42 protein-coding genes, 4 pseudogenes and 1 riboswitch are annotated in these 52,504 nt (G+C 58.9%); of the genes and pseudogenes, 19 read left to right on the forward strand and 27 right to left on the reverse strand.

The window, feature by feature from the left end:
* A partial coding sequence (locus NKH70_RS30180; RefSeq protein WP_353026931.1) for a PfkB family carbohydrate kinase occupies positions 1-380 on the forward strand: 380 nt, incomplete at its 5' end.
* A gap of 32 nt (positions 381-412) precedes the next feature.
* On the opposite strand, the gene NKH70_RS30185 is transcribed toward NKH70_RS30180, so the two are convergent.
* On the reverse strand, positions 413-1,090 hold the full coding sequence (locus NKH70_RS30185) for a transposase (protein WP_352458262.1): 678 nt from the start codon (positions 1,088-1,090) through the stop codon (positions 413-415).
* 289 nt (positions 1,091-1,379) lie between these two features.
* Between NKH70_RS30185 and NKH70_RS30190 the strand changes: the two genes are divergently transcribed.
* Both NKH70_RS30190 and NKH70_RS30195 read left to right on the forward strand, forming a co-directional pair.
* A complete protein-coding gene (locus tag NKH70_RS30190) occupies positions 1,380-1,610 on the forward strand; it encodes an MFS transporter (RefSeq protein WP_353026933.1) in 231 nt (76 codons plus the stop codon).
* Between the two features lie 84 nt (positions 1,611-1,694).
* A complete protein-coding gene (locus NKH70_RS30195) occupies positions 1,695-2,528 on the forward strand; it encodes a helix-turn-helix transcriptional regulator (protein WP_352458260.1) in 834 nt (277 codons plus the stop codon).
* 317 nt (positions 2,529-2,845) lie between these two features.
* Here NKH70_RS30195 and NKH70_RS30200 read toward each other — a convergent pair whose 3' ends face one another.
* On the reverse strand, positions 2,846-3,100 hold the full coding sequence (locus tag NKH70_RS30200) for a hypothetical protein (protein ID WP_352577982.1): 255 nt from the start codon (positions 3,098-3,100) through the stop codon (positions 2,846-2,848).
* A gap of 555 nt (positions 3,101-3,655) precedes the next feature.
* Positions 3,656-3,856: riboswitch (cobalamin riboswitch) on the forward strand.
* 95 nt (positions 3,857-3,951) lie between these two features.
* Between NKH70_RS30200 and metE the strand changes: the two genes are divergently transcribed.
* Entirely contained in the window at positions 3,952-6,297 is a 2,346-nt protein-coding gene (gene metE / locus NKH70_RS30205) for a 5-methyltetrahydropteroyltriglutamate--homocysteine S-methyltransferase (RefSeq protein WP_352458258.1), read from the forward strand.
* A gap of 98 nt (positions 6,298-6,395) precedes the next feature.
* Here metE and NKH70_RS30210 read toward each other — a convergent pair whose 3' ends face one another.
* From NKH70_RS30210 to NKH70_RS30220, 3 genes are read right to left on the reverse strand one after another with little or no spacing between them, the layout of a single operon-like run.
* A complete protein-coding gene (locus tag NKH70_RS30210) occupies positions 6,396-6,614 on the reverse strand; it encodes an FMN-binding negative transcriptional regulator (RefSeq protein WP_352452617.1) in 219 nt (72 codons plus the stop codon).
* A gap of 34 nt (positions 6,615-6,648) precedes the next feature.
* A complete protein-coding gene (locus NKH70_RS30215) occupies positions 6,649-7,551 on the reverse strand; it encodes a dihydrodipicolinate synthase family protein (RefSeq protein ID WP_352881940.1) in 903 nt (300 codons plus the stop codon).
* A gap of 52 nt (positions 7,552-7,603) precedes the next feature.
* A complete protein-coding gene (locus NKH70_RS30220) occupies positions 7,604-8,836 on the reverse strand; it encodes a trans-sulfuration enzyme family protein (RefSeq protein ID WP_352458256.1) in 1,233 nt (410 codons plus the stop codon).
* Positions 8,837-8,918: 82 nt separating this feature from the next.
* Between NKH70_RS30220 and pdxR the strand changes: the two genes are divergently transcribed.
* The 4 genes from pdxR (at position 8,919) to NKH70_RS30240 (ending at position 12,350) form a co-directional block, all read left to right on the forward strand.
* Positions 8,919-10,415 (forward strand): MocR-like pyridoxine biosynthesis transcription factor PdxR, encoded by a 1,497-nt coding sequence (gene pdxR / locus NKH70_RS30225; RefSeq protein WP_502908427.1) that lies wholly within the window; start codon positions 8,919-8,921, stop codon positions 10,413-10,415.
* Positions 10,408-10,656, forward strand: coding sequence for a hypothetical protein (locus tag NKH70_RS30230; RefSeq protein ID WP_353026987.1), 249 nt, complete (start codon positions 10,408-10,410; stop codon positions 10,654-10,656). Before pdxR ends, NKH70_RS30230 begins: the two co-directional genes overlap by 8 nt.
* Before the next feature lie 326 nt (positions 10,657-10,982).
* Positions 10,983-11,579, forward strand: a complete 597-nt coding sequence (locus NKH70_RS30235; protein ID WP_353026936.1) for a B3/B4 domain-containing protein — start codon at positions 10,983-10,985, stop codon at positions 11,577-11,579.
* 249 nt (positions 11,580-11,828) lie between these two features.
* A complete protein-coding gene (locus NKH70_RS30240) occupies positions 11,829-12,350 on the forward strand; it encodes a helix-turn-helix domain-containing protein (protein ID WP_353026938.1) in 522 nt (173 codons plus the stop codon).
* Between the two features lie 277 nt (positions 12,351-12,627).
* Here NKH70_RS30240 and NKH70_RS30245 read toward each other — a convergent pair whose 3' ends face one another.
* Both NKH70_RS30245 and NKH70_RS30250 read right to left on the reverse strand, forming a co-directional pair.
* Entirely contained in the window at positions 12,628-13,683 is a 1,056-nt protein-coding gene (locus tag NKH70_RS30245) for a cytochrome-c peroxidase (RefSeq protein WP_353026975.1), read from the reverse strand.
* Between the two features lie 804 nt (positions 13,684-14,487).
* Complete coding sequence (locus tag NKH70_RS30250; RefSeq protein WP_352718178.1) at positions 14,488-14,736, reverse strand: DUF982 domain-containing protein; 249 nt, start codon at positions 14,734-14,736, stop codon at positions 14,488-14,490.
* A 607-nt stretch (positions 14,737-15,343) separates the two neighbouring features.
* On the opposite strand from NKH70_RS30250, the gene NKH70_RS30255 reads away from it, so the two are divergent.
* The gene (locus NKH70_RS30255) at positions 15,344-15,814 is read left to right on the forward strand and encodes a Ros/MucR family transcriptional regulator (RefSeq protein WP_353026939.1); all 471 of its coding nucleotides are present in this window, start codon (positions 15,344-15,346) and stop codon (positions 15,812-15,814) included.
* Positions 15,815-16,032: 218 nt separating this feature from the next.
* Here the strand turns inward: NKH70_RS30255 and NKH70_RS30260 are convergent, their stop codons facing one another.
* Positions 16,033-16,245: a cold-shock protein gene (locus NKH70_RS30260; RefSeq protein ID WP_352718180.1), complete on the reverse strand. Its 213-nt coding sequence runs from the start codon at positions 16,243-16,245 to the stop codon at positions 16,033-16,035.
* A gap of 384 nt (positions 16,246-16,629) precedes the next feature.
* On the opposite strand from NKH70_RS30260, the gene NKH70_RS30265 reads away from it, so the two are divergent.
* The 4 genes from NKH70_RS30265 to NKH70_RS30280 all read left to right on the forward strand — a co-directional run bounded on the left by NKH70_RS30265 (position 16,630) and on the right by NKH70_RS30280 (position 21,205).
* Positions 16,630-16,857 carry a hypothetical protein gene (locus NKH70_RS30265; protein WP_352473851.1) on the forward strand — a complete coding sequence of 76 codons (228 nt, stop codon included), beginning with the start codon at positions 16,630-16,632 and terminating at the stop codon, positions 16,855-16,857.
* A 541-nt stretch (positions 16,858-17,398) separates the two neighbouring features.
* The gene (locus NKH70_RS30270) at positions 17,399-17,716 is read left to right on the forward strand and encodes a hypothetical protein (protein WP_353026941.1); all 318 of its coding nucleotides are present in this window, start codon (positions 17,399-17,401) and stop codon (positions 17,714-17,716) included.
* Between the two features lie 103 nt (positions 17,717-17,819).
* On the forward strand, positions 17,820-19,241 hold the full coding sequence (locus tag NKH70_RS30275; RefSeq protein WP_353026943.1) for a M16 family metallopeptidase: 1,422 nt from the start codon (positions 17,820-17,822) through the stop codon (positions 19,239-19,241).
* Positions 19,242-19,747: 506 nt separating this feature from the next.
* Positions 19,748-21,205, forward strand: coding sequence for an NAD-dependent succinate-semialdehyde dehydrogenase (locus tag NKH70_RS30280; RefSeq protein WP_353026977.1), 1,458 nt, complete (start codon positions 19,748-19,750; stop codon positions 21,203-21,205).
* Positions 21,206-21,578: 373 nt separating this feature from the next.
* Here NKH70_RS30280 and NKH70_RS30285 read toward each other — a convergent pair whose 3' ends face one another.
* The 6 genes from NKH70_RS30285 to NKH70_RS30315 all read right to left on the reverse strand — a co-directional run bounded on the left by NKH70_RS30285 (position 21,579) and on the right by NKH70_RS30315 (position 28,986).
* The gene (locus NKH70_RS30285) at positions 21,579-21,908 is read right to left on the reverse strand and encodes a hypothetical protein (RefSeq protein WP_353026945.1); all 330 of its coding nucleotides are present in this window, start codon (positions 21,906-21,908) and stop codon (positions 21,579-21,581) included.
* A 108-nt stretch (positions 21,909-22,016) separates the two neighbouring features.
* Positions 22,017-24,038, reverse strand: coding sequence for a class I tRNA ligase family protein (locus tag NKH70_RS30290; RefSeq protein WP_353026947.1), 2,022 nt, complete (start codon positions 24,036-24,038; stop codon positions 22,017-22,019).
* Between the two features lie 323 nt (positions 24,039-24,361).
* Positions 24,362-25,141 (reverse strand): phytanoyl-CoA dioxygenase family protein, encoded by a 780-nt coding sequence (locus NKH70_RS30295; RefSeq protein WP_353026949.1) that lies wholly within the window; start codon positions 25,139-25,141, stop codon positions 24,362-24,364.
* 506 nt (positions 25,142-25,647) lie between these two features.
* Positions 25,648-27,345: a SidA/IucD/PvdA family monooxygenase gene (locus tag NKH70_RS30305; RefSeq protein ID WP_353026953.1), complete on the reverse strand. Its 1,698-nt coding sequence runs from the start codon at positions 27,343-27,345 to the stop codon at positions 25,648-25,650.
* A gap of 514 nt (positions 27,346-27,859) precedes the next feature.
* Positions 27,860-28,045, reverse strand: coding sequence for a hypothetical protein (locus tag NKH70_RS30310; protein WP_353026955.1), 186 nt, complete (start codon positions 28,043-28,045; stop codon positions 27,860-27,862).
* 701 nt (positions 28,046-28,746) lie between these two features.
* Entirely contained in the window at positions 28,747-28,986 is a 240-nt protein-coding gene (locus tag NKH70_RS30315; RefSeq protein WP_353026989.1) for a hypothetical protein, read from the reverse strand.
* Here NKH70_RS30315 and NKH70_RS30320 point away from each other — a divergent pair.
* From NKH70_RS30320 to NKH70_RS30335, 4 genes and pseudogenes are all read left to right on the forward strand, one after another.
* Entirely contained in the window at positions 28,891-29,259 is a 369-nt protein-coding gene (locus NKH70_RS30320) for an SET domain-containing protein-lysine N-methyltransferase (protein WP_353026979.1), read from the forward strand. The genes NKH70_RS30315 and NKH70_RS30320 overlap by 96 nt on opposite strands.
* Before the next feature lie 1,311 nt (positions 29,260-30,570).
* Positions 30,571-31,002: pseudogene (locus tag NKH70_RS30325) on the forward strand (TlpA disulfide reductase family protein); the annotation flags it as partial.
* Positions 31,003-31,440: 438 nt separating this feature from the next.
* The gene (locus tag NKH70_RS30330; protein WP_353026957.1) at positions 31,441-31,740 is read left to right on the forward strand and encodes a hypothetical protein; all 300 of its coding nucleotides are present in this window, start codon (positions 31,441-31,443) and stop codon (positions 31,738-31,740) included.
* A 685-nt stretch (positions 31,741-32,425) separates the two neighbouring features.
* The gene (locus tag NKH70_RS30335) at positions 32,426-33,193 is read left to right on the forward strand and encodes an SDR family NAD(P)-dependent oxidoreductase (protein ID WP_353026959.1); all 768 of its coding nucleotides are present in this window, start codon (positions 32,426-32,428) and stop codon (positions 33,191-33,193) included.
* Between the two features lie 49 nt (positions 33,194-33,242).
* On the opposite strand, the pseudogene NKH70_RS30340 reads toward NKH70_RS30335, so the two are convergent.
* The 8 genes and pseudogenes from NKH70_RS30340 to NKH70_RS30380 form a co-directional block, all read right to left on the reverse strand.
* Positions 33,243-33,811: pseudogene (locus tag NKH70_RS30340) on the reverse strand (IS630 family transposase); the annotation flags it as partial.
* Positions 33,812-34,274: 463 nt separating this feature from the next.
* Positions 34,275-35,546: pseudogene (gene tnpC / locus NKH70_RS30345) on the reverse strand (IS66 family transposase).
* 712 nt (positions 35,547-36,258) lie between these two features.
* Complete coding sequence (locus tag NKH70_RS30355) at positions 36,259-38,280, reverse strand: alpha-ketoacid dehydrogenase subunit alpha/beta (RefSeq protein WP_353026981.1); 2,022 nt, start codon at positions 38,278-38,280, stop codon at positions 36,259-36,261.
* Positions 38,281-39,211: 931 nt separating this feature from the next.
* A complete protein-coding gene (locus NKH70_RS30360) occupies positions 39,212-39,940 on the reverse strand; it encodes an SDR family NAD(P)-dependent oxidoreductase (protein WP_353026961.1) in 729 nt (242 codons plus the stop codon).
* Complete coding sequence (locus tag NKH70_RS30365; protein WP_353026962.1) at positions 39,937-40,131, reverse strand: SDR family oxidoreductase; 195 nt, start codon at positions 40,129-40,131, stop codon at positions 39,937-39,939. Before NKH70_RS30365 ends, NKH70_RS30360 begins: the two co-directional genes overlap by 4 nt.
* Positions 40,132-41,069: 938 nt before the next feature.
* Entirely contained in the window at positions 41,070-41,312 is a 243-nt protein-coding gene (locus NKH70_RS30370; protein ID WP_353026963.1) for a hypothetical protein, read from the reverse strand.
* Positions 41,313-41,809: 497 nt separating this feature from the next.
* Positions 41,810-42,805, reverse strand: coding sequence for an isopenicillin N synthase family dioxygenase (locus tag NKH70_RS30375; RefSeq protein ID WP_353026965.1), 996 nt, complete (start codon positions 42,803-42,805; stop codon positions 41,810-41,812).
* Between the two features lie 134 nt (positions 42,806-42,939).
* Positions 42,940-43,722, reverse strand: a complete 783-nt coding sequence (locus NKH70_RS30380) for a class I SAM-dependent DNA methyltransferase (protein WP_353026967.1) — start codon at positions 43,720-43,722, stop codon at positions 42,940-42,942.
* Between the two features lie 508 nt (positions 43,723-44,230).
* Between NKH70_RS30380 and NKH70_RS30385 the strand changes: the two genes are divergently transcribed.
* Positions 44,231-44,449, forward strand: coding sequence for an MFS transporter (locus NKH70_RS30385; RefSeq protein WP_353026969.1), 219 nt, complete (start codon positions 44,231-44,233; stop codon positions 44,447-44,449).
* A gap of 323 nt (positions 44,450-44,772) precedes the next feature.
* The gene (locus tag NKH70_RS30390; RefSeq protein WP_353026983.1) at positions 44,773-45,801 is read left to right on the forward strand and encodes an IS110 family RNA-guided transposase; all 1,029 of its coding nucleotides are present in this window, start codon (positions 44,773-44,775) and stop codon (positions 45,799-45,801) included.
* Positions 45,802-46,031: 230 nt separating this feature from the next.
* Here the strand turns inward: NKH70_RS30390 and NKH70_RS30395 are convergent.
* The 5 genes and pseudogenes from NKH70_RS30395 to NKH70_RS30415 form a co-directional block, all read right to left on the reverse strand.
* Positions 46,032-46,214, reverse strand: a pseudogene (locus NKH70_RS30395) (transposase); the annotation flags it as partial.
* A 735-nt stretch (positions 46,215-46,949) separates the two neighbouring features.
* Positions 46,950-47,726: an SDR family NAD(P)-dependent oxidoreductase gene (locus NKH70_RS30400; protein ID WP_353026971.1), complete on the reverse strand. Its 777-nt coding sequence runs from the start codon at positions 47,724-47,726 to the stop codon at positions 46,950-46,952.
* Between the two features lie 525 nt (positions 47,727-48,251).
* Complete coding sequence (locus NKH70_RS30405; RefSeq protein ID WP_352814152.1) at positions 48,252-49,025, reverse strand: SDR family NAD(P)-dependent oxidoreductase; 774 nt, start codon at positions 49,023-49,025, stop codon at positions 48,252-48,254.
* Between the two features lie 209 nt (positions 49,026-49,234).
* Complete coding sequence (locus tag NKH70_RS30410; RefSeq protein WP_353026973.1) at positions 49,235-50,884, reverse strand: ABC transporter substrate-binding protein; 1,650 nt, start codon at positions 50,882-50,884, stop codon at positions 49,235-49,237.
* A gap of 55 nt (positions 50,885-50,939) precedes the next feature.
* On the reverse strand, positions 50,940-52,481 hold the full coding sequence (locus NKH70_RS30415; protein WP_353026985.1) for a trimethylamine methyltransferase family protein: 1,542 nt from the start codon (positions 52,479-52,481) through the stop codon (positions 50,940-50,942).
* Positions 52,482-52,504: the final 23 nt, after the last annotated feature.

Genomic DNA, 52,504 nt, shown 5'->3' on the forward strand with positions numbered 1-52,504 from the left:
GCTCAGGCACCGTTGACATCGTCTTTGCCAACAGCCACGAGATCAAGTCGCTCTACCAGACCGCGTGCTTCGACGAGGCGCTGGCCCAGATCCGCAAGGATTGCAAGATCGCCGCCGTCACCCGCTCGGAAAAGGGCTCGGTGATCGTGCGCGGCGACGAGACCGTGACCATCAATGCGACCAGGATCCGCGAGCTGGTCGACACCACAGGCGCCGGCGACCTCTACGCCGCCGGCTTCCTCTACGGCTACACGCAAGGCCGCAGCCTGAAGCAGTGCGGCGATCTCGGCTCGCTGGCGGCCGGGCTGGTCATCCAGCAGATAGGCCCAAGGCCACGGCAGAATCTGCGCAGAGAGGCGGAGCAGGCGGGATTGCTGTAGGTGGCGAGCCAAGAACCAGCTGCCCACCCTCCTTAATCCAGCCCGAGCCTTTTCTTCAGTTCCGCATTCTCCTTGCGGAGACGATCGGCAAGCAGGCTCTTTAGCCGCTTGTTTTCTTCCTCGAGCGCGACGAGATCCTTCAGCCCGTCACTGTCCGCCGCCGGCGCCGCCGCCTTCTTCCAAAGATAATATGTCTGTTCCGAGATGCCGGCTTGCTTCACCGCGCTCTTGAGAGTAGCGCCGCCGCCGATCGAGGTCTCGATCTGCGCCAGCTTCTGGGCACGATCCTTCGCGGAGTAGCTCTTTCGGCCTGTTCGCGCTGACGGCGGTGCTTCAGTGGTCGCGGATATCGGCTTGGCGCCCTCCTTGCGGGCAGGCGCGCTCGCCTCAGCTTCTGGCTTCCTCGACCGCCGCGCTCTCGTCTTCGGTTTTGGCGTTTCCGCTTTGTCTGCCGGTTCGCTATGAACTACTGCTGACTCGGTTTCCAGGGGATTGGCCATGAAATGCTCCACTCGAGGTTTGTGCAAAGGTTCAGCATCAAGGGCCACTACAGTAGAGTCAACAAGCTGACGATTTAACGGCTCGACTTCGTTTGTTGTTTCGGCCATCGCCGCGGCGATGTCGAAATTGCCCCAGATGGAACGTGCGGATTTTTCATAATTGCGCTTTTGTTTGACTTCCACGGTGAATGGTCGCGTCTGCCGCCTCATAGTTCCTTCCTGAATAGGAGAATGAAGTCGCCGCTCGAATTTTTGGCGCTTCCTGCTTAGCGCGGAGCATTATCGTATAGCCGCTCAACGGGCAAGTGATGCCGGTCTTCGATGGCTGACCCATCTGGGGAGATTTGAGCGGCTTCGCGCGTCCTGCGCATGCCTGTAAGGCCGCCAAGTTTTCTGGGTTAGCAGGCGCGCACTGTGGCAGCTTGGCTTGTACGGCGAGGCCATGGTTGAGTGAGGCGAAACAAATCCAGCCCCGCGGTCAATCCCGAGGCTTCCCACAATGGCGAAGAGAACATCTTCACTCGTTCCTTTTGAGCACAAGACCTTCCGTTCGCTATGGTCGGCTGCACTCATTTCGAACCTTGGCACCCTAATGGAAGGTGCGGCGGCAGCTTGGCTGATGACGAGCATCGCAGCAGTAATTTTTGATCGCCCATTCGTGCTGTGTACCAGCCCTGTGTCTTGCGCAAGTGGTCACGAACGGCTGCCGGAGCCTCGAAGAACCCCCTAAAAACACATGCTGCGATTTTTGAACACGCTTGACGTGTTAGATTAATTCATCCACAATGCGTGTGTTGAACACGCGAGGTGAGTTATGAACATGAAAGAGCTTAGGGTTCGACTGGGCATGACTCAAAAAGATTTGGCAGAGCAGATGGCAACGACGCAACAGACTGTGGCCCGTTGGGAAACAGGCAAAACGCAGTTGAACGTCGAGCAGATCAAGGACCTTTGTCTCACGTTGAAATGCACGGTCGAGGAGCTGCTGGGCTGGAAGATTGATGTCGAGGAGTGGCGCACGAGCCCGTTTGCAATTGCCGATGCCGAAACGCGATACGGCACGCTCAGAATCAAGACGACTCTTGGCAGCCGCCAATATCCTATCGATGAAAAGGCGCGTGAATCGATTTTACGTCAGTTGAAGGAACTTCATAATCTGCGTAGAAATAACACAAGCAGGCCATGGCTGTATTGTTGGAGCCTTGACAACAAAATACTCTTGATAAATCCGCAATATGTCCGCACCATTGAGCTTATCGGTGACGATGTAGAGGAGATGCCAGAGTATTATCATCCAGAAATCTATCGGGCTTTGGATGACTGGGATAAGGGTGAGGTTTCAGGAAAGCTGAAGAAAGAATGCGATGCCATCATCGCAGAGATGGGTGATCAGGAAGCCGTGCGCATGGCCTCCTATGTTCGCGTCACATATGACGACGGAGAAGATGAGTGGAACTTCTTGGATGAAGAAACCGCTACGACTTTCTTCGGATTGGAAGCTGCGACCTTTGACGTTCCCCAGTGTAGTTTCGCCGAAGTGGAGGAAGAAGGTTACTACCGAGCGCGATACGCCAACCTTGATCGCGTCGCGGTGATGGAGGTTCCAAGCGACCGTTATCACAGATTGACCGCGCCCGAGGAAGCTTAGAACCATCCACGAAGGGCGCATGTTACATCTCGACCTTGCGTGGTGCGTTTTCAGTACGAGATGACGTTAAGCGTAGGTAGTGGCAGGTAAGAGTGCTCGACCAGAAGCTCAACTGCCTCCTCAATATCGCTGCCGATGTGCCGCAGGACACGTCCACGGGAGCGTGGATAGGCGTGAAGTTCCTGCACTCCACGGTCCGCTCTCCCATCGCCGGTGTGTGCCCGACGCCATCTTGTGGACGAGGTTGGCCGCCTGCACCCGGTTGTATTCCGGCTTGCGGTCCGCCTGGGCGGTCCGCCGCGATGGCTATCTCCATGTCAATCGGCGCCGAATTTTGACTGCCCGCTGCTTTTGATGAATTTGGCGAGGTCCCGCGCATAATCACTCTTGGTCTTCTCCTTGAGGCCCTGTGTCGCGAACTTGTGGTCCAGCAGGGCAAACAGGTCCAAGTCCCCTTCCGCCTGTGGCGCTGGCTTGCCCTCACCGCCCTCGGTTTCCCAATTGGGGACCGCTTCTGCGCGCTGCACCGTGGCGATTGTCCGCCCAAGACGCATCACAAGATCGAACGCCAAACCGTGCGCGTGCACGACGATTTGCCGCTCAGGCCTCATTTGGACAGGACTTGAGCTGGCCCGGTGGTTTGAGCCGGGTTACCTTGAGCCGGTGGGCTGCGAACAAGCAGTTCGAGACATTGGCCTCGATCACTTCGCAACACGCCGCTGCGCCTGGCCTCGGTGTGCTCCCCCCGAAATCGTTGTGTCATATCACCGAGGGCATCACGGCCAACAGCTTCCACATGGGCAACAGCCTCGCCATTGAGCCGAATATGGTCGCGAGCAGATCACCAACGAAGCGGTCGGAACCTCGGAGCCGAAGTTCGACGCCGAGGTGGTTCGCATGATGCGCTAAGCAGCACCACGGCGCTTGCCGGTATGTTTGCTGCCGGCAGCCGACGAACTCCTATCCTCCTGGACAAGGGCGCCGTGCGTCATTGCTTTGATTTACCGGCCGCTCAAGGCTTCCACAGTTTTCGCTTTCGAGGCGACCTTTGGAACATGCCAACGGAAATTTAACATAACGACATAAACATTTCTTTATGCGGCGTTGACAAAGAAGCGAACTGCTGTAATTGTCTCCCGCGTCGTGGTTCTCCGTACGGCGCTGCCGCAGCGGAGCTAAGAGGGAAGCCGGTGCGATGCCGGCGCTGCCCCCGCAACTGTTAGCGGCGAGCCAACCCCACTCATGTCACTGAGGCGAATAGCCTTGGGAAGACGGGTAGAGGCTATGACCCCGCGAGCCAGGAGACCTGCCACGGCGAATTACGTCCACGGGCGGGGTGTCTCGGTGGCCGCTGCAGCCTGGCGTTCGTGCCGGCCTGCTAGCGCCTTCCTTGTCACCGACGCCCCAACCATCGGGGTCTGGCATGACTGTCTCTCAGCAAATTCCTGTAGCAACGCTCGGCGTGCCCCGTTTCGGTCGTCGGCGAGAACTGAAATTCGCGCTTGAAAGCTACTGGTCCGGAAAATCGTCCGCTGCCGACCTTCTCACGACCGCGAAGGCGCTCCGTGCCGCTAGCTGGGAGGAGCAGCACGATCGCGGCGTGTCGAAAATCCCGTCGAACGACTTCTCGCTCTACGACCATGTGCTCGACACCGCAGCCATGGTCGGCGCCGTTCCATCCCGTTACGGCTGGAATAGCGGCGAGGTTCCACTTGACATCTACTTCGCAATGGCGCGGGGCAACCAAGGTCAGACGGAGGATTGTCGACACGCTGGTCACCAGCAGGCGGCTCATCGGTCTGATGTAACCGCGATGGAAATGACCAAGTGGTTTGACACCAACTATCACTACATTGTGCCGGAACTCAACGATGATCAGACGTTCGCCCTCTCGTCGACGAAACCGGTCGATTACTTCATCGAGGCTAAAGCTCTCGGCGTTCACACACGCCCAGTCATCCTTGGACCGATCACCTTCCTCAAGCTGGCGAAATCGCCTGCCGAAGGATTCGATCCCATCGCGCTCCTGCCGCGGCTGCTGCCCGTCTACGAGCAACTCCTGCAGAGGCTGAAGCTGTCTGGAGCCGACTGGGTGCAGATCGATGAGCCAGCGCTTGTCCTCGATCTGAACCCGAACGAACGAGCTGCGTTCGAATTCGCCTATGGCCAGCTGTCGAAAGCCGCGCCCGAGCTGAAGATCATGCTGGCTACCTATTTCGGGCCGCTGGGAGACAATCTCGAAACCGCGGTTTCTCTGCCCCTGGCCGGGCTGCATATTGATCTCGTGCGCGCTCCCGAGCAGCTGGAAACGGTGGGTCGGCTCGCACCGAAGGATCTGGTGCTCTCGCTTGGCTTGATCGATGGCCGCAACGTCTGGCGTGCGAACCTGCCCGCCATTCTCGACCGCATCAAACCGATCGTCGCCGGCTGGCCCTTGGACCGCGTCGAGATCGCGCCTTCTTGCTCGATGCTGCATGTGCCGATCGACCTGCGCATGGAGACGGAACTCGACGCGGACATCAGGTCGTGGCTCGCCTTCGCGGCCCAGAAGACCGACGAGTTGGTGTTGCTTGCCCGGGCCCTGTCCCAAGGCAGGGATGCGGTGGCAGGCGCGTTGAAAGCGTCTGCCGAGGCTGCCGCCACTCGCGTGACATCCACGAAGATCCATGACCCGCTGGTTGAGGGGCGGATCGCCAGCATTGACGACAGCATGAAGCGACGAGAGAGCGCTTTTGCCGAGCGCTCCAGAGTCCAGGCCGGCACGCTCGGGCTGCCGCCGTTCCCGACGACGACCATCGGGTCCTTCCCGCAGACGCCGCAGGTACGCAGGGCGCGGGCCGCTCATGCGAAGGACCAGCTGAGCTATGTCGACTACGAGACCTTCCTGAAGAAGGAGATCGAGGCTGCAATTCGCTGGCAGGAAGAGATCGGGCTGGACGTGCTGGTGCACGGTGAGTTCGAACGAAACGACATGGTACAGCATTTCGGCGAGCAGCTGTCCGGCTTCGCCTTCACCCAGCATGCCTGGGTGCAGAGCTATGGGTCGCGTTACGTGCGCCCCCCCATCATCTTCGGCGACGTATCGAGGCCCAATCCGATGACGCTGCGCTGGTGGCAGTTCGCCCAGTCGCTTACGGAAAACCCTGTGAAGGGAATGCTCACAGGCCCAGTGACCATTCTCAACTGGTCATTTGTTCGCGACGACGTACCCCGCTCCGAAGCATGCCGCCAGATCGCGCTCGCCATCCGCGACGAAGTGACGGATCTCGAATGGTCCGGCGCAAGGATGATCCAGATCGATGAGGCCGCGTTTCGCGAAGGATTGCCACTGCGCCAGTCTGATTGGAACGACTATCTCGACTGGGCTGTCGAATGCTTCCGGATCGCTTCAACGGGTGTAAAGGACGCGACTCAAATCCATACCCACATGTGCTATTCGGAGTTCAACGAGATCATCGACGCGATCGCTGAAATGGATGCGGATGTCATTTCGATTGAGACGTCGCGCTCGAAAATGGAACTGCTGGACGCCTTCACGAGCTCCAAATATCCGAATGAAATCGGGCCCGGAGTCTACGACATTCACTCACCACGGGTCCCGGAAGTCGGCGAGATTTCGGATCTCGTCATGCTTGCCCGCGAGCGACTGTCCGATGCCCAACTGTGGGTAAACCCGGACTGTGGCCTCAAAACCCGCAAGTGGGAGGAGGTCCGCCCTGCCCTCATGAACATGGTTGCTGCAGCACGCGCGCTCCGGGAGAAAGTGTAGGCCGGAAGGTTTCCTGGTTGCTCACCATGTGGTGAGTTAGCGGCTGCCGCATGTGGGCCGTGAATGTGCCAAAACGCGATCACATCCTTTGAAATAAGTCACTCGAGCGAGAAAGTGCACTTTCCTTCGGCACGTGTACTAATCGCGCAGGAATAAAGGGAACCGTTTTCTCCCTGTGACGTGTCGAGTTCGAAGGGGATGTGATTGGCGTCGAGACCGCTCCGGCCATGGGTTATCAGCATGCCAAGTGCGCTGTTCTCGATCAGTTCGTAAAGGACTTCTCGGCTCGGTTCATCGAAATGCGCGGGTACATACATGACAGGTTCCTTCACTGGCCGCCGGGTTCGCTGTTCACCGGTTGACATCCGATGGCAAGCCTTCCAACGCGGCGGCGATCTGGCGCTTCGCTGCTGAGGGCAGAGGCAGGATGGGACGCGGGGGGTCGGCACGGCAAATGTCGAGCAATTCGGCAAGTGCATAGACGACGCGAAGGCTCGAGAACTCCTTGAAGAGGCTCCAGAGCGGCGCAAGCGCGGCATCGATCCGTCGCGCTTCGGCCGCATCGCCCTGCTGCGCCGCTGTGACGATCTTTGTGCAGACCTCGGGCAGGATGCCCGCGAGGACGCTGTACCATGTGTCAGCGCCAGCGATCATGGCCTCTGCAGCGTTCCAGTCGCCGCTGTAGCCGATCGAGAACCCTTCCGGCACAGTGCGCCTCTGGTCGGCCAGATGGCTCTTGATCGCATCGCCCTTGTCTGTCGGATTCTTGATAGCGACGATCCCCCGCACGTTTGCCAGGCGGCTGACGAGTGCTGGGGTGAAACGGAAATGCGTCGTTCCTGGATTGTCGTAGATGACGATCGGAAGGCCACTTTCGCGCGCCACCGTGGAGAAATGTTCGAACACCTCGTCATCAGTGAGCGGGGTGTAAGAGGCGGCGGCAAGCAACCCCGCGGCAGCCCCAAGGGCCTTAGCGTCCTGCGCGAGCCTCACTGCTTCGTCGGTGCGCAGCGCGCCCACACCCACCACGACCGGCATTTGTCCCCCGGTTTCGTCCAAGGTCTCGGCGAGCGCCCGTCGCCGTTCCTCGCGCGTCAGATACATGTATGTGCCGGTGCTGCCGAGAAGACCGATGGAATCGACCTGAGCGGCGCAAAGCCTGGCAATCAGCTTGCGCAGAGCAACGGTATCGACGCGGCCGTCCCGATCGGTCGGCGTGATGGGAAACGCGGAAAGGCCGCTCAGGAATGCCATGGCAAGGCTCCGGGTTTGTACGCGAGCGCAGGACTGGCCGGACCACAGGTCATCACAGGGCGTCCAGAGCCCGCCGCAGGTCGGCGATTAGGTCATCGGCGTCTTCAAGACCCACCGAGAGACGCATGAGGTCCTCGCCGACTCCATCGGCCAGATGCGCATCCTTGCGGATCGGCTGACGAGCACGGGTCAGGCTTGCCGGATGATAGATGAGGCTGTCGGCATCACCGAGGCTGACAGCCCGGGTGATCAGGTTGAGCCGGTCCATCATCCGCCGCGCGCCCTCGAACCCAGCGTGGAGGCCAAAGGCCAACATGCCCGACCCTTGGGACATCTGCTTTCGCGCCGTCACCTGATCAGGGTGCGAGTCGAGGAAGGGATAACTCACCCATGCCACCGCCGGGTGCGCCTCGAGCGCCTGAGCCACCGCAAGGGCCGTGGCGCTGTGGCGTTCCATGCGCAGCGTGAGCGTCTTCAGACCGCGCAGGATCAGGAAGGCTGACATGGGCGAGAGCGCTGCGCCGGTGATGTAGCGCAGGCCCGTTTCGTGCAGCGTGCGGAGCGTTTGCGCGTCGCCGAGAATCGCCCCGCCAAGGGCATCGCCGTGCCCATTGATGTATTTGGTCAGGGAGTGGAGCACGAGGTCGGCCCCATGTTCGAGCGGCCGCTGGAGCGCGGGCGAGGCGAAGGTGCTGTCGACTGCAACCTTTACACCGCGCGCGTGGGCGCGCTCGGCAATGGCAGCGATGTCGAGGATGCGGCTCAGCGGATTCACCGGCGTCTCGAAGAAAACAAGCCGGGTCCGCTCGGTGATCGCGGCATCGAGATTGTGAGGATCGGACAGGTCGACCGCGACGACCTTGATGCCGAAGCGGGGGACCGCCTGTTCGACCATGGCAAGCGTGTTCGCATAAAGCGTCTTGTGGACGATGAGTTCATCGCCTTGGGACAGGAGCGACAAGATCAGTGTGCCGAAAGCCGCCATCCCCGAGGCAACGATCAAACCTGCCTCGGCTCCTTCCAGATTGGCGAGCCGTTGCTCGAGGATCTCCGTCGTCGGATTGTATTCGCGCGCATAGAGCCTTCCGCCAAGGGTGGCGGCGGCCTCGTTCGCTGCCACGCTTTCGAATCCATAGGTCGAGGTCAAGAAGACTGGCGGCTGAACGGCATTGGAAAAGCGGGCCGGATCGTAGCCATGATGGATCGCCCGAGTGGCGAATCCGGGACCGGTGTCGTTGGGCGACCGCGTGAGAGCATCGGTTTCGGATTGATAGGAACGGGTCATTCGGCCTCTAGATCTTTCTTGGGTTTCCGAAAGATTGACGGCAAACTGGCCAATGTGAAATATCCAGTTAGCAATGAATGAAATGGTCCAGTCTTCAAGTGCCGGTTCTGCAGGTCGCTCGCACGCGATGGGTGCACGCCAGATCTACGAGGCTCTTCGCGAGCAAATCCTCGGCGGCGTCTATGAAACCGGCAGTCAGCTGCCGTCCTCCCGCGGCCTGGCAAATGACCTTGGGGTTTCGCGAACGACGGTGACGGTCGCCTATGACCAACTGACCGCGGAAGGTTTCATCGAAGTCCGTCAAGGCGCACGACCTCGCGTTGCATCTTCGCTGATCGGTCCTGAGACGAGCCGCACTGTCGCGAAACGAGTCGGCCCGGTTCAAATGTCCGCCTATGGCGAACGACTGCGCGTTACGCCGCCCTGGCCGGATTATCTGCCGACTGGACTGAAGGTCGATTTCCGCTATGGCGACCTGGCGCCGTCAGACTTCCCCGCATTGGTCTGGAAACGTGCGATGAACGAGGCGATGGGGCAGCGCCCGTTGCGTCTTGCCTATGACGATCCTCGCGGCTGGCGTGGGCTGCGCCAGGCGCTCCAGGGCTATCTCTGGCGCGCCCGAACGCTGAGCTGCGAGCTCGAGCAGATCATCATCGTCAACGGTTCGCAGCAGGGCCTAGATCTGTGCGCTCGCCTGCTTCTCGATCCCGCCGACCGCTTCGTCATCGAGGACCCGTGCTATAGGATGGCGCGTCAGGTCTTTGCCAGTACGGGTGCCTCGCCCGTCCCGGTCACCGTCGACGAGGACGGGATGAAGACGGAGTTGCTGGCGGGGATCGGGGCACGACTGGCCTATGTCACGCCATCGCATCAGTTTCCGCTGGGCGGCGTCATGCCGATCGCGCGCCGCCATCAGCTTCTGGAATGGGCGCGGCACAACAACGCCTATGTGATCGAGGACGACTACGACAGCGAATATCGCTACGACATCAATCCGGTCCCTCCGCTGCACAGTCTTGAGGACCACGGGGCTGTCATCTACCTCGGCACGATCTCCAAAACGCTCTCGCCGATGCTGCGTATCGGCTACCTCGTCGTCCCGACGGAATTGCAGGAGGTCTTCGCTACCGCCAAACAATTCGCGGACCGACATTCGCCGGTCGCTGAACAGGAGGCTCTGGCCTCTTTGATCGAGAGTGGCGGCTACGAAAGCCATGTGCGGCGTGTGCGCAGGCTGAACGGCGAGCGTCGGGAGGCGTTGTTGGGCGCCTTGCGGCGCAGCTTCGGAGATCGCATCGCTGTCCAGGGAGCAGAGGCCGGTCTGCACGTCGTCGTTTGGTTCGACGAACTGCCGCGATCGCGGGAAACGACCTTGGTCGAAGCCGCCCGAGGCGCGGGCCTGGGGCTGCACCTGATCTCGCCCCTCTACGAGCGGCAATTGGACGAAGGCCACATCGATCGCGTGGGGCTTGTCATGGGCTATGCCGCCTTGAGCATTCGGCAAATCAAGAAGGGCGTTGAGATCCTGCGAGCGGTTGTCAAGCAGGTGCAAGACGCGTTGCCGGGACACGGTGGCTAAAACGGCGGGGACGTGGCGTGCTGGCGAGGAAACCGACCTTGGGCTGAACCGCATTTCGTTGCAAAGTCAACTGGACTGGGAAAACGCTATGCAACTGGTGCTGTTGATCAGGCCAGTTTGGCGGCAGATTTTCGTGCGAGACGAATTTCCGAGAGCGATGCATAACCGGCAAGGAAAGCTGCTTCACATCCATATCGCGCCCGCTGCCTTTTATGAAATGGAGGATCTGGCGGAGGCGTAGCTTGTTGCCGGCCGAGGCGGGCTCGAGCACCCGCAAGAGATAATCGACGATCTCTACCAGGCCTTGTCCACGGCCGAATGATGGAATTATCCAGCGCATGGTGCGGCATGCACCATGCCGATGCCAGAAGATCTGGACGCTCGACAAGCACCTTTCTTCAAACATTTCCCGAACGACCCGCAGCGCAAAGCCTCCCCATGAGAAAAGAGCATCCCATGTCTTTCACGCCATAGATTGCCCCCGAGATCAAGGCCCGCTACCCGGATTTTCATCTGATCAGCATTGTGGTGCGGAACGCTGAAATCGACGTGCCGGATGCACAGGCGTTGAACGACACGATTGCGGCGGCGGAACAGGCCGCGCTTCGCGATGACGCCCAAAGGGACGCGCATCTTGCGGCGTGGGCCGTTGCCTACGAGGCTTTCGGCACAAAGGCCAATCGAACGCCGTGCTCGGCCGCCGCGCTTCTCAAGCGGGTGCGGAAAGATGGCTCTCTCCCGCGGATATCCCCACTGGTTGATGCCTACAATGCCGTCAGCGTGTTGTATGGCGTTCCGATTGGCGGGGAGGATCTCGATCTTTACCAGGGGGTCCCGAGACTTTTAATTGCGAAGGGAGCGGAGCCATTCGACACGATCCAGCAAGGTGAAATGGTAACCGAGCATCCCGAACCGGGCGAAGTCATCTGGTGCGATGATGCCGGTGTCACGTGCCGCCGCTGGAACTGGCGGCAGGGGCGGCGCACCATGGTCACGGTCCATACCCGCGCCATGTGGCTCGTGCTGGAAGCCCTCGGCCCAATGTCAGCTAAACAGATGACGGCCACCGGAGAGCATCTGATGGGACTTATCCAAGCGCTGTGCCCGGGTGCGCGAATCGAAACCGCGCGAATCGACGAGTCCACTACATCTCGTGTTCCTTAGGGTATGGCCCCACCTTTCGGAGAAACACCCCACTCAGCCCTGTCCGGATCTGGCGCTCCTTGCTCGCTCCGCTGGCCTACACAGTTGATTGCGAACGACCCAGAACGGCTCTCGAAAACGAGCGTCGAACGAAATCAGATCACCGCTTGTTCTCCCTTAGGGTTGTTTGGCGTACTTTTATCGCGATGCCCTCCAGTGTTGGATGGTCCAAATTACGCAAGCTCGGTCGAGTGATCGCGGAGAAGCTTAATGTCGACTAAATCGAAATTCATGGAGCGGTACGGACAACGGGTGCGAACCCGGGACGTCGTCCCGGTGTCGTCAGGCTCTCCCGTCCGACTGAGCCTCAGTTTTCTTCACGGCGCGAATACTCCTGAGGCCGCCCGCATTCTCGTTAAGAGACAGCTGCCGCTCAGGACGGCCCACGCGATACTCACGGAGATGGTCGATCACGGCAAGGCGTTCGTGACGGTTCCTTGCGTCGACGACCTATTGGCACTGAAGAATGAACTGTCGTCCGCAGGCGTGATCGCGAAGGTTCATGCGCCGCGGCCGATAAGTGTTCGCGAAGTCCGGGATCGCACGAAGCTCTCTCAGGAGGCATTCTCCGTGAGGTATGGCCTCGATCTGGCAACGCTTCGAAACTGGGAGCAAGATCGCTCGAAACCGGATGCAGCGGCGAATACTCTCCTTTGGACCATCGCCCGGAAGCCGGAAGCAGTCGAAGAATCGCTGGACATGGAGGACGGAGTGGCTGCCCCTTCGCCCTAAGGGGGCCGATCACTTCGGCGCGCGGCAATTCGGCCGCCAGCGCGATGGCCGGCCGCCGCGCGGTATCGCCAGCGCGCGAGCCTCATGCGTCAGACGCCTTCCTTGGCATGTCGCACGCCAGATCCCAAACATGATTCCATCGCAACGAGCTGGTGACGGAAGCAGTGTCTGCACTATGGAAACGAGCCATTTGCGTTCTCATGGACGTCGCGACTCGTCTCGTCCAGTAAAAGTCGCAATCATTGTCAATTGCGATGTTCCGCAGTCAGCTGGCCGTTTATTTTCCTAAGATCTGCGTTACAGGCCGGGGCGTTGTCGCCGTTTCGGCGGGTAAAATGGGATAGGCGAGCTCGGGTGCCTTTCCGGTCAGCGAGTTGAGGAAGGCAACAAGCAGGTCGACTTCTTCGTCCGCCAGTACCACGCCAAGCTGGGTGGTTCCCATGATGGCAACGGCCTGTTTCAGATCCCAAACCTTGCCCGAATGAAAGTATGGCGCGGTGAGTGCAACGTTGCGCAGCGGCGCCACGCGGAAAACATAGGAATCGTCGGCAGTATTGGTGACCGCAAATCGGCCCTTGTCTTTTTCCGGCAGGACCTCGGCGCTGGGCTGTTCCACGAGGCCGAATGGGTAATAGGCTTCCCCACCAACGTTGATACCGCCATGGCAGGACGAGCAGCCTTTGTCCATGAAAAGCGCCAGGCCCTGTTTCTGTTCGGAAGTCATGGCGGCGTCATCGCCATTCAGGAAACTGTCGAAGGGGGCCGGCGTGACCAGTGTCGCCTCGAAGGCTTCGATTGCCTTGGCGAGGTTGTCGAAGGTGACCCGATCGGCTTCAGCCGGAAAAGCTGCATCGAACCACTCGACATATTGCGGCATGGACTTGAGCGTGGTGATGACTTGGCCCGGTGTATTGGCCATTTCGATCCCGGCTTGGACCGGTCCCTTCGCCTGAGCCTTCAGGTCTTCGGCACGACCATCCCAGAACTGGGCGATGTTGAAGACAGCGTTCAGTACAGTCGGCGCGTTGCGCGGTCCCTTCTGCCAACCATGGCCGATCGAGGTTTCGTGGTTGTCGTCGCCGCCGGTGGCCAGGTTGTGGCACGAGTTGCACGACAAGACGCCTGACGCAGAGACGCGTGGATCGAAGAACAGTGCCTTGCCGAGAGCGATCTTTTCCGGGGTGATCGGGTTGTTGGCGACTGCCGGCGTGGTGGGTGGCAAAGCCTTGAAAGTGGCCATTGCCGTTTCTCTGAGGTCTGCGGGGATCGAATCCGCAGCAAAGGCGGTGGCTGTCAGCAAGGGGACAGCCATCGTACTGAATAGGATTTTCATAAATGATCTCGCTGCGTCGTGCACGCAGCCACTCTGGGATATGCGGCTCATGAACGCCCTGCGCTAGATCAGTTGCGGGAGAGGACCGGGTGGTCTGACACCTGTTTTTGCGGCAGAGCTTGGACCGTCCCGGAATTGAACGCTCTTCTCGATTGGATTTTGGGAGGCGGAGGATCGCTGCTCGGCAAGCGGCGGCGCCGGAGCCGTGCTCCGGTTCTCTCTGCGCCTTCTACCATGAAGAGATCGGGTCCGCCGCTGTCTCAGATTTCGGTTCGGGGCCGGTGATCTGTTCCGCTGCAGGTCCTGCTTGACTTCCGCCTGCCTTCGCCAGATCGACGTGGGCCCAAATCGATCCGCGATAGTGTCTTGTAGCACCTTTGCGGGACAATCTTATTTCGACTGTAGAGGGCCGTTTGGGGTGAGCAGAATTACACGAATTTCAGAGGCGCCCGAGTAGCTGTTTTAATTGGCTTGTAGGCCTCCATAGAGCGAATATTGGCAGACGACGGAGCACAATTTTGGCTTCGTTTATCATCTTGCTTCGATGGGATAACTGCTTTGCAATCATTACACGGTAATTTACCATCATGAATTTGAGAACCAAGTCCCACGCAGTGATTTTCACACCGGAGGCGTTGCAATCCTATCGCGAGAAGCTGATTTACAAATACAACAAGATGATTAACATCGCCATAGCGCCGCAAAATATTGTTTGTTCGCTACACTACGCTCCAGATGCCGGCGAAATCTCGACACAATAACCTCGTCGGCGTACCCGCTCCAGCCTCACACACGACTGGGCGCCTATACTTGCGCTTTTCCACTGCCCGACATGCAGGCAGCGAGCCATTGCATCGCCGAGGTTGCATCTTCCAATATGGCGACCTGTTTCGCAAAGCGGAAAACAGCCTTGCGCGCTGCGCTCGCAGGTTTTCGTCCGTTGTATGCATCAAAGCACGCCCTGAGGGCGGCTTCGTAGATCCGGTCTCTGCGATCTTCTGGCCCTTCGTTGAGAAAATCGATAGCATCCGCAGGACTGGCAATCTCTTGCACGATGTGCGCTGCACGCCTTACGAAAAGTGGGCTGCTGAAGTCCCTGAGCTCATTCGTTCTTCCCGACCTGCTGAACCGCTCGTTTGCGTGAACAGGCGCCTTCTCCCGCCCACCATTGCGGAATGTGTTGTCACAGCGATAGCGGTTCAATGGCAAAGCAGCGGCGTGATGTCCTCGGTTTACCAGCGGGCCAATCCCTAACATCCTGCTGCGAGGGCGGCTCACCGGATGATGAATCTACATCGTTTCGACCATTGCGAATCAACGTTTGATACTTCCTTCACGCGCCACCAGGAAGCGGCCACTGCTCGGCCACCGATTTCACAGCCAAAGAGAGGATGGCGAAACAGAAATAGCCCGCTTCGTTTCGAGAATACTGGTCATTTCGGCGCAAAGCTTACGGCCGAGACGCGCCTGAAAATGCGCAGGGACCGCGGCAGGTCGCCAACAACGGGCGGATCAACGGTCACGACGGCGGATACCGCGCCATAGATCTCGCTGGACGAGCATCGTAATAATCGTGTCGAGACCTTTGTTGCTTTCAGCGGCGACCGCCACTATGAAGCGACGCTTCGCCGACTGTGTTTCACGCCGCCTGGAGAGTTTCATGACAGAAGAAGCCGAAAAAAACATCAACACCCTCATCGAGCTCACGGCCGATGTCGTCTCAGCCTATGTCTCCAACAATCCGATCCCGGTGGGGGATCTCCCTGCCCTCATCGGCCTAGTGCACGCGGCTCTGAAAGGGACGGCGGAAGGTGTCTCTGCAAAAGAGCCGGTTGCCCTTACGCCTGCAGTCCCGATCAGGAAGTCGGTGACACCGGACTACATCATCTCCCTTGAGGACGGGAAGAAATTCAAATCGCTAAAGCGCCATCTGTCGACCCACTATGGGCTGACGCCGGATGGATATCGGGCCAAATGGGGCCTGTCGGCGGATTATCCCATGGTCGCGCCGAACTACGCCGCGGCGCGCTCGTCATTGGCCAAGACAATGGGGCTCGGCCGCAAACCGAAAGCGCCGGAAGCGCCGGAGCCGGCGCCGACGAAGCGAACCCGCAAGAAGGTCGCGGCTTGATTTCGGCAATGGAGATTCGTTCTGGAGCGTTGCAGCCATCGGCTTAATCTGCGCGTCATATAAAAAGGCGGGGCCAACCCCGCCTCCTTTTTTATTTCATGAGGAATTCGCGACGCCTGCAGCAATCTGCTGCCCTCAGTTTTTGCTCGCTCCTATCGAGCGGCCGTGAGGACCTCCGGACCTACGCGCCCACTCTTGCCAGGACGCAGGAGAAAATTTCAACCAGCTTTGCTGAGACTGCCAGCGGAGGATTTGCCAGTGCGGCGGTCCTGTTCAATCTCATACTTGATCTTCTGGCCGTCAGCGAGGGTCGAGAGGCCCGCGCGTTCGACAGCGGAAATGTGGACGAAAACATCCTGACCGCCATCGTCGGGTTGGATAAATCCAAACCCCTTGGTGCTGTTGAACCACTTCACTGTTCCGGTCGCCATATGCGTATTCCTTTTGTAACAATTGCAACGTGGGCAGGCCTTTGTGGCCAGTCCGATTCATAGCCGAGACTTAGGGGCAGCAAAACGAAAAATTTCAAGGCCGCTTGATTGGTCGGCGGCAACTGGCGCACTCCATTTTGGCCGTAGTCGCCAGCAAGCACTGTCCTACACTACCGCTGGAGCATGGCCGGAAGCGCCCGATCCTTCCAACGCTCCTCAGCGCCACGTCTAGGGCTGGTGCTTGGAGGCACGGGACGTAAGGCCGACCGCTGCTCGTGCCGCCAGGTCAAAGGCCGGGTAGTTCACGGAGCTACCTTCGTGCATAACGGCTTGGCAAGCGCTTGAAGGAGTTTCGAATTGGATTGTTTCAAGAGGGTCGAGGGGTTGATCGATGCCACCAGCGTGGAAGCGATCGATAACGCGCGCGTTTTGCTGGACCAGTTCAAGGGCAAGTCAGAAACAATCGCCCAAGCGATCGACGACTTCCTACTTGATTTCATGACCTTGCTGTTTGTGGTAGAAGCTACCCGCGAGCGGTTCCACAATCCGGCGAGGCGGTTGGCGCGCATCAGATTGAGCAGGATCAGGCTGTTACTCACCCGATGCTCTTGACTTTAGGGACCACGCCGCCAGGGATGCGTTTGCAGCCGCAAGGAAGGCAAAATCTGTTCGCCGGCAAACCGAGCACAGCCAGGCGGTATTTACGCAGATGAATTCGATCGCGACCGCCAAATTCTCCTGTTTGGTACCCAGCGACGACGGCAAGCGCGGACAGCTTCCGTGCTGCTGTCCTCCAGCGACAAACGTGCCTGCATGCCCCCCATCCACGGCGAGCTCGACGGTTGTTTCTCACGTTTGACCAAGGTCCCGCGCAAACACTCCCCTTTCCCGCAGCAACTCATCAGGCTCAACGGCCTCGCGGCAGGCGCATTACGCCAGAAGCGCGCAACCGCATCGTTTTTTCCCGCCCGAGTCCTACGATCTTCGTTTTCCAGCGCCTCGCGGATATCGCCCAACTCGCCGATTTTTGGATCAGATCCGTCCTGGCGCGCGCCAGGCTCCGCGCTCGAGTTGGCTGGGCTGCTCACGCCTCTGCCCTTCAGCATCGACCCGGTCTGGCTGTCGAGGACAGGGTTCCGCTGGGGCGACCAACATGTCCATTCTCACCGTCAGTGCAGCGGCCATTCGAAGCGCATCCTATACCCCCTCCCCGGCAGCGCGCCCAATCGTCTTCCGAACGAAGAAGATATTCTCAGCCGCGCGCGCGTCGCGTTCGGCCCTGTCCGATGTCAGACAATGTCGGATGCGCAACATGGCAGAGCCCGATTTGTCCACTGCCTTGAACGGTTTTCTGATCTGGCACGGTGCATGCTTGGTCATCGGCAAGGCGTCGCGGACCAAGGAGAATCCGTCCCATGATCACCTCACCAAGAAATACCGCCGCAGGTCTCCTGGCTCCATCCAAAGATGAGGCTCGAGTAAGGCCTGGCACCATGAAGAGCTTATTCATCTGCCTCGGCGCTGCCCGCCGATCCTCCCACGGGGAGGGACGGGGACGCAGCGCCTTCATCAAAATGAGGAACAAATCACTTTGCCTTGAACCTTGCCTTTCGACCAGCCACCACAACCGGAGCCATCGATCGTCCGCCTGGCTGCGCAACACGTTCATTGCCACCGCGCTGGCCCTGGTGACGACCGCTCCGGCTCTGGCCGCCACCGCCGGCGGCAAGGTGACGGATTTCCTGCTCGACAACGGCATGGAAGTGGTCGTCATCCCCGATCACCGCGCGCCGATCGTCACTCATATGGTCTGGTACAAGATCGGCAGCGCCGACGAGCCACCCGGCAAATCAGGCCTTGCCCATTTCCTCAAGCATCTGATGTTCAAGGCGACGACCAACCACGCCGCCGGCGAGTTCGACCGAGCCGTCTCAGCCATCGGCGGCTACAATAACGCCTTCACCGCCTATGACTACACCACCTTCCTCGAGACGGTGGCGCCCTCGGCGTTGGGTGAGATGATGGGCTTCGAGGCCGATCGCATGTTCAACCTCATCCTCAACGACGATGATATCAAGACCGAGCGCGACGTGATCCTGGAGGAGCGCCGTTGGCGCAGAGAGACGAACCCCCATGCTCTGCTGGACGAGGAGGTCAACGCGACGTTGCGGCAGAACCAGCCCTACCGCATTCCGGTCATGGGCTGGATGCAGGAGATGGAGAAGCTGAACGGCACCGACGCATTCACCATCTACAACAAATACTACCGACCGAACAACGCCGTGCTGGTGGTGGCCGGCGACGTAGAGCCTGAGGCGGTGAAGGCGCTGGCCGAGAAGACCTATGGCAAGGTTGTGCGCGGGCCGGACCTGCCCCCGCGCAACCGCCCGGTCGAGCCGGAGCAGAACACCAGGCGCACAGTGACGCTGACCGATGCGCGCGTTTCGGTGCCGAGCTTTTCCACTCAATGGGTGGTGCCGTCCTATCATACGGCAGAGCCCGGCGAGGCCGAGGCGCTCGACCTGCTGGCCGAGATCCTCGGCGGCGGTAACCGCAGCCGGCTATATCAGGAGCTTGTCGTCAAGCAAGGCACAGCCTCGGCTGCCGGCGCCTCCTTCCAGGGCACCATGCTAGACGACACCAATTTCACCATCTCCGGCTCGCCGCGCGGCGATGCAAAGATCGTCGATCTCGAAGCGGCGGCCGTTGCCGAAATCGCCCGGATCGCCAAGGATGGCGTCACCAGCGACGAGCTGGACAAGGCCAAAGACCGCTATATCCGCTCGGTGATTTTTGCGCACGACGAGCTGGACCACATCGCCAACATTTATGGCAAGACGCTCACCACCGGTGGCAATGTGAAGGACGTGCTCGAGAGGCCGGACCGCGTCCGCAAAGTCACCACCGACGAGGTCAAGGCGGTCGCCGCGCGTTATCTGGTGCTCGACCATTCGACCACAGGCTATCTTTTGCCGCAGCAACAGGCGGGGAATTGATCATGAGCTCCATCCCCATGCAAATGCGCCGGCCGGTCTTCCCTCGGCGCGCCTTCGCCACCCTGTTCCTCCCCATCCTCTTTCTCATCTTGCGGGCGCTCGCCGGGTAAACGGGATCTGTTTAAAGCCGCGAGGAGCGGTTTTGGCGGGCCTTGCCAGGCATTTGCCGGTTCAGGCGTCATTATTGGGGTGCGCTCCTCCTCAGGCCAGCCTCTCTTCGAGTGGATAGAGTCGCCGATTCGTGGTCCGCAGATTGTAGGCGCAGGCCACCAGCATCCACCCCGCGCGGCTGGCGAAGCCGATGTCCGTTGTTCAATCGTTCGACTAGTAGAACCGCGAGGCATCTTCTAGCGTATTCAGGTATTCTCCCTTTCCAGTCGGGTACCGTGGTCTACCAGCTGTCTGGCCGAGGCCCTATAAGGAACCCGGACGTCGCGGAGTACACACCGCACCTGCTATATATACCTGCTGTGAGGAGGAATCCGGTATTGCCCCTGTGCCTGCCGATGATCCGTCACCTGAGATCCCCCGACCTGTTTGGACCCATTGATCGCCTGCCGGCACTTGGCACGCGGATTAGCGAGCGGACATTCGAGGTCCTCAACCCGTCGACTGGCGAAGTGCTGGCAGAACTACCCGACATGGGTGTCGAGGAGACATGCGCTGCGATCGACAAGGCCTATGTCGCGCAGCCTGGATGGGCAGGGCTGACCGCACGTGAGCGTAGCGACGTTCTATGGCGATGGCATCAGTTGATCATCGACCACGCCGACGATCTCGCCGCGATTCTCACCGCGGAGATGGGCAAGCCGCTTGCCGAAGCCAAGTCGGAGATATGGCATGCTGCGGCGTATCTGCAATGGTACGCCGAGGAGGCCAATCGCGTCTATGGCGAGACGATCTCCGCACCATCGATGGACCGCCGAATGCTGGTAATCAAGCAGCCCATCGGAGTTGTTGGCACGATAACGCCATGGAATTTCCCGGCCTCGATGGTGGCGCGCAAAATCTCGCCAGCCTTGGCGGCGGGCTGCACGATCGTCCTCAAGCCCGCTGAACAGACGCCGCTCGTAGCGGGAGCAATGTTCGCCCTCGCCCATCAGGCTGGCTTTCCCGAAGGCGTCGTCAACCTGATCTATGCGTCCGAAGGTGATGCGGTCGGCCGCGAACTTTGTACCAATCCCAAGGTCCGCAAGATCAGCTTCACCGGGTCGACTGAGATCGGGCGCCTTCTCATGCGCCAGTGCTCGGACCAGATCAAAAAAGTCAGCCTTAAGCTCGGCGGCAATGCACCTTTCATCGTCTTCGATGATGCCGATATCGATGCCGCGGTTGACGGTGCGATCCAGGCGAAGTTCCGCAATGCCGGCCAGACCTGCGTTTCGGCGAACCGCCTTTACGTCCAGTCGGGCGTTCACGACGAGTTCGTCGAGAAATTCGTGCAACGGGCTCGCCAACTTCAAGTTGATGACGGTTTCGCTCCCGGAGTGGACATCGGACCGCTCATCGACAAGCAGGCTTTGGCCAAGATCGAATCCCATATTGCCGATGCAGTCGCCAAAGGCGGCGCAATTCGATGCGGGGGCAAACGCACCGGCACGAATGGCACGTTTTTCCAACCGACAGTCCTGACCGGTGTCTCCAGCGAGATGACCGTCGCGCAAGAAGAGACATTCGGGCCGCTGGCACCGATTATTCGCTTCAAAGATGTGGATCAGGTCGTGCGTGAGGCCAACGACACGATCTACGGCCTCGCGGCCTACTTTTATGCCTCCAACCTGAAGCGTGTCTGGCGTGTGGCCGAGGCCTTGGAATATGGAATGGTCGGGGTAAATACCGGCCGGATGTCTTCAGAAGCGGCGCCGTTCGGCGGGATAAAACAGTCCGGCATCGGGCGGGAGGGATCCCGCCATGGCCTCGAGGACTACCTCGAAATGAAATATCTCTGCATGGGCGGCATCTGAATTTTCGGCTTGCAAGGTTCACAGACCGGGTAACCTAGCGAGCGATCTCCAAATATGTGAATTGTAGGATCGCTCCTCGATTGGGAACTGAGGGGCGGCTCCGTACCCGAGCAAACACGCAATCCTGAAGGAGCACCCTGGCTGGACTTATCTCTCGACGAGACAAGCGTCTGCATTGTCGGCGAAGACGGCGTGCATGTGACGGAGGATACGCTTGCGAGGGATTTGGCGGCCCTCGCCGACTATCTTCAGGCGACGGGCTGTCTTTGCGCGGGTCTGGTTGGAAGCTTGTGCACCATCGCGATCGTGAACGCTGGTTGTGCGCAATATCCGGTTTCTGGGGCAGAATTTTGAACCTGCTACCTTCCGATTGTCAGTAGCTCAGTTGTTCTTCGGCCGACTGCCGCGCCAGTACAGGCTCGGACAGAATCGAAGATACCATCAGGCAGGCATTCGCATTCGACATTTCCGGTGATCGGCGCACGATCCAGGGCGCGCCAGGTTGACCAAGCGCCTCGAACCGCATGACAGTCTTGACCGGCTGGAGGACGGAAATCCCGCGATGCCCGCAGAGGTTGATCAGCGCAGTCGAGCCCACACGGCATTTGCGGCACGAAACAGCAAGGGCTGGAAAGCGATCGGCCGAGCGATCCTCGAAGGCGCGGGCCAGGGTGTCGACGATGCGTTGGTTCAGGTTCGCCAATCTGGTCTCTACCGTCTGATAGCGGCTTCGGTCGCCAGTGACAGCGAGTAAAGATATTTGGCATCATCGGGTTTGATGCCGCGCAGATCTGGTCGAGATTGGGATAGCTCACTGGTGCACCTTTGGGCTCAGTGCTTCCTCCTCATCGAGATGAGGATTGGCGGATTTGGCGTAGAACACCAACACGGGTCCGAGATCAAAGCGCGTCCCGGGCGCAAGGCGCTGGACGGACCGGGGCCATGTTTCGGTTGAGACGCCATCGATGCCTCGCGCCAGCGTTCTGGCGAATCGGGGCATCAGCGGAGCGAGTGTCGGTGCCAGGATCGCAGCGGCCGTCGTCTGAAGGGCTAGCGAAGTCCGGATGCGGGCGGGATAGAAACGTCGCGCCGCCGCATAGTCTCGCGCCCGACGGTAGATCACGCAATCGCGCACGAAATCGCAGACCTGAGCGGCCGCGCGCCGGACCGAGAAGCCTTCGTCCGAATAGGCGCGCTCCATCGCCGCGCGATAGATCTCTATCCGAGCAAAGAAGGCGCGGTCGGCCGGGCTCCAGTCGCCTGCATCGGGCACACGGCCGCCAAAATCCTGCTTGATTTCCTGGTTCAACGCATCGAGCCAGTTCAGCCAGGTCCCTAGGAACACCTCGTTCTCGGTGCGGCGCAGCGCGTCCAGCGTGAAATCCGTTCGCTCACCTTCCGGGCGTGTCAGGCCCAAATGGAGGCGCACGACGTCGACTGTCTTTGGGCTCAGAATCTCCTTGCCCCAGACCGCATGGCGGCAGCTGGTTGAGAACTTCTTGCCTTCCAGCAGGTAGAACTCGTTGACGTGATAGTGGATGCGTGGCGTCCAGTGGGAGAAGACCTCGGCGTAAAGAGCGGGGTAGAGTAGCGCGTGGTAGAACGAATTGTCGAAGCCGAAGAAATGGACAATCTGCCAGTCGTTGCCGGGCATCTCCGCCTTCCAGTCGCGACCCAGCGAGCGGCCGAGCGCCTGGATGTTGTAAAGAAAACCAAAGGCCATTTCCGGCCAGACCCAGATCACTTGCCCCGGGAACCCTTCGGCCGGCAGGCCCCAGTCCGAGGGGTGGGTAATGGGCACTGAAAAGTTGCCGCGTCGGCGTAGGCGCGCGAAGAGATCCAAGATCCGTAGCGGGACGCCCGACGCCCTTAGATGCCGGTCGATATTGTCGTAGCATCGGTCCAAGGCAAGTTCCGGGCGGCGGACGGAGCCGACCAGCGGCGCCTCGGCAGACTGCCGTGACCGGGCTGCACCCAAGTCGTGGCAAAGGTTTGGGGCGCCGCATTCCTCGCAGATATTGCCACTGGCGGAGCCGCCGCAATCGGGGCAGAGGCCGCTAACATCCGGTTCGTAAAGATAGTGGCCTGTCACAGCATCGAAAAGCGCAGGGCTCTGGCGCAGATCTACCGCCGTGCTGCTCAGAAGACTGCGGAAACACGCGGCTTGAAACTCGCCGTAACCGTCATCGTCCATTGTGGGTTGGAAGCTGTGGACGTCACAATCGAGAAGTGCAAGCGTGGCGCGAATCTCGTCGGCGTAGTAGCGCGCCACGTTTGCAGGGGTCGATTGATCGGCATCGGCGCGTGAAGTGACGTAGCTCTGGTTGTCATCGCTTCCAGTGAGGTGATATGCTTCGACTCCTTTCATGCGCAGGAAACGAGTATAGACGTCGGCGCCGAAATAGGGGCCAGAAAGATGCCCCAGATGCAGATCGCCATTTGGCCTTGGCGGCGTGGAGAAGACGAAGATCGGCCCGCGTGGAGCCGTGGTCTTTGCAGCGGCATCAAGGGCGGCCTCGTCGTCTCGCCAGTAGACATCGACGAAATCTAGGTCTTCGTTTCCGTCGTTGCGCAGCACATGCGCTTCAAAAGGGTGGAACAGAACGACATCGCCCGCCTCGACCGAGATTTCCCCACGGTCGGTCGTGACCTTGCCCGCGCCAGACAGGACCACGAAGGCCTCGATTTCGTCGTGCCGATGGGGCTCGGATGTGACGCCCGGTCCAACCTTTCCGAATGAAAACCCCCTGCGAGCGCTTCCCGTTCCAAGCGTGGCCATGTCGATACCGAACGCCCGCGACAGCTCCGTTCGAGAAAACGTGTATTTGCGCATGACGAACCTAAGCTGGTTGAAGCAGTGGGACCTTCGGCAGCCAACGCAACAGCCTCCCGTGCAATTCGTGGAGGGTAGCCCGACCCGTTGGCGGCCCCGGCCTAGGATAGTGCAGCTCTGGGCCGCCAGGCGGGCGACCAGGGGGCGGCAGTCGTAGGCGCCACAGAAGCCCCCCGGCGACCCCCTCCACAATCCACGTGCCGAAGCGTCTTAACGGGCTGCGGTCGATGCTCCGAGAGCCCGCAAATCAGACGCCATACTCTCCCGCATTTTTGGAGCGGTCGATCAGTTTCGTGTGCATGCCTCCGCCTGGCTGCGTGAGCTCAATCGCGATAGAAAATGCCATTTGGGGGCTTGAGTTTGTCGAGATCGGCCACTTTGCCCTCGGGCGGGTTAAGGGCGCGCTTAAGCACGTTATATTCAGCGCGGGTCGGTCCACCGGTTGAAGCACGCTGGAACACCAAGTAGAGTGTCCGCCGCGAACGATTGCTTTTGTTCGGTCGTGAGTAGTGCGGTGCGTAATCGTCGAAGATGAAGATGTCGCCAGCCTTCCATACTACGGGTTCCCAGGAGAACATTTCGGCGACTTGAGGATCGATCACCCCACCGGCATCCATGGGAAACACCCCCTTCTTGTGGTTGCCGGGGCTGAAGAAAAGCCCGCCGTTTTCCGGGTCGGAGTCGTCGATGCTTATGGCCACCACCGCATGGACCATCCGGTCGGGGAGTTTGTGTGGAATGTGATAAATGTCCTGATGCGGGAGATAGCCGCCGCTGTCGGGGTAGTGGAAAATCAGCAACTCCTTGAGCCTGCGCGAATCTTCGCCAAGCAAATCCTCGACCGCTGACTTTATGCGCTGATCTTCTAAGAGCAAACGACGCAATGGATCATGGAAGTCGAGAAAATTCTCGATCTTGGAGATGATCTTTCGATTGTCCGTAGTCTTCTCGAACCACATGAGCCATTTATCATCGCTGACATCCCAGCGTGACATATCTTCGACAAAAATAGAGATATCTTCCTGAGCCGCTGGAGCGAAGAACCTTTCGAGCCTGACGTATCCGTCTTTCTGCCACTTTTCTCTTTGTGCATCAGTCAACATGCGAAAAGCCTCCTGTTGGAAAGACTGGTTGGTCGGACATCCCAATTAGGGCAGTCGGGCGCTGGTCAAGTTGCGGGTCCACGGAGACGGACTCACGTCATGTGGGACGGCGATGCTAAGTGCATTCCGCTCCGGCAGATATTGTCCGCAGAAGCTCGGCGCGAGACTGCCTATGTCAGGCTCAGCCGGGTCCAGGGGTTCCGTAAACTGGGCCGGATCAATCGCTTCACCCGGTCCAGCCACGACACGCATCGCTAAAGGCCGATACCACCCGTTGACGTCCGACCCAGCCATGGCCGCCAAGACCACGGCGCTCTTTCGAGTGAGCGACGTGGTACGGTCTTGACAACCGTAGGGGAAATGCACGCCCCCAGAATAATGCGATGCGCCGCTTGGTCCAAGGGCTTGTTCGGTCACGATGATTTCGGAGAAGCCTCCGGCCTTCGCCGCAGCGGAGGCGGACGTCATTCCCAGGATGCCACCGCCGATGATCAAAAGTCTACGAGTCATATCCCGCTGCCCATTTCTTCGGCTGCGGGGGCGGGCCAGCTCTCGATCGAGGTATGGCTGATGAAGCCAGGATGCTCGGGGTTCGCGCATGGCGCGCGCCCAAGAAGGCTATCGAGGATGCGGCGCGCGCGCCAGGCCAGCAGGCTTAGGTTCGGATCGGCCAGGCCGCGCTGCCCGAGGCTCGCGTTTTGTACGAAGATGCGTCTGTCACGCGGTCCGTCCCAGCTCACCGAAAAATCCTCGCGAATAGCTAATTCATTGTCGATCTGCTCCAGCCGGTGCGCGATGGGTTCCAAGAAGTCTGGCACCGCGTTCTCGTAACCGGTGGCCAGGATGACGATGTCAGCCGTGACTTCTTCGACCTCGACCATGCCGTGCTGCAGGGTCAGCCTGTGACCCGCGCCGGCGTTGATGCAGTGCGAGACGGTGCAGCCCGGCCGCAGTATGATGTCGGATCGGTTTGGCTCGAAAAATGCGTGGCGGTACAGCGCCTGATAGATCGCGCGCAACGTGCTTTCCGAAATGCCGTCCGAGGCAAGCACGAAACGCCGCAGGAGCAGCTTACGCTGCGACTCGCTCATCGCCGCGAAACGATCCGAAAAGCAGGGCATGAACAACTCGTTTGTGAACGGGCTGTTGTCCAGAGGCAGATAGTTTTCGCGCTGCGAGACCCAAGTGATCGAGGCAGGCCGCCGTTCTTTCGGCAGGCTGACAAGGTGCAACATCACCTCGGCTCCCGACTGGCCTCCGCCAACCACGCAGACATGCTTTCTCCGCACCTCAGGATGGATGTGCAGTAAAACAGATGAGTGGAAAAGGTTGCGTCCAGTCCAGCCCTGAAACTGAGGCGGGATTCGCGCCTGCTTGCCAATGCCGACCACGACGTTTCTGGCGCCGAGAACCGCCTTATCCGTCCGCACCCGAAACTCGCCGTCAAAGCGGATTTCGCGTACCGTCTCGCCGCCACGCACAAGTGGATTCCTGTGGAAGGCCCAGTTCAGGTATTGCTCGAACTCAACTCTCAGCACGGCTTCGAACTGTGCGTTCAGGAATTGATACAGACGCCCGTTCTCGCGCAGGAAGTTTACGAAAGTGTAGGCTGATCGCGGATTCACCAGCGTGACCAGATCCTTGAAGTGGCTGACCTGGAGCTCCGAGGACTCGAATGCGATGCCTGGATGCCAGCGGAAGTCGACCTGCCGATCCAGGAACAGTGCTCCTTGCCCAACTTGCTCGTGTATCTGACACGCAAGGCTTAAATTCGACGGCCCAGCACCGACCCCAACGCAAGATAACTCCACTGCTTTCCTCCTATAGAGTCTTCGCACTAGCCGGCTTGTTCTCGGCGAATATCGGCCATAGCCATTAGGCCCCTCGCGGAGGTTTTCGAGCCTTGGTCCCGACCGGTTTGCGAGAATTTGTCCAGCGCGTTCGGGTCGTCGAATGTAGACCCGAGCATTCCAGCGCGGTGACAATCGAGGGGTCATGCCGGCGACGTGGGGCAACGACGTTGTCCTATCCGCCCGTCTGGTGCCCGCGTCGCCGTCACGCGAGACGCTTTCCAAGCCCGTTGAGGTGTTGAAGCCGGCGCAATCGCCCGCCTCAACCATGACGCGCCGGCCTTTCGGCGGCTTGATGGCAGGCGAGAGCGCGGTTTTCACTGCCGCGACGGCATTTTCGGTGCGCATGATCATGGACGATGTCTCGCTGATGCGTTCGCAGAGTCCCATGCATGGGCCGTGCCAGAGACGGAACATTTTATTAAACAATCGCTTGGCGGAATTGCGATCCTGTCGGAAATCCGACATTGAGGGGGACGCCTCACGGCGGCGCCCGATTTGCACGTCGATGTCGCCTTTTTCCGAATAGCTAATCGGGGCACCTTCTGCACCAGAATACTTCTCTTATGGAGACCAGCAGGAAGTCTTCATGAACGGACAGTGCAGAACCTTGTGTCTCTGCCGGACAGATCGCGATTTCCTTCTCCCATCGAGGTCGGCAGTTGCAAGAGCTGCCAGATCCTTCGCCCTATCGTGCCGTTGCACTGGCTCGATCCCGACATCCTCGGATGCCGCGATCATGAAGATTGGCGCACTCTCATGTCGCCGCGAGGCCTCTCTCATTGGGAAGCAATTCTCTATGTTGGTGTCGGATCGATGCTCTTGATGAGATGGTTGGCGGATGGGCGCATGCCCAGACCTGAGCACATCAATGATTGCGCGATCTGGGACCTTCACCCGGGATCGTCACGCCGAAGCAAATGCCGAACTGCGCCGCTTCTTCGAAAACATGAGCCCCTGAAGCCTCGCTACCCTTCAGATCGGATCCCTCGAATGGGCAACTTAGCGCAAGGCTCAGCATCTCCTCACGCTGAAACTTCTTCTTGTGAACCATGCGGCCCTCTGCATCTGCCCCGTAGACCTAAAAGATCCATTTCGCTAAATCAGGCTAGACTGTCGTGAGTTTGTCCACGGATGACATCTTCCAAAGATCGCTTCTGCACTATGGTGCCGGAAGCGGGAGTCCTCATCAAACTCAGCGGTGTCGAACCGCTCGGCTATCTCGCCGACGGCTCACCAGGATTGTCAACGGCCACCTCCAACAGCGAACCGCCAGATCAATGGAAGGCTGAACGAGCGTAGACCCACGTCCCTGCAGCGGTCTCCCGATTAACTCGCCTCAGACCCCCTGCCCCCACATCTTCCAGCCTCCGAATGGCGCACCGTCTCGAGCAGCGCCATTCGACATCCCGTGTAGGTTTGTCGGGTCCGCTACATACGCTTTGTTTATCCAATCTCCTGTTTGGCCTCAGACAAATAGCTGAAAAGCAATCACAAGATTTCTTCCTCGGCTCGATCAGTGAAATGGCACGATTTTTGAAACCCTTCGGCGTGAGGGGGGTGAGAACTGCCGACCGGCAGCGGCGAGGGATGGAACGAAGGAAGGAAGGAAATCTACATGTCATGTCTGTGCAGCTCGCTTTTGCAGCAGGAGGGCATCGGCAAATACACACTCCCCAATGAAAAGCATCGCTCTGCAGTACTCAGCCTTCAAGGAAGAAACCGGCCATGTCGACTCCACACATAAACAAGAGTCTATCTATTCTGACAGACGATGTCGCCTGCGCAAGGCAACTCAATGCCCGCAACGTAAGAGTGCTCAACACGGGTGGCGATAGGGGGCGTGGCGTTTTCGCTGCTCGCGATTTCCTCCCGGGGGAGATTGTTGTCATTGGGCTGATTGACCGCATGGAAAAGGGTCGAACGACGAACTCGTTTCAATTGGACTGGAATGTCCATGCTCTCTTTCAGGAGCCGGCTGTCATTGTGAATCATTCTTGTGATCCAAATTTAGCGATTGTGCCCAATCGCTTCGGAGCCTACGACTTTGTTTGTATTGAGCAGATATCTTCTGGTGTCGAAGTAACCTGGAACTACTCTACCTCGGAGTTCGAGTGCATTGGGGTATCGGTATGTCTTTGTTCATCGGAAAATTGCCGGGGTTCGGCCGGAGGCTTCTCCAAATTGCCTCGCGATCATCCGATGCTCGTGTCGGGATTCTACGCACCATACCTGAAGAAAACCCTGGGCAGGTTCCAAGAAAGGTAGAGGTACTTTCAAAGTTTGTCGGTTCATAGCACTTAGAATCGCCCCATCCATACCGAAGGACCATAAGGGCGGGCTAGCAATGTCACCGCCTTGCATGATATTGTCGACTCAAAGGATGCAGACAGTTTCGTGAATCTCTGCCGCTCCGCGTCCAAGGCCGTCAAGCGGACGAGCGTCCATACGCTGCGCCACAGTTTCCGACCTCACATGCTTGAGTGAGGTACGGCTATCCGAATTATCGAGGGTGCTGCCGGGACACAACAACCTCTCGACGACGGCGCGCTACACAATCTTGCAACAACCAGGATCGCCAGGCCGCAGAGCCCGCTGGACCGCCTGACGCGGAGGCGGTGCCAACCGCCTGAGCCCAGCGATGCGCTCCGTGCTGGAGGTGGCCGATATCTTCCGTCGCCATGATCATGCCCCTCGTGCTGCCCATGATGGCCATCTTGGCCGCCTCGAGCGCCGCGTCATGTCCGCGATTAGCTAAACTCTGCCGACTGCCGCCAAGTGTGCGCGGGCGAACGCCATTCGACGAGTTTGGTTGCGCCGGCCAGGATGGGCGAACATCGCAAGCGGAGCGGATCAACCACGGCTGAGCACAGGGGACAGAGAATAAACGCAAAGCAGGAACCCCGGAGAGCCCACCAGCCGCACATGCCGGCACTCATCCTGGCCTTTTTTCGCGACGATCATAATCGTCGAGCTGACGATAGCGGTATTGGCGAGCCGAAGCTGGACCGCCTTCGTCGTGAAAAATTCCCATGTCGCCAGCCAGTTCAATCGCAAGGCGGGCGAGGGGGCACAGGCCGCTCTGATGGAGCGGCCCTTTGCAATCGCAAATGGCGAGATCCGCTGCCGACTGAGAGCCGGAACGGCAAGACACTCAAGCCAGTGGCGTGAAGCGGACGATGATGAGGGGCCTGGCGGCAGCCAACGCAGTCATGATGTCCATCTGCTCGGTCCCTTGGCCCGAGTACATGTGGAGTCGTCCGTGGCCAGGCTTTCGTGCCGGCCCGAAGCGGCCAGAGGCGTGTCCAAAACCGGACAGCGGCAGGAAAACATGTCGACTTCGATACAAACGGCCATCTTGGCTTGGAGCTTTTCTAAGCCATTAATGCGCTTACTGCCCGCTGAGCGTGCTGGCACGGCCTTTGCGAAGTGTGATGCGGCAACACTGAGTGAAGGCTGGCTGCACGCAGACGCACGTGACGAGCGATGCTCTGGTTTGCTTGAACCCGTGTGCCCCTCCCTAAAGGGGGAAACAAGCTCGCGCATGCGCAGCCTTTGGCAATAGCTTTAGAGAATAACATGACATTGCAGATGGAGTCACCGGCTCCTTCGATCAAAGTGGAGAGCTGGCTGCGTGGCGAGCCCCTCACGAACTTCCAGCCCGGCAAAGTGTATGTCGTCGAATTTTGGGCAACTTGGTGCGGACCATGTGTGGCGGCGATGCCCCATCTGGTGCAGCTCCAGGAGAAATACAAGGACAGCGGACTTGAGGTCGTCGGAGTCGCGGCCAGTGAAGATGCTCCAAGGGCCGTCGAGGCCCAAACCAGATTGGACGCGTGGTTGACCGAAAAGTGCCTGAATCTGAACTTTCGGATCGCCTTCGACTCCACAGGCGAAATGAAGAAGCTTTGGATGGAACCCAGCTTTTCTCTTGGGATTCCGAGATCGTTCGTGGTCGACCGAGACGGCCACATCGTCTTTATCGGTCATCCGATGCACCTTGATCAGATTTTCTGCTGCAGGCCCTGGCCAACTACAAGGGTGAGAAGGTTTGTTACGGCACGCTCCGCGCGGCTCCGCAAAGCAATTTCCCGGCGGTGCCAAAGCGCGCTCGGTCGGGGAGAAAACATAAAAATGGGGGATGATGGTCGGAATGTTGACTGGCCAATCTGTCCATTTCCCTGGTGTGGCCGCAGGAGCCGATCGAACAGGCGCCGCGCTCCGGAGGGGGACAGGTTGTGGGCGCCAATCAGCCGGGCATGAGCACCCAGACGATGACGTCCGCAGCTTCCTTCGAAGTCTTGGCGCCACCTCCTCCAGCCGCTTTGCTCGGGCGGCGATGGCCTCCTGCGTCTCACCAAGCCAAGCGGCCGCGAGCAGGCGTCCAGGCACGTCAAGCTCAGCATCGGCGCGAGGTCTTCCTCGGCCAGAAGCTCGAGAAATCCGGACGTGCCTGCCGCAGCAATCGCCGACCGCGCCTCGTCGCGCGTCACATCGATTGTGCTCGGTCACGAGATCGACACCGTGAGCGCTGGCAAGCGAATCGAAGTCGAGCTCTGCCGCACGCGGCGCGATGCACCGGTGGCCCTGCTCGTTTTCATTTTGATGTTGCTAAGACTGAGGGATTTCGAGCAATCCCGCCCACTTTCTGGGGAACGCAGGGTGTTGACACCAGCTGTCGGTTTTGTCGAGTCCGTGACACGGGTTGCGGTCGGCTTCGTTGCTGGGCATTCTCATTTCAGGCTTTGAATATTTGCACAACGTCTTTTCTGCCGCTATCCTTCTCAGTTGGCACAAATTTTGCTTTCCTTGGAGCTAGGCAGGAGGAACCGCCGCCGACAAGATGGCAGAAAACGCCCCCGCGGATTTGGCAAGAACTTGGCCAGAGGAAGCCTGATGGAAGAGAAGATGGCGAAACCCCGCTTTGGGAGAATTCACGGCGCAATGCGCTCGCGGTTGGCACACCGCCTGTTCGCCGAGGGGCTTCTAGAGAGCGAGATCAATTATTGTGGGCGGGTGATGGCCACCAAGCCTGGTCCCGTCCCAAGACAGCGCTCGCTTCGCTGACGCAGTGGATGGGCCGCGGCCACGTGGGAGAAGATGCGGGTCAACACGGTTTGCCGCAACGAAGCGATACGGTGCACCGGCTTCGCCGTATGCGAACTGGACCCGAATACGGCGATGGCCGACGTTGACGACTCGGTGCCGCTTGGTTGCGTCGCGGGGCAGGAAGACATCGCCGATGTCTTGCTGTGTTGGCGTCCAATACCGCGTTGTGGTTCCTGAGGTGAACGGCTGAAGACTGTAGCATGCTTTCTACCTCCATTTGCGACGGCGAAAAAGTATCCTGCAGTTATTTCGGCTGTGAAGCGCAAACAGCCCTTCTTTGATCGACGCGTCATTGGTTCGTTAGCAACAGCGCAGGAGACCAGCAATGCCCCTTATGGAACGGCCAGCTAATAGCAGGTTCGACTTGACCGGGAAAACTGCTTTGATAACCGGAGGAGGGCGCGGCATCGGTTTGCAGATCGCCCTTACCTTGCAACAAGCCGGTGCCGGTATAATCCTTACTGGCACTGACGATATCCGAGTGGCGGAGGCTGCAGATCAGTTCCCGATCAAACCGCAGGTCTATCAACTCGATGTGACGGATTCAAAGGCTGTGCGCGAAGTCGCCGGTAGAATCGACCTTTGCCCCGACATCCTTGTCAACAACGCTGGCGTATCTCGTGCCGCGCCGACCAATCATACCACCGATGAGGATTGGCGGGCGGTCCTCTCCGTCAATTTGGACGGTGTCTTCTACTGCAGCCGCACGTTCGGCTCACTAATGGCGGAGCGCGGTTCCGGGGCGATAATAAATATCAGTTCAATGTGCGGGGAGATCGTTACCCGACAACAATCCGTTGTCACGGCCTACAATGCAAGCAAGGCCGGAGTGAACATGGTGACCAAGACACTTGCGTGCGAGTGGGCAAGATCTGGTGTCCGTGTGAACGCAGTTGCTCCTGGGTTCATCCACTCTGATATGACCGGCAAGTATCCTGAAGAAGTGATCAACGCATGGTGTGAACTAACACCGCTGCGCCGCTTCGGCCAGCCCCATGAGGTGGCATCTGCAGTCCATTTTCTGGCGAGCGATGCGTCAAGCTATATTACGGGAACGGTACTGGTGGTGGATGGAGGTTATACCTGCTGGTAACATCCCTCTGGCTGGCGTCGAGATCCTCTCGAGGCCAACCGTTTAAGTTGTTCTCGACCGGATTCAGTTCCGGCGCGCGCGACGGCAGAAAGATCGGGGTGATGTTGTCCGGTATGCTGAGGTTTGCGATGCCATCCAGCGCGATCCATGACGAGTACGGCATGGGCGCCTTTCGTCATGGCGGCTGATCTCGTTGATCTGGAGTTGCATGGCCTCGGTATCGGCAAACGGCAGTGCGAGAGCCGCCCCGGTACCACGTGGGGCAGATGGCGCCGAACAGTTAGGCGCTCTTGTTGCGCTGGTCGGCCGGCTGTCGCGGCCGCGTGCCGCGTCTGGCCCACTGCCGTACAATACCGTTCTTCTGGCCGATCCTTGCTTCGTCCTGGAACCAGATCTCCACCTTCGTGCGCGGCGGCAAGTCGCAACGATGCGCCTTCAGCGTGCGAGGCCAGTTTTTTGAATTCCTCGATGATATGGGCATCTTGCGCCGGATGAGAAGCCGAGCTTGTGCAGCAGCTCCCAGACATAGCGCGCGTCATAATCAATGCCGAAGCGGTCCTTGATGGCTTTCTTCAGGTCGATCCGCCGCCAGCGAACGACGCCATCGACAGTACGATCCTACGATCCAGGCCCTTCTCCACAAGCGCGGCCCGTTCGCAATTACCCACCCCCTTGCCCCCTCGATGCGGCACGGTGCGTCGTCGATGTCAGGGTACTGCGAGGGAGCCTGGCCGATCTTGCTGACGATCCTCGGGCAATTGGCATCTGGCTGCGCCTGCCCTGTTCCAATAACTTCAACGCGGAAGCGCGTAGTAGGCTGTGGTGACGCGCGTGCCCTGCACACTGCGAGAGCCGCTCCCCTCTATATCGGCGAAGAGTTCGAACCGCTGGGGCGAGTCGAACAGCTTTTCCGTCAGTTTTGAATATCAGCCGTAGGCGTGGTCCATGTCGAAGCCAAAGCCGCTACGATGGCTTCGGCCAGATCCGCTAGCGTGCTCGAACTCGACACCTCGATGTCCCGACAAAGCCGTGCCCGAAGAGGCTCGGAAGATCAAGGTCGCGGGCTCCGTCATGGCGGATTTCAGGCGCTGACAGTTTGAAGGATGATTTTGAAGGGGTTCGTGCCCGGCGCGAGACGAGCCGTGTCGACGACGGTTCGAATGTCGGCTTCGCCCTTTGCGGCCCACATGGCGCGATAGCCGTTCGTGATCTTCCGTTGAACGACGGCGGGTCTCAGCGCTCGTTCGCATCGTTGTTCGTCGCGTCGACCATTCCTGGCCATGGGCAAAGGTCAAAAGTTGATCGCGAGCTCGCCTGAACTTGTTTGGATGTCGCGGGCCAGATCGCACGACGTTGTGCTGGCGAAAATATAGTCCAAACTTCGCTCTAGGGCGCGAAGCTTGCCAGCGATAATCGAGGCGGCGAAGGTCTAGGGCGAAGGCCCTTTGCAGCCAACGCTTGAGCCGTGAGGGCAGCATGTCCTCACTTGCCTCGTCCGCATAGGCGACGTCGCGGGCGAGATGCGCCAGGCAGGTCTGATGCGCATTTGCGTGCCCTTTTTGTGCGGCATAGCGATCGGAACACCAGACGTCGGGCCGATGGCCGTCCATCAAGGTCCGGACCACGACGACGCCGCGCGTTGGCGCTGCTTGATGAACAACCGCTTCGGCGCAGCGAAACACCCAGTGGTAGGCGTTGTTCCCTTCGATCCGCACGCCGGTCTCATCGGAGGCGATGACCTTGGCCCGGCGCAACGCCGCGACGGCCTTGTCGCACCCGGCCGCGAACGCGCGCTGCGCACGGCGCAACATGTTCATCAGTCCGCCCTGGCTGAGACCGAAAAGGTTCGCGAACGGGCTCTGCAGCCGCTCGTAGGACAGGGACTGGAAAGTCTTTGAGATAGGTCGCTACGGCGTGCACGCGTGGCCCGAACGGCGTCCCCTTCGCCGTATCTGGCACAGCCGCGACGACCAGCGTGCCGCTGGACGGGCAACGGACTGCCAGACGCGGATGGCGCTCAATTACAGGCCTGATCGCGGGAAGCTCAATCTTGTCGTGCTCGCTGACGGTTTCGGCAGCAAGATCGCTCGACAGGCTGGCGCGGCAGCAAAGGCATCGGGATGATGATCGATGATGCGATCGGCATCCTCACGCATGGCGGCTGTGACCTTCATGACCCGCCTTGGCGCCGCCGGGCTTTGCCCTGTCCCGACGCGCCTTGCGATCGCTCGAAGGTGGCTTGGACGACGTGCGCGATGTCTTCTCTGGCCGCTGCATCCGCAGCACCAGATCGATCAACTCTTTCCTTCGTCAGACGCTGCAAATCAGTGCGTCCATAACCGCATGGATTCAGGGATTCTTGCCCCTGACAAGGGCGTGAGTAACTACGCCAGTTCGGCCTGCAGCTCTCATGAGACAGCCGGAACGCTGGTCCCGGCGCCCATTGGTCTGCAAGACCATCGGGGCCGGCCGTGTTGAACCGATGGACACCAGTCGCGTAGCGTCTGGCGATCCATCCCGCCGATCCGGGCCGCATCGGCCCGGCTCATGCGGTCCAGAACCGCCGTGATCGACAACAGCCGGCTGCTCTGGCGCACATCCTTTGAGTTCCGGGCAAGACGGCGAAGCTCCCCCGCCGAAAAGTCCGTCCGCAACTTCTCCGCTGATCCATCGCCGAATCTTGGAATCACGGCGCGCAAATCGGCCAAAATCAGAAAAGAGTCAGCGCCCAAGACCGTTGGTATTCCCAGGCTTCAGCACTTGCAGGGTCCGAAGCTGCGCTGGGGTGGTTTTTGCCGTGTAGCTTGGCGGCATCCCCGATCGCCGCCTTTTCGAACAACGCTACGCGGCCGAGCGGGGAATCGACCATTGTCATCCCGGCCGCGGGGCAGGCGGCATGAACCTTGATCCGGTCGAGATAGGAATGATATTGGACCTGATATTTGCCACAAGCGGATCATCCGATAGGCGCACCGCCTCCGCGCTTCCAGTACCATTCCACTTGAGTGGCTGAACGATGCCAGTTGGCATCTTTGCTTCTATTCTATTCACAGTCTTCGATGATATCAGAGCAGCCGCCGTACGGCGGCGATGATGTGATCCTTAGTCGGGAAGAAATCATTCTCGAGGCTCGGACTAAATGGGACGTGAATGTCCGGAGCGCTCAAGCGCAGGATCGGTCGCTTCAATAGATCGAACGCCTCTTCAGCCATCACCGCGGCGATTTCACTTCCGACGTTGCAGACACGGTGCCCGTTCTCGACTATCACAAGCCGTCCAGTCTTCGCGATTGACATCTTGATAGCCGCATGATCGAGCGGCTTCAGCGTACGTGGATCGATCACTTCGACCGAAATGTTTTCCTCGGTGAGCGCGTCGACAGCTTCCATCGTCGGCCGAATGGCGCCTGCAATGGCGAGAAGGGTAACGTCTCTTCCCTCACGCTTCACATCCGCTTTGCCAATCGGGATTACATGGTCCGGATCTGTGGGCACATCGCCCTTGAGCGCCCACAGGCGGGCGTCTTCGAAGACGAGTACAGGATCGCCATCGCGAATGGCCGATTTCATCAGCCCCTTGATATCGGCGGCGCTGGTCGGGCTGATTATCTTAAGGCCCGGCACATTCATAAAAAACGGATAAGGCCGGTCGGCATGCTGCGCCGCCTCGGACCCCACCGAGAACATACAGCAACGAAACACGATCGGAATGTGGATCTGGCCTCCAGTCATATACCGCAATTTCGAGGCTTGGTTGATGATCTGGTCCGAGGCCAGATATACGAAGCTGGCACCTGAGAGGTCTACGATCGGTCGCAATCCGTTGATGGCAGCCCCGATTCCGAGGCCGGTAAAACTGCCTTCTGAAATCGGCATATTCCAAATCCGTTTCTTGCCGAACCGCTCTATGAGTTTGGCGCCGCCATGGACCGAGATGTCCTCTCCCATCAGGACGACGCGCTCATCACGATCCATTTCCTCCATCTGAGCCTGCACGAGCGCTTCAAGATAGGTCATCTGAATATGTGGGGTTGGCGTCGCGGCAAGTTTTTGGGCATCAGTGCCATGTCGATTGATTCCTCTCCAGCCCAGCCTCGAAGTTGTAATGACCTGTAGGGGCGAGTTGAACATGTAATCGGACAAGGTTTCGGGCTGAGGCATGGGGTTGTCCAAAGCAAATTTCACAGCCTGCTTGACGGCTTTGGTGACTTCGTCCTCGATTGCTATCAGACTCTTTTCATTTATGCCTTCTTCGAGGAGCACAGTGCGATAAAGCAAGATCGGATCCCGGGCGCGTTTGTGAGCCTCGACTTCTTCAACCGATCGATAAGGCTCCCCCGGAATCACCAATCCGAAATTGTGCTCGTCGAACCGATACGTGTTGGCCACTATAAGAGTAGGCCCCTCGCCTGCGCGTGCTCGCGTGACGGCCGCTGCCGCAGCTTCATAAACAGCGCCCACACTCTGCCCGTCAACTGTTGCCCCTGGCATCCCGTAGCCCGGTGCCCGCAGCGCGATGTCCGGCTGCCCGTGGCTTTGCGCTACCGAGGTGGTCATTGCATAGCCGTTGTTCTCGCAAAGATAGATGACCGGAAGCTTCCACAGCGAGGCCATGTTGAGACTCTCGTGGAAGGTGCCCTGGTTCACCGCCCCATCGCCGAAGAAGCAAAGAGTAACCTGATCGACGCCCCGCAGCTTGGCGCTGAACGCGCACCCTGTGGCAAGGGGAATGCCCCCTCCGACGATACCCGATTCGCTGATGATCCCGACCGAATTGTCTGCAAAGTGCATCGAACCGCCGCGCCCCTTGCAAACGCCGCCCTCCTTTCCCATCAGCTCGGCCATGAGCGCGTCGAGATGAGCACCCTTCCCGATCGGATGGCCGTGCGAACGATGCGTCCCGGTTATGCCGTCATCGTCCCGAAGCGCGAGACATGCTCCAACGATAGCGGCTTCCTGACCCACGGCCGTGTGGAACCAACCAGGAATCTTGTCGTCTTTGAACTGGCGCATACCCTCTTCTTCGAATCGACGGATGCGAAGCATCCGCCGATAAGCCTCTAGTCTCTGATAACCGTCCAACTGCATGATCAAAACATTGCTCCAAAATCCAAGTAAAAGACGCTGCCTAGGTTAGCAGAGCGCAGGTCCTGCTTTGTCGCGGATAACTCATCCACTTCCTGGCTCTCTCATAATCCGGAACAAAGAGCTTGCCGACACACTATCGGCCCCGCGCTTGGCTGTGAAATAGGCTTGACGCCTTCGGGCTGCTCGGGAACGGCTCTCTACGTCGATGGCGCTTGAAAGGACATCTAGGATCCGCTTCTCGTGCTCGACAAACAAGGTAGTAGTGGTCGGAAGTGTGCGCGTCGACATGGGCCCTCGGCCTCAGACCAATCTGCGCAATACAGCTGTCAAGCAAGGACCGTAGACCATGTCTCGATATTCTGCGGGAATAGGGACGGTCTTCTCAGGCGCTTGTATGGAGCTTTGTGGTGTCAGCAATGGCCTTGTTCCTGATTTTCTACGTGCCTTCTGTGGGGCCTAAAGAGTCCGAAGCAAGCGCCGCGCCATTTGACTGAAAGGCTAACAATTACATTGCTTTTCCAGCGACGAGGGTCGCCGGGGAGAAATCCCAGACTCTCTTTTGTCCGAAGTTGGACAAGATTGTCGGAAGCTCAAACAAAAGGATGGAGCCGGGGGTTGCGGAAAAGCGGCGCGAACCTCCTCCCTCAAACGTCTCCGGTCTGCTCTTCAGGACATGTTCCGCAATTGTGCCACTCGGCGTTGCTCGATCGCCTATGGCGCGGTCTCGACACGAAAGCTAGAGCAGCTTTACGACCGGCGCGCCCAGGGCAAGATCAACCCGCCGCGAACCTCAAACGAGCAGCCGCCAGTCCCGCGAAAGGGACTGCCGATGATCCGCCAATCGCAGCGCGGACTGTAAGCCGGGGCTCTTGATCCGGCGAGATAATCGCATTCCACGCCGCCGGTCCAAGAATCGGAAGCCGACCTGCCTTCATGGAAGGCTTAGCTTGGCAGTGCGGCCACCGTCCACGACAAAGATCTGGCCGGTGACGAATGCAGCCTCGTCGGAAGCAACCCATGCGACCATAGCCGCGACTTCCTCAACACGGCCGGTTCGACCCAACGGATGAATGCTACCCAGCCTCCCTCGCGCCTGCTCCGGCAAAGCGGCGACGAAATTGACGTTGAGATCCGTATCGATCCACCCAGGAGCCACGCCATTGCAACGCACCCCGTCTTGCCCGCCGTCGACCGCCACGGCACGCGTCAGGCCATGCAGCCCTGCCTTCGAGGCACAGTAGGCCGCGTGCCCTGGGTTGGACGCCAATCCCTCTATCGAGCCGATATTGACGATGGCGCCGCGGCTTCTGCGAAGATGAGGCATGGCCTGACGGATCAGCAGGAAAGGAGCATCAAGGTTGAGCGCCATTGTGCGTCGCCACTCGTCCAGCCCCGTCTCATCTACTTTGGCTTCAACCATGCGCCCAGCGTTGTTGACGAGGATATCGAGCCGGCCGGCCTGTTGAACGACATCGTCAATGATGATGGCCGGAATGTCGGGGTCGCAAAGGTCCGCGACTATCGATGCTATGTGGTCAGCCTCCTCAAGCTGAACAGCGAAGACCCTGGCTCCCTCGCCGGCAAGCCTGTCAGCGATTGCCGCCCCAATGCCGCTGCTGGCCCCGGTCACCAGGGCGACCTTCCCGGCAAAACGGGTCATTCGACAGCCTTTCCGCCGTTCACCTCGACAAGCGCGCCGCACATGTAACGCGCGGCTTCGGACGCCAATAGCAGGACACCATCAGCAATGTCTTCCGGCCGCACCGCGCGACCAAGCGGCACCGAGCGGTTCAGGTCGGCCATCGGGGTATTCGACTCCAGCCCGCACACTGCGAAGCCGATCTGCAGCATCGGCGTCTCGACTTTCGTTGCGGCAGGCCGAGTTGACCCGGACACCTTCTCCCGGGTGATCGCGGCCCATCCACTGGACCGGCGATCCGAGCGCTCCCTAGGGCGGTGAAGTCGCCGCCGCCATAAGCGACCGCAAGTGGATAATAGCACTTCTGCCTGCGAAAGCTCTGGCACCTTGTAGCGGACCGCCTGTAGCGTGCGGTATGCGATACGAAGGACAAATTTCTCAATCAGACCTGGCGGCTCGGTGGGCCCGATCTGATGGCCATGCGCAACATCGCAAGAGGCCGCCTGGGCTGCGCCACTCGATGTCCGAAGTGTCAATCTGAATCGTAATGCGAGCATCTGCGCTGAAGCCTCTTTTTCTGTTGGGTGCCGAGCCTCCGCCCAAGACACACGATGGGACCCGATTTCGCGATGGTCCGGCAGATGCACGATGCTGGTCTGTGAAACGCAAGACCTGGCGTGACACCAGAAGGGGCCAGGCTTGGCGGCCACGCACGGCCGCAACAATCCATCTCGTTCAAGAAGATCCTTGGCGGACTGGCCAACCGGTTGAACGCTCTCCCGCTGCTCCGCGTCGCACGCCTTAGTTTCGCCATTTGCCACCAAAGGCATCCTCTCGTCCATTAGGCGTCTTGTGCCAAGTGCTGGAAAATACGCGGGGCGCTTTCTGCCACACGCCCCCGGGAACTCCTGCTTGCTCGTTACAAGGCTCGCTACAAAGAAGGCTCAAAAGTCGTGCCAAATTGGCATAAGGAGCGCCGGAAAAAATGTTCTAAATGCTGTTCAAAGGCTTATGAGAATGCATCAGCAGCAAAGCCGAACACCACCGTGTCGCCGGCTCGACAAAACCGACAGTCCGTCTCGGCACCAGGGGTCATGCACCACGGCGTGGTCTAACTCCGGCGGTGACGAAGCCGCTGGAGAGAGCGCTCTCAATAGCCTGTAGCGTGCGAGCGGTGTTCGGGCGTCATTGTTCCCTCGGTGGTCGGATTGCTGAAGCCAAATTCAAAAAAGCGCAATTCAGGCCCGCGCTGATATCGCCCGCTCCTGCGTCGGTGGCCGTTACTCCTGAACGGCTTGTCGGCATTCCCTTCATCACGGTCCAAAATTGACTGAAAGTGGCGCCGATTGATCGGCTCGATTAGCTGCCCAAGAACGTTGAGTCTGAACCGCATGCCTCGTCTCCCCTCTGAGTCTTGAAAACTGAGCCACCGTAAAGGCCATGCGCCCGGCATTTCCATCCCCAGCCAGTTTCCTCGGACTGCCCTGCCGTATGCGGGAGAAGGGGTCGCCTACCGTTGTGGCGTGGGGCGACGTTAACGTGTAATTGTCCAAAGTGGACGGTATCCGAGATTCTATCAACTTGTCGATTTGCGACACAGCCTTGTTTAGCTATTTCTCATTTCGCTTCTTCGCCTGGTTCGGCCGATAGGCACGAGTTTTAAGTCCTCAGCCTCCGGGTTTATCGGGGGTCGATGGATCGTGGAGATGGACGAAAAAGCTCGGCAAAGCTGTGTCTGCCGCCATGTCCGAGGCGATGTGGACCTTAACGGACGGGCTACCCTCCGAATACTTCAGTGCAGGCTATGATATCGCGCTCTGCTGCGGTGTCTTCGCGCCCGGACATGTCGGACCACCAGGTGGGCTGCGCGTAAGTGCCTGTCCGCTCTCATCACGCTTTGGCCAAGTGAACGTAACTCGTCGCGAAACGCCCTAGTTTATATTCGCCGCACGTCACGGGCTTGTAGCGACGCGGGTTGCTGTTTGTGATGCATGAGCTCAATGGCTCTATGATGGTGTTGAAATCAGCATCGATAAAAAAGGGGATTGAATACCGCTCACGCCCCGAGGTGTTCACCACGCGGTGCAAGTTCGCCAAGTAGACATCGTTGGTGAGCCGCTGAATTAGGTCACCAATGTTGATTACGAATGTGCCGTGGATCGGAATGCCCTCTACCCAATCGCCATCTCGGTTCATCACTTGAAGACCACCCACGTCGTCCTGCGCGAGGATTGTCAGATTGCCGTAATCCGTGTGGGCGCCGATACCGATAACATCTTCGGTGACATAGCCACTCTGCGGCGGGTAATGAATTAGGCGCTGAATACTGATTGGATCCCGCATGAGGCTCTCGAAATATTTTTCCGGCAGGTCCAGACTGAGCGCGATGCCCTTCAAGAGTTTTGCGGCGAGGCCCTCCATCTTTTGATGGTAACCATAAGTGAGTTTCCGAAACTCGGGCAGGCTTGAGGGCCACTGGTTTGGGCCAAAAAACGGACCCTCCAATGTCGAACGTTCAGGTCCGAAGTCGAAGCACTCCTTCAGGTCTTTTGTCTTACCCGGATCTGTGTTCTCCCCGAAAGGCTCGATGTATCCGCGCAAGGCCACATCGGATTTGCTAATATGCAACGACATCTTCTGCGACCTTGGCAGATCAAAAAACCGGCGGCTTACCTCGAATACCGAGTCCACATAATCCAGCGGAATACCGTGGTTTTTCACATACATGAAACCAGCGTTGGACAGCGCCCAGCGTATCTCTTTGGCTACCCTCTGTTTGTTCGTACCATCGAGGAGCGGCGCTATATCAACCAAGGGTAGCTTGTCAAAGCTTTCACGTTTTGCGTGCAGCTTGTCGTCTAGGATGGCTACGAAATCTTTGGACATAGGTACACCTTTGTTTGACAAGGGGGTCGACGCATCGCTTCGGCCGAGTTGGTTGTTTGACCATCGCAACGCGAAGAACGTCGGGAAATCTCGATGGGTCGCGATGCAGTGCTAGAACCGATGCTCGTCGTAGGTCATCCGGAGGTGTTCGGGTCTTCGCATCGCGTTTCGTTGGTTGCCCGTTTCGCCACCGAGAGCCGACAGCCTAATGACAACCTCTGTTCCTCTGCTGCACTGACCTTCTCGGGCACCTGGAAGACCCAATAGTGCGCGTCCTCATCCGCGGTATATCTGCCTTCGTTTAGACACTGTGCCAGCACAAGGATGCGCTCATCCTGCAGACGCCGCACCTCTTCTTCAAAGCATGTGGCCTCCGCATAGCTCTTGCGCGTACTTGCGATGACGAATCCGTTCGGGCGCGTGACGCGAGCCAGCTCGCGCAGCCCATCTGGTCCGACATGACCGGGCGCGAAGACACCGCAGCAGACCGTGATATCATAGCTTGCACTGACGTATTCGGAGGGCAGCCCGTTTAGGTCGACATCAGCTCGGACATGGCGGTAGACGCGGGTTTGTCGAGCCTTTTCGGCCATCTCCTCAGAGAGATCGAACCCGTCGATCAACCGGAACCCGAGGCTTTCCATTTCCATCCCGACGAGGCCTGTTCCGCAGCCAGCGTCCAGGATTGCGATGGCTGCCCGCTCCCCGGCCAAATAGGCAGTCTGCATGGCTGCCGCCAGTTCTGCCACGACCATCGGCCCGTAGTATCCTTCGCGGCCGACATCCCCATCGTACGAAGTAGCCCATCCACGATAGAAGTGGACCAAGCGACCAGGGTCGCCGTCGAGGGTGTGGGAATCCTTGATGCGCTTGCGTGCGGCTTGCTCCAATGCCGTTTCCTGATCGTGGGTGTTCATGACAGTATCTCCGTCTACGGCAGATGGTCATCCGCGCCGTCGGTCGGCACCTGCTGCCGTCTCGAAAACCAGGGCATCAAAACTCGTGCCAATTGGCCGAACGAGGCGAAGAAAACAAGTTTTGGCGAGTGTTTCCCGCTATTTGGGCTGAGGCAAAATGAGAAATCGGCCAGATAACCCTGTATCGCAGGCGCGACAAAGCTGACAGAATGTCCGATGGCGTCACTTGTGACCGCTATTCGTTGACGTCGCCCTATAGCCATAACTGTTAAGCGTGATCGAGTAGGCCGAACAAGGCGTTGACTATTTGACCATCCACGCCAGCGAGCGACTGCACTACATTCCGCCGGCAGCTGGATCTGGGGTGCTGTCGCCCAGAACTAGTCCTTGACCTGGGCGTTGATGGGCGCCGCGGGGGCTCTATTGCTGGTTGCCGCAGTAGGGAGAGTTTTGCCGGTGAGTCCTTGGCAAGAATGGATCAAGAAAGTTCGGATTTTCCCGCACCGGAGTGGGCACTCGATCTGAAGCCGGGGAGTGGATCGTTGCCAGGGTCGGCTATTCCAGAACCGAAAAGAGTATCGACGCCCTTCTCGGCTGCATACGCGCGAAGCGCCACGCCGTTACCCGTGCCGGTGCACGAAACTGCTCGCTCCAGCGCAAACTCCAAACGCCTCCACTTTGGACAGCGACATTCGGCACGCCTACCTGGATAACTTTCTTCGTCTGAAATCATCGGCTCACGGCAGCGGACAAGGAAGTAGGCCAGCACCTTCTCGCCTGCATCAAGCAGAGCTTTCTCCACAGTACTTTCGATCGAACGAACGACCGAGGCGATCGTGTCCCAGGGAGTGGTGTAGCTGACGGCTTGGTCGCCGCGCTCTCCGGCATGGGGGCCGGGATGATCAGCGTGCCACCGCTGGCAGGCTGATGAGCGGATCATCGCTCATTTGGCTGATGGTTTCCAGATGGGGTGGATGCCAGCCTTCTCCGACGGCATCGCAATGTGCCAAGTTTGTGGTGCTTAACGCCACAAAATGGAAGGAGGCATCCGTGGGAAAAGTTACCATCATTGGGATCGATCTAGCAAAGAACGTCTTTCAGCTGCATGGAGCGGCGGCTGACGGAACTGTCCTATTTCGCAAGAAGCTGTCGCGCCTGCAGTTTTGCAGGTTTATGGAGGGTCAGCCGGCATGTGTCGTGGCGATGGAGGCGTGCGCCGGCTCCCATTATTGGGCTCGCGAAATGGTCCAGCTTGGCCATCAGCCGAAGCTGATTGCACCTCGGTATGTCAAGGCGTTCATCAAGCGGCAGAAAAACGACGCAGCGGATGCGGAGGCGATCGTCGAGGCAGCGCAACGGCCAACGATGCGCTTCGTCGAAATGAAAACCGAGGAGCAGCAGTCTCGGTCCATAATGTTTCGCACGCGAGAACAGCTGGTCAATCACCGCACTGAGTTGGTCAACGCATTGCGTGCGCACCTCTATGAATTCGGCCACATCGCGCCGCAGGGAATTCGTTATCTGAGCCGACTTGAACGTTTCGTTGAGGTCGAGAACGCCAATTTGCCTGATCTGGTCCGCGAGATCTGCCGCGATCTGCTGGACCAGATCTATCAGCTGACTGGCCGGATCGACGCACTGAAGAAGAAGATGGATGCCCTATCGAGGGAAGCTGAGGCATCTCGGCGCTTGCAAACCATGCCCGGCGTTGGCCCCATCGCCGCACTGGCGATCGAAACTTTCGCGCCGCCGATGGAGACGTTCAAATGCGGCCGTGACTTCGCCGCTTGGCTTGGGCTCGTCCCGTTGCAGAAGTCGACTGGCGGCAAGCAACGACTAGGAAAAACCTCGAAGATGGGCCAACGCGATATTCGACGGCTGCTCATCATCGGCGCCATGGCTGTGGTCCGATGGGCATCCCGGAAGGGCGCGCCCGAGAGCTCCTGGCTCGCCCGTATGATGGCGAAGAAGCCGCGCATGCTTGTGGCCATCGCGCTGGCCAACAAGATGGCGCGTGGCATCTGGGCCATGCTGACAAAGGAAGAGGATTACCGGAATCCGGCAACGGTGCCTGCATGAGCATTCAGCAGCACACCAAGCCGGTCCGTCGGGGAATGTGAGGAAGGCCTGAATTGTATGGGCAAATGATCGATCAGATCGGGGTCAGGAAAACCAGAATGACGCACCGAGCCTCACGCTCGCTTTCTAGATTTGGACCTGATCCGCGCATCACCATACCGGCCCGCGGCACGTCATGGCCGCAACTCAAGGCCTGACACAAGACCGCACTCGATCACGTGTTCAAAGGTTCAAAATCTTCCTTGCAAAACGGCTGGCATCCACACAAGCGTCATGTATCTGGCGCGCTGCACGGCCCATTCGTCGTTCTGTTCGAGCAAGATCGCGCCAACCAGGCGGACGATGGCGTCATCATTTGGGAAGATGCCGATGACCTCGGTGCGCCGCTTGATCTCGCCGTTGAGGCGCTCGACAGCGTGTTTGACGGGTGTGTCGCAACGCATTTCAAAAAGGGCTTCCTCCATTCTTGGAGGCGAGTCCTGCGGCCCACGCTTACCAACAGACGCCGTTCGCGTTCATAACGCCAATCGAAGGCCTTCTTGATCAAGACGGCTCGGTCGACATTCTGGCGCACTGCCTCGTCTCCCTGGAGCATGGCAGAAATGTCGCTGGTTGCTACGACCCTGCTCCCGCTGCTGTGCTTCGGCATGCAAAATTTATCGATTGACACCCGCCGCATTTGGATCTTGTGAAGGTCACCCGCGGCGTCGGCAGGAACCGATTATCCAACGTAGATGCCTCTGTGCTGATCTCTGTAACTCTCAGTCGGCACGTTCGCCCAACGAGACATTCCTTTGTCGTAGCGCTGCTCCCCTTCGACATATTGCCCCAGAAGGTATTGCAGCGGCTTCGCTACGTCGGACTCGAGGTTGTCGCGTGGTAGCGGATATCGGCCAAAAATCCTGGCAATGCGGTCCGGCTCTGCTTCGATATGTTAAAGCGTTCTCGGGGCCGTTGTACTTGAGCTCTTGGCCGCCGCGCTCCTTTCCGCCTTCACGCGTTTCTTCCACCAGCTGGGAAAGAATGCTCTCGAGCACCTCTGGCCCGACATCGACCTTCATCGACGGGTTAGTGTCGAGCGGGTCATTGAAAGTACTCGGATCGGCGAAGAAGAGCGTTCATCTTCGCAACAATCTGACAACGCGAGCTCAGATATCGGTGGAGCTCGCCTCTCGCGCGACCGGCAACGGCAGTTTTTTGGTGCGGCCGCCATCGATGACGTAGACGTGACCGGTAACAAAGGCACTTTCTTCCGAGGCGAGCCAGACAGCGAGATTACCGACGTCCCTCGGTTCGCCTAAGCGCCCGACCGGATGCATGGCCATCAGTTCCCTGCGGACACGAGCGCTGTCCGGCATGCTGTCGATATAGGGGTCGCTCAGGTCAGAATTGATCCAGCCCGGCGCAATGGCATTGCAGCGGATGCCCTCATGCCCATGATCCACGGCCAACGCCGCCGTGAAACCATGAATGCCGGCCTTCGAGGCGGAATAGGCAGGATGTCCAGGATTGGACGCTAGCCCTTCGATCGACCCGATGTTGACGATGCTTGCACCTGGCCGTTTCCGTAGATGCGGCATTGCCGCCTTCGTCAGCAGGAATGGGGCTTTAAGGTTGATATCCATCATCTGATCCCAGTCCGCCTCAGTCATCTCGTCGACCGTCTTCTCGAACATGATCCCGGCGTTGTTCACGAGGATGTCCAAGCCGCTGAGCCGCTCGGCAACCGTCTGGACGGCCGAGGCAATTTCCTGGGAGCCCGAAAGATCTGCCTTTACATAGATGATGTGCTCATTGAGCATGGTATTAGGCGGCGGGTTCCTTTGCACAATGGCAACTTTTGCCCCCTCCTCCGCAAAGCGCTGGGTGATGCCGGCGCCGATACCGCGCCCGCCGCCAGTGATGATTGCAACCTTGCCTGCCAATCTGTGAGCCATGGGTATCCTCAATAACGAGCCTAGCGAGGGTTCAGGTCTCGCCTCCGATGTAACAGGCGCTTTACATATCAGAACATAGCTGCGTCGGCGATCAGCCGACAGTTGGATGAGCCAGCCTTAGAGCGTCCACGGGACTCTATGCAACCTGCTCACCGCTCAATCTATTTTTCAGTCCGTCCTGCGATTGTTCGCTGAAGGGCCGACAGAAGCCAGTGACGCTGGTCCGAAAGAGTTAGATCGTGGGCCAATGCTAAAGCCCCTCTACCCGTCGGCAGCCACTTCGTGCCGTAAGTGCCAGTCAAAATCTTTAGCCATCTTGGCCGCAGTATTCGTGGCAGACGCAGCGAACCCCATATCCCGAATTTGTCATCAATACACCCTACGCGCAATACTCATCGAGGATACAACTCGGCGGCGTTAACGTTCCAGACATACTAGAACCCCAAAAAACCATTGGTTACTCGAGGAAGCAACTATATAAGACATGCATTTATTTACTCATTCATTGCTTGTTTACCAGGATGTATAGCCACCATCCACTGACAGCACGGTGCCGGTGCAATAGCTCGCCGCAGGACTGGCAAGAAACAGCACTGCGGAGGCGACTTCGTCCGGCTGGGCGAGTCGCCCCAGCGGGGTCTGCTCGAGCCATCGATCGAGCCACAAGGGGTTGTCAGCCTTCAGGGGCAGCGTCATTTCTGTGGCAACATAGCCGGGCGCAACGGCATTGACCCGCACTTCGTGCTTAGCCCACGCGCAGGCGAGTGACTTCGTCATCATATGGATGGCACCCTTACTGGTGATGTAGGCGGTGTTGTTCTGGGGCTGGGTGACCACTAGGCCGCACATGGATCCGATATTGACGATGTTGCCTGAGCGACGGGCGATCATGTGGCGGCCGAAAGCGCGCGCACACCAGAATGCAGCGTCCGAATTCACGCGCATCGTTGCCAGCCAATCCTCGTCTGAAGTGTCAAGCGCCTCGGCTATCCGGGCGATGCCAGCATTGTTGATGAGAATATCTATCGGCTCGTCGGCATTTAGGTCGTCGGCGAGCGCGGTCACCGCATCCGGCTTCGTCACGTCGACAGCACGGTAGCTTGCCAGCACACCGCGAGTTGCGAGATCGGCCATAGCAGTAATCGCACTATTCTCGTCCAATTCAGCGATGGTGACTGCCGCACCGGCCTGGCCGAGAGCGCGGGCGATTTCAAGCCCGATGCCGCGTCCCCCACCCGTTACGAGGGCACGTTTACCGGCGAGCCCGAATTTTTCCATGTAGTCCATACGGCATTGCTCCAAGTCCGCTGTTCTTGCATTGTGCCTAACCAAATTAGGGCTGTTCTCGAGCTGTCGTCAGTGTACCGCTGACGACAGATTGTATTTTGACCGGTTTGCGCTCCACTTTTTCGGCAATAACACCGATTGACTGGGCGACGTCATGCCCTCTAGCTAGCGAGCTTGCTAAAGGCTACCGACGCAGCCTTTGGTGTTGATCAGGTTTCCAGCCAGACGTCTTGCAGGTCCAATTGAAAGGTGGGATGAACATTATAGTTCTTCACCCTCTTGGCCATATGGCTATACACTTTTTGCCAAAAAGGCTGGATGATGACGCCGGAATCCTGAAGTATCTGCTCCAAATCCTTCATGACTTGACGCCGCTTGGCCACGTCATTGATCGAGAGCGCCTGTTTCAGCTTGGCATCGAAATCAGGGGCAGAGTAGCCTGTCTCATTCCAAGCCTCGCCGGTACGATAAGCCAAGGCAAGAACCTGAACACCAAGTGGCCGCATGTACCAGACCGTCAGTGAGTAGGGATACTTCGCCCAATCGTTCCAGTAAATCGAACTCGGAATCACTGTGCGCTTGACTTTGAAGCCGGCCTCCCGCAGCTGGGCCGCGATTGCATCGCTGGTGTTCTTCTCGAAGTCCCCGTCGATCGAAATCAGCTCATGCTCGAAGTCGGCATGCCCCGAGTCCGCCAAGAGCTTCTTCGCACCCTCGAGATCGCGCGTCTTGGTCGGCAATGCGAAATATTCAGGGTGGACGGGGCTAACGTGATGATTTTCGCCGGCCGTGCCGCGGCCGCTATAACCGAGTTGGAGCACGACATTGTTGTCGACCGCAATCTGCAGAGCGTTCCGCACCCTCTTGTCATCATAGGGTTTGTTCGTGACATTAGTACGGGCGACCGCCGTCGTCGCGGTGGAGACCTCTGACCTTACCAGATTCATGTTATCAAACAGGTCGACGAAGTCGGGCGGCGTTGAAAGGTTGGCGTCGATTTCGCCGGAGTCGAATGCATTCAGCGTCGCCGAAGAATCGGTGCCATAGTCAATGAACTCAACGCCATTCAGATGCGCCTCGCCGCCCCACCACTTCCCGTTTTCACGTCGCTTCACAACCGCTTTCACGCCAACTTGATATGATACCAGCTCGAACGCGCCGGTGCCGACGGGTTTGGCGACCGGATCGGCGCCACCGGCATCAAAATTGTGATGAACCACAAGCGCGGGATAGTCGGTGAAACTTGCGATGAGCGAAATGTCGGGACCGCTGAGCTTCAACCTGACCGTATGATCATCGGCTTTGGTGATCGCGCCCTCTCGTGCCTTCCCCGTCTTGGCGTCAATGAGTGCGCCGACCCGGCCGGCCATAGAATTGCCTTGCGCGCTTTTTTCGCACCAACGGGTCAGGTTGTAGACAACATCGTTGGCATTCAAGGCATCGCCGTTATTCCATGTGACGCCTTTGCGCACATGCAGCACATATTCGGTAGCATCATCATTTATTTCCCAGCTTTCGAGCAACGCCGGCTCGAACGTAAACTCGCGTGTATAGCGGACCAGCGGATCGAGCCAGCATCGAGAGATATTGGCAGCTTCCACTGTGTCATAAGTACGCGGGTCTTTCTGCGCATGTACAGGCATGGACACGCGCAGAGTTCCACCTTTTTTCGGCTCAGCGGCGCGTGCCGGTTGGGGCAATGCTACACCAATCAAGCCATAGGCCATCGCAGCCGAGGCGCCGAATGTGCTTGCGAGCGCGAGGAACTCGCGCCGATCCATCTTGCGTGCTTTGACGTCGCTCGCCATCTTTTCGATGGAAGCCGGAATGCGGTCTTCATTACTTTTGAAGTATCCCATTTTCTTCTCCCTTGTTTATGTTCCCAATTGATCTCATGGGCTCGTGGCCGGAGGCCTAGGTAATGCTTGGCGAGATTTCCTCCTGGCGTTTGGCGACGAATGCATCCAGTTCCTCGCGCACAGCGGAATCCATGGGCGGCTGCTCATAGCTCTCGATGATCGATTTCGCCTTCTCACGGCAGCGCTGCGCCATGTCCTTGGAGCCTTTGACCTTCCACTGCTCGTAGCTGAGGTAATCGAGGATCTCAGGTGCGATAAATGCGTCCTTGAAGCGCTTGAGCGTGAAGGAATCGCCTAGATAGTGGCCGCCAGGGCCGATGCGCCGCACAGCTTCGAGCGCGTCCTCGAAATATTCGAAGGATATGCCCCGCGCATATTTTTCGATGAGCAGGTTCTGTTCCGCATCGGCGACGAACTTCGCCATGCAGCAGACGAGACCGGCCTCGTCCCAGCCGCCGGCATGCATCATCAAATTGGCGCAGGCACTGGCGCCTGACATGTAGGCAACCGCCGATTCATAGCCGGACTGAGCATCGAAGGTCTTGGCGGAGGATTGAGACGCAGTGGTTCGCCACGGCACCCCGTAACGCCTCGCCAGTTGGCCGATGGCCGCGTTGATGAGCGTGACTTCGGGCATGCCGGACATCGGAGCGCCGCTGCGCATTGAGACCGATACCGAATACTGCCCGTAGATCATTTTGGCGCCGGGCCTGACCAGTTGGGTGTAGGCAAGCGCTGCGAGCGCCTCGGCGTTCAACTGGGCGATTGTGGCGGGGATATCGGCAGGAGTGTTGGCGGCACCAAGCACAAAAGGTGACAGCAGGACGACCTGGTTCGCCTCGACGAAAGCGCGAAGCCCTTCCAGCATGGTCGAATCCCAGACCAGCGGCGAGTTTCCCGACACATGACCGAGCATCACCGCGTTCTGATCCATAAATGCCTTGCCGTGGACGATCTGCCCCATAGCGATCGAGTCCTCGGCACGCTGCTGCCCGGTCGTCAGACCGAAGAAGGGCATATTGGTTTCCACAAGGCTCGAATGGTTGATGTGCAGATGGCGCCATGGAACAGCGATATCGGTGGGCTCGCAGGTGAACCCGCCGGCGATATGGAACCCGGGCAGCATTTGGGTCAGCCGGTTCATGTTTCGCAGGTCCGCGATCGTGGATGCACGTCGTACGCCCTGAAGATCCCGTATGTTTGGCGCGCCCTGCATGGCGCCGAAGGTCATTGTGTCTGGCGCGATTTCGAAAAGCTGCGATGGATCGCGCGATGTCATCTCGAAGTGGGATGGGGCCTTGGAGATGAGATGCATAACCATCTCGCCCTCAAGGCGCACTCGCTGACCCTGGACATCGGCGCCGGCCTCTTTCCATTGTCTGAGAGCCGGTTCGTCCCTGAATTCGATTCCGATCTCGTGCAGGATCGCCAGGGAAGCCTGGTGAATACGCTCAAGCTGCTCAGCAGTGACGACCTCGACAGGCCGGATGCCGTACTTGATGGTTGAGACGCGCGGCTTTCTTTCCGCCTCTCGAGCAGCTACGACCGACGCGCGTCCTCCGCGGCGCCGGATTGCGGGAGTATCAGCATCCATCATTGCGTCCCCTGCAGCCGAATAAT

It is taken from the genome of Mesorhizobium sp. M0991 (assembly GCF_040318915.1).
Lineage (GTDB): Bacteria > Pseudomonadota > Alphaproteobacteria > Rhizobiales > Rhizobiaceae > Mesorhizobium.

What these genes read in the sequence shown, in the direction of transcription:
- NKH70_RS30280 (WP_353026977.1), top strand. Translation starts at nt 19,748, where the DNA reads ATGATCCGTCACCTGAGATCCCCCGACCTGTTTGGACCCATTGATCGC.
- NKH70_RS30245 (WP_353026975.1), bottom strand. Translation starts at nt 13,683, where the DNA reads ATGAAAATCCTATTCAGTACGATGGCTGTCCCCTTGCTGACAGCCACC.
- NKH70_RS30190 (WP_353026933.1), top strand. Translation starts at nt 1,380, where the DNA reads ATGGCGAAGAGAACATCTTCACTCGTTCCTTTTGAGCACAAGACCTTC.
- NKH70_RS30360 (WP_353026961.1), bottom strand. Translation starts at nt 39,940, where the DNA reads ATGACCCGTTTTGCCGGGAAGGTCGCCCTGGTGACCGGGGCCAGCAGC.
- NKH70_RS30275 (WP_353026943.1), top strand. Translation starts at nt 17,820, where the DNA reads ATGAGGAACAAATCACTTTGCCTTGAACCTTGCCTTTCGACCAGCCAC.
- NKH70_RS30415 (WP_353026985.1), bottom strand. Translation starts at nt 52,481, where the DNA reads ATGATGGATGCTGATACTCCCGCAATCCGGCGCCGCGGAGGACGCGCG.
- NKH70_RS30240 (WP_353026938.1), top strand. Translation starts at nt 11,829, where the DNA reads ATGTCGACTAAATCGAAATTCATGGAGCGGTACGGACAACGGGTGCGA.
- NKH70_RS30355 (WP_353026981.1), bottom strand. Translation starts at nt 38,280, where the DNA reads ATGCAGTTGGACGGTTATCAGAGACTAGAGGCTTATCGGCGGATGCTT.
- metE (WP_352458258.1), top strand. Translation starts at nt 3,952, where the DNA reads ATGACTGTCTCTCAGCAAATTCCTGTAGCAACGCTCGGCGTGCCCCGT.
- NKH70_RS30315 (WP_353026989.1), bottom strand. Translation starts at nt 28,986, where the DNA reads ATGATTCACAATGACAGCCGGCTCCTGAAAGAGAGCATGGACATTCCA.
- NKH70_RS30380 (WP_353026967.1), bottom strand. Translation starts at nt 43,722, where the DNA reads ATGAACACCCACGATCAGGAAACGGCATTGGAGCAAGCCGCACGCAAG.
- NKH70_RS30215 (WP_352881940.1), bottom strand. Translation starts at nt 7,551, where the DNA reads ATGGCATTCCTGAGCGGCCTTTCCGCGTTTCCCATCACGCCGACCGAT.
- NKH70_RS30290 (WP_353026947.1), bottom strand. Translation starts at nt 24,038, where the DNA reads ATGCGCAAATACACGTTTTCTCGAACGGAGCTGTCGCGGGCGTTCGGT.
- NKH70_RS30185 (WP_352458262.1), bottom strand. Translation starts at nt 1,090, where the DNA reads ATGAGGCGGCAGACGCGACCATTCACCGTGGAAGTCAAACAAAAGCGC.
- NKH70_RS30295 (WP_353026949.1), bottom strand. Translation starts at nt 25,141, where the DNA reads ATGTTGACTGATGCACAAAGAGAAAAGTGGCAGAAAGACGGATACGTC.
- NKH70_RS30270 (WP_353026941.1), top strand. Translation starts at nt 17,399, where the DNA reads ATGTCCATTCTCACCGTCAGTGCAGCGGCCATTCGAAGCGCATCCTAT.
- NKH70_RS30220 (WP_352458256.1), bottom strand. Translation starts at nt 8,836, where the DNA reads ATGACCCGTTCCTATCAATCCGAAACCGATGCTCTCACGCGGTCGCCC.
- NKH70_RS30305 (WP_353026953.1), bottom strand. Translation starts at nt 27,345, where the DNA reads ATGATCATGCGCACCGAAAATGCCGTCGCGGCAGTGAAAACCGCGCTC.
- NKH70_RS30370 (WP_353026963.1), bottom strand. Translation starts at nt 41,312, where the DNA reads ATGCGGTTCAGACTCAACGTTCTTGGGCAGCTAATCGAGCCGATCAAT.
- NKH70_RS30260 (WP_352718180.1), bottom strand. Translation starts at nt 16,245, where the DNA reads ATGGCGACCGGAACAGTGAAGTGGTTCAACAGCACCAAGGGGTTTGGA.
- NKH70_RS30195 (WP_352458260.1), top strand. Translation starts at nt 1,695, where the DNA reads ATGAACATGAAAGAGCTTAGGGTTCGACTGGGCATGACTCAAAAAGAT.
- NKH70_RS30410 (WP_353026973.1), bottom strand. Translation starts at nt 50,884, where the DNA reads ATGGGATACTTCAAAAGTAATGAAGACCGCATTCCGGCTTCCATCGAA.
- pdxR (WP_502908427.1), top strand. Translation starts at nt 8,919, where the DNA reads ATGGTCCAGTCTTCAAGTGCCGGTTCTGCAGGTCGCTCGCACGCGATG.
- NKH70_RS30375 (WP_353026965.1), bottom strand. Translation starts at nt 42,805, where the DNA reads ATGTCCAAAGATTTCGTAGCCATCCTAGACGACAAGCTGCACGCAAAA.
- NKH70_RS30365 (WP_353026962.1), bottom strand. Translation starts at nt 40,131, where the DNA reads ATGCTGCAGATCGGCTTCGCAGTGTGCGGGCTGGAGTCGAATACCCCG.
- NKH70_RS30335 (WP_353026959.1), top strand. Translation starts at nt 32,426, where the DNA reads ATGCCCCTTATGGAACGGCCAGCTAATAGCAGGTTCGACTTGACCGGG.
- NKH70_RS30210 (WP_352452617.1), bottom strand. Translation starts at nt 6,614, where the DNA reads ATGTATGTACCCGCGCATTTCGATGAACCGAGCCGAGAAGTCCTTTAC.
- NKH70_RS30310 (WP_353026955.1), bottom strand. Translation starts at nt 28,045, where the DNA reads ATGGTTCACAAGAAGAAGTTTCAGCGTGAGGAGATGCTGAGCCTTGCG.
- NKH70_RS30405 (WP_352814152.1), bottom strand. Translation starts at nt 49,025, where the DNA reads ATGGACTACATGGAAAAATTCGGGCTCGCCGGTAAACGTGCCCTCGTA.
- NKH70_RS30255 (WP_353026939.1), top strand. Translation starts at nt 15,344, where the DNA reads ATGACAGAAGAAGCCGAAAAAAACATCAACACCCTCATCGAGCTCACG.